The sequence below is a fragment of the Paenibacillus sp. JJ1683 genome (assembly GCF_053006485.1).
On sequence record NZ_CM129820.1, the window covers coordinates 2,467,501 to 2,525,171 of the forward strand.

The 57,671-nt window shown below is 45.9% G+C and carries 50 protein-coding genes and 2 rRNA genes (1 of these 52 running past the window's edge); 38 read left to right on the top strand and 14 right to left on the bottom strand.

From position 1 onward, the window contains the following. Together ACUC6J_RS10910 and rrf are read left to right on the top strand one after the other, a co-directional pair. Positions 1 to 2,775 (top strand): 23S ribosomal RNA (locus ACUC6J_RS10910) (it extends 152 nt beyond the left edge of the window). A 150-nt stretch (positions 2,776 to 2,925) separates the two neighbouring features. Beyond that, positions 2,926 to 3,042: ribosomal RNA gene (gene rrf, locus ACUC6J_RS10915) — 5S ribosomal RNA — on the top strand. 239 nt (positions 3,043 to 3,281) lie between these two features. On the opposite strand, the gene ACUC6J_RS10920 is transcribed toward rrf, so the two are convergent. From ACUC6J_RS10920 to ACUC6J_RS10930, 3 genes are read right to left on the bottom strand one after another with little or no spacing between them, the layout of a single operon-like run. Next, on the bottom strand, positions 3,282 to 4,391 hold the full coding sequence (locus ACUC6J_RS10920) for a CobW family GTP-binding protein (protein WP_447250173.1): 1,110 nt from the start codon (positions 4,389 to 4,391) through the stop codon (positions 3,282 to 3,284). Between the two features lie 18 nt (positions 4,392 to 4,409). Then, positions 4,410 to 5,387, bottom strand: a complete 978-nt coding sequence (locus ACUC6J_RS10925; RefSeq protein ID WP_447250174.1) for a TIGR03943 family putative permease subunit — start codon at positions 5,385 to 5,387, stop codon at positions 4,410 to 4,412. Positions 5,388 to 5,395: 8 nt separating this feature from the next. Next, the gene (locus ACUC6J_RS10930; RefSeq protein ID WP_447250175.1) at positions 5,396 to 6,397 is read right to left on the bottom strand and encodes a permease; all 1,002 of its coding nucleotides are present in this window, start codon (positions 6,395 to 6,397) and stop codon (positions 5,396 to 5,398) included. 231 nt (positions 6,398 to 6,628) lie between these two features. Here ACUC6J_RS10930 and ACUC6J_RS10935 point away from each other — a divergent pair, with 231 nt between their 5' ends. The 12 genes from ACUC6J_RS10935 to ACUC6J_RS10990 all read left to right on the top strand — a co-directional run bounded on the left by ACUC6J_RS10935 (position 6,629) and on the right by ACUC6J_RS10990 (position 15,846). Next, on the top strand, positions 6,629 to 7,717 hold the full coding sequence (locus ACUC6J_RS10935; RefSeq protein ID WP_447250176.1) for a CobW family GTP-binding protein: 1,089 nt from the start codon (positions 6,629 to 6,631) through the stop codon (positions 7,715 to 7,717). Beyond that, positions 7,714 to 8,826: a FecCD family ABC transporter permease gene (locus tag ACUC6J_RS10940; RefSeq protein WP_447250177.1), complete on the top strand. Its 1,113-nt coding sequence runs from the start codon at positions 7,714 to 7,716 to the stop codon at positions 8,824 to 8,826. Before ACUC6J_RS10935 ends, ACUC6J_RS10940 begins: the two co-directional genes overlap by 4 nt. Continuing rightward, positions 8,823 to 9,611 (top strand): ABC transporter ATP-binding protein, encoded by a 789-nt coding sequence (locus ACUC6J_RS10945; RefSeq protein ID WP_447250178.1) that lies wholly within the window; start codon positions 8,823 to 8,825, stop codon positions 9,609 to 9,611. Before ACUC6J_RS10940 ends, ACUC6J_RS10945 begins: the two co-directional genes overlap by 4 nt. Before the next feature lie 68 nt (positions 9,612 to 9,679). Further along, the gene (locus tag ACUC6J_RS10950; protein WP_025364748.1) at positions 9,680 to 10,699 is read left to right on the top strand and encodes an ABC transporter substrate-binding protein; all 1,020 of its coding nucleotides are present in this window, start codon (positions 9,680 to 9,682) and stop codon (positions 10,697 to 10,699) included. A gap of 216 nt (positions 10,700 to 10,915) precedes the next feature. Further along, positions 10,916 to 11,623, top strand: coding sequence for a metal ABC transporter ATP-binding protein (locus tag ACUC6J_RS10955; protein WP_170973163.1), 708 nt, complete (start codon positions 10,916 to 10,918; stop codon positions 11,621 to 11,623). After that, complete coding sequence (locus ACUC6J_RS10960; protein WP_016818447.1) at positions 11,569 to 12,417, top strand: metal ABC transporter permease; 849 nt, start codon at positions 11,569 to 11,571, stop codon at positions 12,415 to 12,417. Before ACUC6J_RS10955 ends, ACUC6J_RS10960 begins: the two co-directional genes overlap by 55 nt. Before the next feature lie 34 nt (positions 12,418 to 12,451). Further along, the gene (locus ACUC6J_RS10965) at positions 12,452 to 13,450 is read left to right on the top strand and encodes a metal ABC transporter substrate-binding protein (protein ID WP_447250179.1); all 999 of its coding nucleotides are present in this window, start codon (positions 12,452 to 12,454) and stop codon (positions 13,448 to 13,450) included. A 354-nt stretch (positions 13,451 to 13,804) separates the two neighbouring features. Beyond that, a complete protein-coding gene (locus ACUC6J_RS10970) occupies positions 13,805 to 14,167 on the top strand; it encodes a response regulator (protein ID WP_014599711.1) in 363 nt (120 codons plus the stop codon). An 84-nt stretch (positions 14,168 to 14,251) separates the two neighbouring features. Then, positions 14,252 to 14,740: a hypothetical protein gene (locus ACUC6J_RS10975; RefSeq protein ID WP_016818449.1), complete on the top strand. Its 489-nt coding sequence runs from the start codon at positions 14,252 to 14,254 to the stop codon at positions 14,738 to 14,740. A 104-nt stretch (positions 14,741 to 14,844) separates the two neighbouring features. Further along, positions 14,845 to 15,039 (top strand): hypothetical protein, encoded by a 195-nt coding sequence (locus ACUC6J_RS10980; RefSeq protein ID WP_017428465.1) that lies wholly within the window; start codon positions 14,845 to 14,847, stop codon positions 15,037 to 15,039. A gap of 12 nt (positions 15,040 to 15,051) precedes the next feature. Further along, positions 15,052 to 15,387 carry a YolD-like family protein gene (locus tag ACUC6J_RS10985; protein WP_016818450.1) on the top strand — a complete coding sequence of 112 codons (336 nt, stop codon included), beginning with the start codon at positions 15,052 to 15,054 and terminating at the stop codon, positions 15,385 to 15,387. Between the two features lie 114 nt (positions 15,388 to 15,501). Continuing rightward, on the top strand, positions 15,502 to 15,846 hold the full coding sequence (locus tag ACUC6J_RS10990; protein ID WP_016818451.1) for a cupin domain-containing protein: 345 nt from the start codon (positions 15,502 to 15,504) through the stop codon (positions 15,844 to 15,846). Between the two features lie 103 nt (positions 15,847 to 15,949). Here the strand turns inward: ACUC6J_RS10990 and ACUC6J_RS10995 are convergent, their stop codons facing one another. Continuing rightward, on the bottom strand, positions 15,950 to 16,819 hold the full coding sequence (locus tag ACUC6J_RS10995; protein ID WP_447250180.1) for an aminoglycoside 6-adenylyltransferase: 870 nt from the start codon (positions 16,817 to 16,819) through the stop codon (positions 15,950 to 15,952). A gap of 313 nt (positions 16,820 to 17,132) precedes the next feature. Between ACUC6J_RS10995 and ACUC6J_RS11000 the strand changes: the two genes are divergently transcribed. Continuing rightward, a complete protein-coding gene (locus ACUC6J_RS11000; protein WP_447250181.1) occupies positions 17,133 to 20,522 on the top strand; it encodes an S-layer homology domain-containing protein in 3,390 nt (1,129 codons plus the stop codon). 40 nt (positions 20,523 to 20,562) lie between these two features. On the opposite strand, the gene ACUC6J_RS11005 is transcribed toward ACUC6J_RS11000, so the two are convergent. The 3 genes from ACUC6J_RS11005 to ACUC6J_RS11015 all read right to left on the bottom strand — a co-directional run bounded on the left by ACUC6J_RS11005 (position 20,563) and on the right by ACUC6J_RS11015 (position 22,940). Next, positions 20,563 to 21,393: a class I SAM-dependent methyltransferase gene (locus tag ACUC6J_RS11005; protein ID WP_447250182.1), complete on the bottom strand. Its 831-nt coding sequence runs from the start codon at positions 21,391 to 21,393 to the stop codon at positions 20,563 to 20,565. A gap of 158 nt (positions 21,394 to 21,551) precedes the next feature. Beyond that, entirely contained in the window at positions 21,552 to 22,433 is an 882-nt protein-coding gene (gene hslO / locus ACUC6J_RS11010; protein WP_447250183.1) for an Hsp33 family molecular chaperone HslO, read from the bottom strand. A gap of 30 nt (positions 22,434 to 22,463) precedes the next feature. After that, positions 22,464 to 22,940, bottom strand: a complete 477-nt coding sequence (locus ACUC6J_RS11015; protein WP_016818455.1) for an RrF2 family transcriptional regulator — start codon at positions 22,938 to 22,940, stop codon at positions 22,464 to 22,466. 245 nt (positions 22,941 to 23,185) lie between these two features. Here ACUC6J_RS11015 and ACUC6J_RS11020 point away from each other — a divergent pair, with 245 nt between their 5' ends. The 9 genes from ACUC6J_RS11020 to ACUC6J_RS11060 all read left to right on the top strand — a co-directional run bounded on the left by ACUC6J_RS11020 (position 23,186) and on the right by ACUC6J_RS11060 (position 34,224). After that, positions 23,186 to 24,199, top strand: coding sequence for an LLM class flavin-dependent oxidoreductase (locus ACUC6J_RS11020; RefSeq protein ID WP_447250184.1), 1,014 nt, complete (start codon positions 23,186 to 23,188; stop codon positions 24,197 to 24,199). Between the two features lie 345 nt (positions 24,200 to 24,544). After that, a complete protein-coding gene (locus ACUC6J_RS11025) occupies positions 24,545 to 24,826 on the top strand; it encodes a hypothetical protein (protein ID WP_447250185.1) in 282 nt (93 codons plus the stop codon). Positions 24,827 to 25,271: 445 nt separating this feature from the next. After that, the gene (locus tag ACUC6J_RS11030) at positions 25,272 to 26,348 is read left to right on the top strand and encodes a glycosyltransferase (protein ID WP_447250186.1); all 1,077 of its coding nucleotides are present in this window, start codon (positions 25,272 to 25,274) and stop codon (positions 26,346 to 26,348) included. 332 nt (positions 26,349 to 26,680) lie between these two features. Beyond that, complete coding sequence (locus ACUC6J_RS11035) at positions 26,681 to 27,034, top strand: hypothetical protein (protein ID WP_447250187.1); 354 nt, start codon at positions 26,681 to 26,683, stop codon at positions 27,032 to 27,034. 534 nt (positions 27,035 to 27,568) lie between these two features. Further along, entirely contained in the window at positions 27,569 to 30,208 is a 2,640-nt protein-coding gene (locus ACUC6J_RS11040; protein WP_447250188.1) for a hypothetical protein, read from the top strand. A 520-nt stretch (positions 30,209 to 30,728) separates the two neighbouring features. Continuing rightward, on the top strand, positions 30,729 to 31,178 hold the full coding sequence (locus ACUC6J_RS11045; RefSeq protein ID WP_447250189.1) for a hypothetical protein: 450 nt from the start codon (positions 30,729 to 30,731) through the stop codon (positions 31,176 to 31,178). 216 nt (positions 31,179 to 31,394) lie between these two features. After that, positions 31,395 to 31,793, top strand: a complete 399-nt coding sequence (locus tag ACUC6J_RS11050) for a DUF2538 family protein (RefSeq protein WP_447250190.1) — start codon at positions 31,395 to 31,397, stop codon at positions 31,791 to 31,793. Positions 31,794 to 32,323: 530 nt separating this feature from the next. Next, positions 32,324 to 33,064, top strand: coding sequence for a pentapeptide repeat-containing protein (locus ACUC6J_RS11055; RefSeq protein WP_447250291.1), 741 nt, complete (start codon positions 32,324 to 32,326; stop codon positions 33,062 to 33,064). Positions 33,065 to 34,008: 944 nt separating this feature from the next. After that, positions 34,009 to 34,224 carry a hypothetical protein gene (locus ACUC6J_RS11060; RefSeq protein WP_447250191.1) on the top strand — a complete coding sequence of 72 codons (216 nt, stop codon included), beginning with the start codon at positions 34,009 to 34,011 and terminating at the stop codon, positions 34,222 to 34,224. A 154-nt stretch (positions 34,225 to 34,378) separates the two neighbouring features. On the opposite strand, the gene ACUC6J_RS11065 is transcribed toward ACUC6J_RS11060, so the two are convergent. Next, positions 34,379 to 34,813, bottom strand: coding sequence for a MarR family winged helix-turn-helix transcriptional regulator (locus ACUC6J_RS11065; protein ID WP_308810697.1), 435 nt, complete (start codon positions 34,811 to 34,813; stop codon positions 34,379 to 34,381). A gap of 166 nt (positions 34,814 to 34,979) precedes the next feature. Here ACUC6J_RS11065 and ACUC6J_RS11070 point away from each other — a divergent pair, with 166 nt between their 5' ends. After that, entirely contained in the window at positions 34,980 to 36,260 is a 1,281-nt protein-coding gene (locus tag ACUC6J_RS11070; protein ID WP_447250192.1) for an amidohydrolase family protein, read from the top strand. 1,038 nt (positions 36,261 to 37,298) lie between these two features. On the opposite strand, the gene ACUC6J_RS11075 is transcribed toward ACUC6J_RS11070, so the two are convergent. Both ACUC6J_RS11075 and ACUC6J_RS11080 read right to left on the bottom strand, forming a co-directional pair. Then, positions 37,299 to 37,490: a hypothetical protein gene (locus ACUC6J_RS11075; RefSeq protein ID WP_447250193.1), complete on the bottom strand. Its 192-nt coding sequence runs from the start codon at positions 37,488 to 37,490 to the stop codon at positions 37,299 to 37,301. 291 nt (positions 37,491 to 37,781) lie between these two features. Then, positions 37,782 to 39,311, bottom strand: a complete 1,530-nt coding sequence (locus ACUC6J_RS11080; RefSeq protein WP_447250194.1) for a glycosyltransferase — start codon at positions 39,309 to 39,311, stop codon at positions 37,782 to 37,784. 236 nt (positions 39,312 to 39,547) lie between these two features. Here ACUC6J_RS11080 and ACUC6J_RS11085 point away from each other — a divergent pair, with 236 nt between their 5' ends. The 10 genes from ACUC6J_RS11085 (at position 39,548) to ACUC6J_RS11130 (ending at position 51,366) form a co-directional block, all read left to right on the top strand. Beyond that, positions 39,548 to 40,414: a glycosyltransferase family 2 protein gene (locus tag ACUC6J_RS11085; protein WP_447250195.1), complete on the top strand. Its 867-nt coding sequence runs from the start codon at positions 39,548 to 39,550 to the stop codon at positions 40,412 to 40,414. A gap of 33 nt (positions 40,415 to 40,447) precedes the next feature. Then, a complete protein-coding gene (locus tag ACUC6J_RS11090; RefSeq protein ID WP_447250196.1) occupies positions 40,448 to 41,587 on the top strand; it encodes a DegT/DnrJ/EryC1/StrS family aminotransferase in 1,140 nt (379 codons plus the stop codon). Beyond that, positions 41,584 to 42,225, top strand: coding sequence for an acetyltransferase (locus tag ACUC6J_RS11095; protein ID WP_447250197.1), 642 nt, complete (start codon positions 41,584 to 41,586; stop codon positions 42,223 to 42,225). The genes ACUC6J_RS11090 and ACUC6J_RS11095 overlap by 4 nt, the downstream gene beginning before the upstream one ends. A 302-nt stretch (positions 42,226 to 42,527) precedes the next feature. Beyond that, positions 42,528 to 44,597: a bifunctional aldolase/short-chain dehydrogenase gene (locus ACUC6J_RS11100; RefSeq protein ID WP_447250198.1), complete on the top strand. Its 2,070-nt coding sequence runs from the start codon at positions 42,528 to 42,530 to the stop codon at positions 44,595 to 44,597. A gap of 137 nt (positions 44,598 to 44,734) precedes the next feature. Continuing rightward, positions 44,735 to 45,955, top strand: a complete 1,221-nt coding sequence (gene rhaI, locus ACUC6J_RS11105; RefSeq protein ID WP_447250199.1) for an L-rhamnose isomerase — start codon at positions 44,735 to 44,737, stop codon at positions 45,953 to 45,955. Continuing rightward, entirely contained in the window at positions 45,952 to 47,427 is a 1,476-nt protein-coding gene (locus tag ACUC6J_RS11110; protein WP_025364759.1) for a rhamnulokinase, read from the top strand. Before rhaI ends, ACUC6J_RS11110 begins: the two co-directional genes overlap by 4 nt. A 20-nt stretch (positions 47,428 to 47,447) precedes the next feature. Continuing rightward, positions 47,448 to 48,206, top strand: coding sequence for a DeoR/GlpR family DNA-binding transcription regulator (locus ACUC6J_RS11115; RefSeq protein WP_016818460.1), 759 nt, complete (start codon positions 47,448 to 47,450; stop codon positions 48,204 to 48,206). A gap of 166 nt (positions 48,207 to 48,372) precedes the next feature. Next, positions 48,373 to 49,101 carry a (Fe-S)-binding protein gene (locus tag ACUC6J_RS11120; RefSeq protein WP_017428474.1) on the top strand — a complete coding sequence of 243 codons (729 nt, stop codon included), beginning with the start codon at positions 48,373 to 48,375 and terminating at the stop codon, positions 49,099 to 49,101. Further along, positions 49,098 to 50,618 carry a LutB/LldF family L-lactate oxidation iron-sulfur protein gene (locus ACUC6J_RS11125; protein ID WP_017428475.1) on the top strand — a complete coding sequence of 507 codons (1,521 nt, stop codon included), beginning with the start codon at positions 49,098 to 49,100 and terminating at the stop codon, positions 50,616 to 50,618. The genes ACUC6J_RS11120 and ACUC6J_RS11125 overlap by 4 nt, the downstream gene beginning before the upstream one ends. Beyond that, positions 50,611 to 51,366, top strand: coding sequence for a LutC/YkgG family protein (locus ACUC6J_RS11130; protein WP_447250200.1), 756 nt, complete (start codon positions 50,611 to 50,613; stop codon positions 51,364 to 51,366). Before ACUC6J_RS11125 ends, ACUC6J_RS11130 begins: the two co-directional genes overlap by 8 nt. A 15-nt stretch (positions 51,367 to 51,381) precedes the next feature. Here the strand turns inward: ACUC6J_RS11130 and ACUC6J_RS11135 are convergent, their stop codons facing one another. The 4 genes from ACUC6J_RS11135 to ACUC6J_RS11150 form a co-directional block, all read right to left on the bottom strand. Beyond that, positions 51,382 to 52,488, bottom strand: a complete 1,107-nt coding sequence (locus tag ACUC6J_RS11135; RefSeq protein ID WP_447250201.1) for a sensor histidine kinase — start codon at positions 52,486 to 52,488, stop codon at positions 51,382 to 51,384. Positions 52,489 to 52,503: 15 nt separating this feature from the next. Then, positions 52,504 to 53,205: a response regulator transcription factor gene (locus ACUC6J_RS11140; protein ID WP_447250292.1), complete on the bottom strand. Its 702-nt coding sequence runs from the start codon at positions 53,203 to 53,205 to the stop codon at positions 52,504 to 52,506. Between the two features lie 116 nt (positions 53,206 to 53,321). Next, the gene (locus ACUC6J_RS11145) at positions 53,322 to 54,515 is read right to left on the bottom strand and encodes an acyltransferase (protein ID WP_031463444.1); all 1,194 of its coding nucleotides are present in this window, start codon (positions 54,513 to 54,515) and stop codon (positions 53,322 to 53,324) included. Positions 54,516 to 54,714: 199 nt separating this feature from the next. After that, on the bottom strand, positions 54,715 to 55,140 hold the full coding sequence (locus tag ACUC6J_RS11150) for a CHRD domain-containing protein (protein WP_016818467.1): 426 nt from the start codon (positions 55,138 to 55,140) through the stop codon (positions 54,715 to 54,717). Between the two features lie 168 nt (positions 55,141 to 55,308). Here ACUC6J_RS11150 and ACUC6J_RS11155 point away from each other — a divergent pair, with 168 nt between their 5' ends. From ACUC6J_RS11155 to ACUC6J_RS11165, 3 genes are all read left to right on the top strand, one after another. After that, a complete protein-coding gene (locus ACUC6J_RS11155) occupies positions 55,309 to 55,731 on the top strand; it encodes a hypothetical protein (RefSeq protein ID WP_016818468.1) in 423 nt (140 codons plus the stop codon). A 266-nt stretch (positions 55,732 to 55,997) separates the two neighbouring features. Beyond that, positions 55,998 to 57,158 carry a rhamnogalacturonan acetylesterase gene (locus ACUC6J_RS11160; RefSeq protein WP_102997335.1) on the top strand — a complete coding sequence of 387 codons (1,161 nt, stop codon included), beginning with the start codon at positions 55,998 to 56,000 and terminating at the stop codon, positions 57,156 to 57,158. A 116-nt stretch (positions 57,159 to 57,274) separates the two neighbouring features. Further along, positions 57,275 to 57,598 carry an MGMT family protein gene (locus ACUC6J_RS11165; RefSeq protein WP_016818470.1) on the top strand — a complete coding sequence of 108 codons (324 nt, stop codon included), beginning with the start codon at positions 57,275 to 57,277 and terminating at the stop codon, positions 57,596 to 57,598. The last annotated feature ends 73 nt before the right edge of the window (positions 57,599 to 57,671 follow it).

The following is a 57,671-nucleotide window of genomic DNA, read 5'->3' on the forward strand; positions in this document are numbered from 1 at the left end:
TACTCACTGAATTCATAGGTGAGTGAGAGGCAGACCAGGGGAACTGAAACATCTAAGTACCCTGAGGAAGAGAAAACAATAGTGATTCCGTCAGTAGCGGCGAGCGAACGCGGATTAGCCCAAACCAAGGAGCTTGCTCCTTGGGGTTGTGGGACGTCTCACATGGAGTTACAAAGGAACCGGTTAGATGAAGAGGTCTGGAAAGGCCCGCCAGAGAAGGTAAAAGCCCTGTAGTTCAAAACTTGTTCCCTCCGAGACGGATCCCGAGTAGTGCGGGGCACGTGAAACCCCGTATGAATCCGGCAGGACCATCTGCCAAGGCTAAATACTCCCTGGCGACCGATAGTGAAGCAGTACCGTGAGGGAAAGGTGAAAAGCACCCCGGAAGGGGAGTGAAATAGATCCTGAAACCGTGTGCTTACAAGAAGTCAGAGCCCGATCTATGGGTGATGGCGTGCCTTTTGTAGAATGAACCGGCGAGTTACGTTCCCGTGCAAGGTTAAGGTGAAGAGCTGAAGCCGCAGCGAAAGCGAGTCTGAATAGGGCGAATGAGTACGTGGACGTAGACCCGAAACCGGGTGATCTACCCCTGTCCAGGGTGAAGGTGCGGTAACACGCACTGGAGGCCCGAACCCACGCATGTTGAAAAATGCGGGGATGAGGTGGGGGTAGCGGAGAAATTCCAATCGAACCCGGAGATAGCTGGTTCTCCCCGAAATAGCTTTAGGGCTAGCCTCGGAAAGAAGAATCGTGGAGGTAGAGCACTGATTGGGTGCGGGGCCCGCAAGGGTTACCAAGCTCAGTCAAACTCCGAATGCCATAGATTTAGTTCCGGGAGTCAGACAGTGAGTGCTAAGATCCATTGTCGAAAGGGAAACAGCCCAGACCATCAGCTAAGGTCCCCAAGTGTGTGTTAAGTGGGAAAGGATGTGGAGTTGCACAGACAACCAGGATGTTGGCTTAGAAGCAGCCACCATTGAAAGAGTGCGTAATAGCTCACTGGTCGAGTGACTCTGCGCCGAAAATGTAACGGGGCTAAACACACCACCGAAGCTATGGCTTGATGCTTTGCATCAGGGGTAGGGGAGCGTTGAATGCGGGTTGAAGGTGTACCGGAAGGAGCGCTGGACTGCATTCAAGTGAGAATGCCGGTATGAGTAACGAAAAGATCTGTGAGAATCAGATCCGCCGAAAGCCTAAGGGTTCCTGAGGAAGGTTCGTCCGCTCAGGGTAAGTCGGGACCTAAGGCGAGGCCGATAGGCGTAGTCGAAGGACAACAGGTCGAAATTCCTGTACCACCGTAATCCGCGATGAGCGATGGGGTGACGCAGTAGGGTAGTGACGCGGACTGATGGATGTCCGTCTAAGCAGTGAGGCTGATGTGTAGGCAAATCCGCACATCGTTAAGGCTGGGCTGTGATGGGGAGCGAAAATTACAGTAGCGAAGGTCATGATCTCAGACTGCCAAGAAAAGCCTCTAGCCAGGAGAAGGTGCCCGTACCGCAAACCGACACAGGTAGGCGAGAAGAGAATTCTAAGGCGCGCGGAAGAACTCTCGTTAAGGAACTCGGCAAAATGACCCCGTAACTTCGGGAGAAGGGGTGCCTCGGTAGGGTGAATAGCCCGAGGGGGCCGCAGTGAAAAGGCCCAAGCGACTGTTTAGCAAAAACACAGGTCTGTGCGAAGCCGCAAGGCGAAGTATACGGGCTGACGCCTGCCCGGTGCTGGAAGGTTAAGGGGAGTGGTAAGCCTTCGGGCGAAGCTATGAACCGAAGCCCCAGTAAACGGCGGCCGTAACTATAACGGTCCTAAGGTAGCGAAATTCCTTGTCAGGTAAATTCTGACCCGCACGAATGGCGTAACGACTTGGGCGCTGTCTCAACGAGAGATCCGGTGAAATTTTAATACCTGTGAAGATGCAGGTTACCCGCGACAAGACGGAAAGACCCCATGGAGCTTTACTGCAGCTTGATATTGAATTTGGGTACGATCTGTACAGGATAGGTGGGAGCCGTTGAACCTTGAGCGCCAGCTTGAGGGGAGGCATCCTTGGGATACCACCCTGATCGTATCTAGGTTCTAACTTGGTACCGTGAACCGGTACGAGGACAGTGTCAGGTGGGCAGTTTGACTGGGGCGGTCGCCTCCTAAAGAGTAACGGAGGCGCCCCAAGGTTCCCTCAGAATGGTTGGAAATCATTCGAAGAGTGCAAAGGCAGAAGGGAGCTTGACTGCGAGACCTACAAGTCGAGCAGGGACGAAAGTCGGGCTTAGTGATCCGGTGGTACCGCATGGAAGGGCCATCGCTCAACGGATAAAAGCTACCCTGGGGATAACAGGCTTATCTCCCCCAAGAGTCCACATCGACGGGGAGGTTTGGCACCTCGATGTCGGCTCATCGCATCCTGGGGCTGAAGTAGGTCCCAAGGGTTGGGCTGTTCGCCCATTAAAGCGGTACGCGAGCTGGGTTCAGAACGTCGTGAGACAGTTCGGTCCCTATCTGTCGTGGGCGTAGGAAATTTGAGAGGAGCTGTCCTTAGTACGAGAGGACCGGGATGGACGTACCGCTGGTGTACCAGTTGTTCCGCCAGGAGCACCGCTGGGTAGCTATGTACGGAAGGGATAAGCGCTGAAAGCATCTAAGCGTGAAGCCCCCCTCAAGATGAGATTTCCCAATTAGTAAGACCCCTTGAAGACGACGAGGTAGATAGGTTGGGGGTGGAAGTGCAGTAATGCATGGAGCTGACCAATACTAATCGGTCGAGGGCTTATCCTAAGATAAGACGCAATGAAGTTTCGGATCCAGTTTTCAGGGTGTAACCTTGAAGGTATGTAGAAGTACATACGACAAGCGTATAGCTATTCATTCACACGATCCGTGATGAACCGAATAAGCTTACGGAAGAATTTACGGTGTAAATTCATGTTTGGTGGCGATAGCGGAGGGGTTCCACACGTACCCATCCCGAACACGACCGTTAAGCCCTCCAGCGCCGATGGTACTTGGACCGCAGGGTCCTGGGAGAGTAGGACGCCGCCAAGCAAATAATAGTATGACTCTGCATAGTCGTACTCAGGTCGTCGAGAATGCCTCGACGGCTTTTTTTATTTTCCCATCATTCAACATAACATCCTATAAGGTATATACTGCGTATATGCAAATTTATGATAGTTACAAAAAAAGGCTGTTCCATGACTTTTAAAGGTCAAAGGAACAGCCTTTTATAATTTAATTTCGTAGACATTTTGGAGGGAAATTTCATTTCGAGCCGAATCTGTCGACTACAGCGAAACGAAGCACTGTTCCCATTGCTCGGTAATGGATGCTTTGTCAAGCTGCTCTCCAATGAGTGTGACATATCCCTGGCTCACCGGAAGTGCGGTGGGCTGCCATTCCAAGTGACTTCCTGAGAATTGCAAAAGCATTGTACCCTCATGCGGAAGCACACAATAACCTTTCGCACGAAGCAGCGAGGAACCTAGCCCAGTCAGGAAGTCTTCTAATCGTTGCTTTTCCAATGGCTGAGGATAATATTGATGCAGTGTTAAGCTCTCCAGACGGGAAAAGGAATGGGGGAGGTCGTGATCGTGACTGTGGTTTTGACGGTGTGCAGAAATTACTTTGAATGCGGTACTTCTGGAGGCATTGCAAGGTCTTTCGTTATCTTTAGCGGGAATTGGGATAGGCGATGCTTCTGCATCGTTGGGCTGCATCTGTGCCGATGTATGTTGAAATACTTGTACAGGTTTCGGGTCAACCCATACGGAGGTCAGGACAGGTTCCAGCAGTGGTTCAAGGTCAATGCGGCTATACTCAGTAGTTTGCAACTTGGCCGTATCGTTGAGCTTGCGGATGTTCTTGACGACCTTAGCCACTTCACGGCTATTTGCGACATCCGTTTTGTTCACAACAATAAAGTCGGCGGAGCGAAGCTGTCCGTGCAGAGTCCGAACCAGCTCCTTGTCTGCAGTGAAGCGGCTGTTGTATTCATGGAACAGCTCAGCATCCACCACACTGATGCCGTGAACCAGATACAGCCGATCTGCCAGCAGTGGGGAGCGAAGTTCCTCCAGCACCTGCTCGGGGTTGGCTACTCCGGTGGTCTCCATGAAGATCACATCTGGCTCTTGGCTGAGCAGGGTGTGCAGTGCGCCAGCCAGCTCATTTCTTTTGCTGCAACAAATGCACCCCTCTAGCAGTCCTTCCACTGTTACGTCAGGCATTTCCTCTGAAATAATAGCGCTGTCTACATCATATTCGCCCATTTCGTTCATTAAAACAGCAGCACGAAGAGGAATCTGACGAGTATAGGCTAACAGCCGCAAAAGTAGTGTCGTTTTGCCGCTTCCAAGAAAACCACTGATTAATATAACAGGAACTTTGTTCATCATTTTTCCTCCTTGGCGGGTTTAGTGTGCCGTATTCAAGCGATCATAGGTTGCTACCGAGTCTGCTTGGGTATAGACATAAGGGGATTCTGGCTGCTTGACAGTCGTTATTTTATCGGATCGAATTTCAAGTACGGGTGCATCATCCTTTTGCGTTGCATGCAGAGTTCCTTCAATAGTCACCCAGGTATCTTTGTCAAAGGACGGAGGGTTCTGGGATTGGACGATAACCCCGAATGGCATGGCATCGGCAGTACAGCACATAACGAGGAACCTTCCTACTGCAAATAGACCTTTACCCGGTAGGTTGTCGTCTTTATAGACAAAGCCAGTCACCTGTACTTTTTTTCCTTGAAAAGCGTGCTTATACAGTTCGATCGCTCCTATAGTTTCGGAAAAAATCTCCGGATGGATCTGTATAATGGGTTGCTGATACAGACGTTTCGCCAGCTCGGCGAATTCTACATTGTACTCATCGGGCGGAACGAACAGCTTATCCAGCGCTTCCTGACTCCATTTTCCCTTTAGAGGGAGCGAAGTTGGTGTGAAAGATGGAGTGGATAAAAGGGAGGCTGCGGGTGTATTCGTGGTTTGTATGTCTGTTTTTCGTCGTATATCCGGGTTGGGATAGGTGAAGGACATACCTTTTTTGGCTGCCATATCACTGCCAAGCGCCTGATTGGGCAGCAGTGATCCGAACAGCAACGGAATGAGCAGCATTCCATATACGAGAGTTTTTTTGAACCAGCTTTGCGGTAAAGGATGTTCGCAATCGCATACATCTTCACCATCCCGGCTTCCCACGATTACGTGCCATGCCATCGCCAAAGCGATGAATATGAGTGGCACAGGACAGAGTAAAAGCAGCTTTTGCATGTGCGGAGCCAAGTAGTAATGAAGTGCACTTGTGCGATGTAATGTGATGATGTATACAGCTAATCCGATCATGAGCAAGGAGCGCATGCCATATTGACAGCGGATGCTAAAGGTTGAATTCACGTTTGTATTTACCTCCCCAATAACCATTCAGCAGCTATAGATCCCATCAGGACGAGTAAAATAATGAGTAAGCCCAAGATCACGACAAATTTGGTGCGAAAGGTGCTGAGCAGCATGAGTGTGCCTTTGAAATCAAGCATCGGGCCGAGTACAAGAAAGGCTGCCAGCGGACCCAGTGTAAAGGTATGCGAAAAAGCAGTAGCTACAAAGGCATCAGAGGTGGAACATAGCGATAGCACGTAGGCAAAGCCCATCATAAAGGCGTACGAGCCAGCCGTTCCATTGCTTAACGAAAGCATTTCGTCACGTGGGATAAAGGTTTGGATACAAGCTGTCAATAATGCACCGATAATGAGATATTTACTCATGTCTAAAAACTCGTCGCCAGCATGTACAAAAAATCCCCGCCATGTGCGGTTATGCCGATGAGTCTGATTGTTCAGCTTTTGTTGGTTAAAAGAGAGCAAAGACCGTTTGAGCGGATGCACACGCACAAAGGCATATATGATCAATCCGATGGTCGCGGAAACGACAAAGGCCAAACCCATCCGAACGACAGTGACCTCAGGATGGGAAGGGAAAGCCATCATTGTCGCAGCCAGTACTACGGGATTGATAATAGGTCCGCTTAAGATAAAAGTGATACCCATATAGGCAGGCATTCCCTTGAGCATTAATTGGCGAACGACAGGGATCATGCCACACTCACAGATGGGAAACAGCATACCTAGCAAGGAGGCGAGCAGGACACCCGGCACAGGATGGGCAGGCGCTATTTTACGAATCCATGTCTCCGGTACAAGCCACTGTAAAAGGGATGAAACAAGCACACCGATCAGGAGAAACGGAACAGCCTCCAGAAAAATACCCATAAATACCGTCTTTAATGACTGCAGCTGCCCTATATCTAACAAACGAAGCCACTGAGGAGATAGCGTAATAAGCACAGGGATGAGAAAGGCAAACGGAATCATAAAAGGCAGCATCTTCAACAGCGTACGGTTTTTCATTCCACATCTCCTTGGGAATAAGGGTTCTTATCTACATCCTATGCCTGTGTTGGGACAATCATGCCGTAGGATTATGCTTGAATCACCTCCTATATTGACAATTAAAAGCGTGGTCATATATATTTATGTTCGGTAATAGTAATTATTACGATTAAAATCCGATAAATGATTGCAAGAAGAAAACTTTTACGGTACGATCCATATTAGTGCTGTAAAGACAAGGAGGATTATATGATACCGATTGTTGTTTTATCCGGATTTTTGGGCAGCGGGAAAACAACTCTTCTTCAGCATGCGCTGGCTTACTACAAGGAGCAGGGGCTCAAGCCAGCTATTCTGATGAATGAGTTGGGTGATGTTAATCTGGACGGCAGTTTGGTGAACGACCAAGCCCCCATGAAGGAAATGCTCAGTGGCTGTATATGCTGTACCATTCGCGGAGATTTGGGCGTCGAGCTCATGAATCTTGCCGAGGAATATAAGCCAGATGTGATTATTGTAGAATGTACCGGAGTGGCTAATCCAATGGAGATTGTAGATGCAGTGACAGATGCCTCCATATATTCTTCTATGGTTTTACAATCTGTTATCACGGTCGTGGATGCGCGTCAATTTCTGGATTTCTCCTTGGGTAGTGAGAGTTGCAAGTCGTTTCGTTTGATGCAGGATCAGCTGCGATGTGCTTCCAAACTGATTATTAACAAGACTGATTTATTGGCTGCGGGAGAATTGCAAAAAGTACAGGCCCTTGTAAAAGAATTAAATCCTTATGCTTTGACTGTAAGCACGGAGCGTAGTGACGTAGATTTGGGTGCCTTTTTCTCCATTCAAGGAGAGAAACAGATGGATGTTTCGCGGCAAAAGGAGTCCACAGTCGATATCGCGAATGATCATCAGCATGCGGAAGCTCATTTTCACACGTATGGTCATGATGATCATACAGGCCATCATCCTTATGACTATCATGAGCCCGAGCATCACGACCTTGAACATGAACACGGAGAGCATTATCATTCCTACGACCATGTAGTTGTTCATACGCATTTTTTTGGACAACCTGTGTCACGCTCCGAGTTTGAACAGTTGTTCCGCAGTTTGCCTGCTGAAATTTACCGGGCCAAAGGAATCGTGCGATTTTTGGAATCGGAGGGTCAAATGATGTTTCAATTTGCCTATCGTGAGCTAGAAATCATCCCGATCCGACCGCAAAAGCCAGTGAACGATGTAGTGGTGATCATGGGCGAGAATTTCTCTGCTTCTGAGATCGGGGAACGATTGAAAAAGCTTGAAGCGGCTGCAAAGCCACTGGCTAGTTCATGATTTCGAGAACAAATAGCGTTTATTCATCCAAGCCTCATTCTCGAGCTGATCTAGCAGGGAAGCCTCCATGGAGATTTACAACAATTCTGCTGTTATTAATTACGGGACTGGTGCTGTCAGTTACACTTGCGGTCATGCTGGGTCCTGTGGCTGTCGCCCCAGGGACAGTATGGCGAATTGCGCTGTCCCATCTGCCCTGGCTGGATCAGTGGATACCCGTGACATGGACCAAACCAGAGCAATATATCGTCTGGGAAATTCGCTTTCCGCGTGTGCTGCTAGGTGTTGTCGTGGGAGCAGGACTTGCTGTTACCGGAGCGGCTATACAGGCATTAATTCGCAATTCGTTAGCGGACCCCTATATTCTAGGAGTCTCGTCGGGTGCTTCAGTGACTGCGACGTTAGTTATTGTGTTTGGAGCTTTTGGATTTTTGGGACGACTTACACTGCCCATATCTGCTTTTATAGGCTCTCTAGCTGCGATGCTTATGGTGTTTGCGTTGGCTCGTGTGGCCGGACGGATATCGACGACCCGCTTGCTGTTGGCAGGGGTGGCGGTATCTATGATGCTGTCGGCTGTGACTAGCTTTATCGTTACGATGGCCCCGAATGAAAAAGGCATCCGTGACGCGATGTATTGGATGATGGGAAGTCTGGCAGGCGCTCAATGGGATACGCTTTTCATTCCAAGCCTTATTATAGCCGTGGGAACGGCTGTCCTTTTGACCCGATGCCGTTCATTGAATGCTTTGCTGACAGGAGAAGAAGCCGCCGTAACGCTCGGTGTGAACGTGCAGGCGTTCCGTATATTATTGGTTGTTGTCGCTTCCCTTTTAACCGGGGCAGTCGTATCAGTGAGTGGCTCGATTGGTTTTGTCGGGCTTATGATTCCACACATCGTTAGGCTAATAGTGGGATCGGATCATCGGCGTGTCCTGCCTGTCAGCCTGCTTTCGGGAGCTATCTTTGTCGTGTGGGCAGACGTATGTGCCCGGCTCGTGCTAGCTCCACAGGAGCTGCCGATTGGTATTGTAACGGCTGTGTGTGGCGGACCCTTTTTTGTGTGGCTGCTGCGGCGCAGTTCCTACTCGTTTGGAGGCGAAAAATGAATATAGAAGTCGAATGCGTGACCTTCAGTATTCACGATAAACGATTGATCGACGGTATCAGTCTCCAGGTAAAAACGGGAGAGCTGGTCGGGCTGATCGGTCCGAATGGCAGCGGCAAATCAACGTTGCTTAAGAATATGTATCGGGTGTTAAGGCCTGACAGTGGTTTGGTGACGCTGGATGGCCGGGATTTACTACGGATGAAGTACAAAGAGACAGCACGACAAATGGCAGTGGTAAGTCAGGATGCGCCCCAAACGTTTGATTTTTCAGTACGGGACATCGTCCTGATGGGCCGCCATCCTCATAAGAAACTGCTGGAAGCAGATACTGTCTTCGATCATGAGCTGGTTGAGCAGGCGCTGGAGCGGGTAGGCATGAATGCTCAAGCGGATCAGGGGTTTGGTACCCTGTCGGGCGGTGAAAAGCAACGGGTATTGATCGCCAGGGCTTTGGCCGGACAAGCGAAATTTCTCATTTTGGACGAGCCGACAAATCATCTCGATATCCGGTATCAGCTGCAAATTCTCGATTTGGTCAAAACACTTCAGATCACTGCTTTAGCTGCACTGCATGATTTAAATTTGGCGGCATGTTATTGTGACCGATTGTATGTATTAAAAGAAGGCAAGGTGGTAGCCTCCGGCATAACAGAGAATGTGCTTCAGCCTGACCTGCTACGCAGTGTATTCGGGGTGGAAACAGAAATTCGCATTCATCCGAAAACCGGGAAACCGAGTATTACCTTTTTACCGGATTCTCTTAGAGGTGGAGACCATCTATGACATTAACAGGCAGAATGGTGATTCGATAAGGTAAGATAAAACTGTGAATGAAAGAGGAGACGTTACATATGAATAAATGTAGCAAACCCGCATTACCGCTGGTTATGCTAGCTTTGGCGATGCTGTTATTATCGGCCTGCGCAGCAGGAAACACGGCTCAAACCACAAATTCATCTGCAAACGGGCAGCAATCTGATGCATCGCAATCAACAACCCAAGAGAAGGCAGTAGAGATTGAGAACATGGGTGTAAAAATGGTATTTCCCGAAGCGCCCAAACGTGCGGTTACATTGAACCAGCATGCGACAGAAGTTATGCTGGCCCTTGGACTGGAATCTTCCATGGTAGGAACCGCCTATTTGGATGATCAGATTTTACCGAAATATAAGACTCAATATGATAAAATCCCGGTTCTAGCCAAACAATATCCGTCCAAAGAGGTGTTTATGGCAGCTGCACCGGATTTTGCCTATGCGGGCTGGAAGAGTGCCTTTAATGATAAAAATCTGGGTTCCCGTGAGGAGCTTGCCCAACAGGGCGTGCAAACCTATGTACAGGAATCCTCCAATAAGCCGGGTCCTATATTAGAAGATGTATATCGGGATATACTAAATATTGGACGTATTTTCCGGGTTGAGGAGCGTGCAGAAAAACTGGTAAATGACATTCGTGCACAAGTGCAGTCCATTCAGACTCAAATTGGCACGGTTGAACGGGCACCCAAGGTTTTTGTTTATGACAGCGGCGAAGACAAGCCATTTACGGCTGCCAACAATTATCTGACGTCTTTGATTAAAAGTGTGAAGGCGAAAAATATTTTTGATGATATCGATAAAAGTTTTACGGAAGTAAGCTGGGAAGAGGTCGTGAACCGCAACCCTGATGTTATTATTATTCTCGACTACGGAGATACTTCACTGGCGGATAAAGAAAAGCTGCTGTTGAGCAAGCCCGCGCTGGCTGGTGTCGAAGCGATCAAAAACAAACGATTTGTGGTGCTGCCTCTATCCGCAGCGGCTGAAGGTGTGCGAGCACCGATTGCACTGAAAACCTTGGCAGCAGGCTTGTACCCGGACAAAGTGAAATAAACAAACAAAAGAGTTGCCAAAACATTGACGAACCTTGCCTAAACTGTTAAACTTGCTAATGCGTAAAGGTTACGTTTATCAAGCGCTTATTTTTTTATTACCAAATCGTAATAATTACGGTAGATGGTTTAATGATCATAAACGGCCTGGAGAATCTGCGCTATGATGACCGCTCAGATGGCTCCAGGCTTTTTAAAGGAAAAGGAGATTTGCGTCATGTTATTGGCCTCATTGGAACAGGTCACATTTGGCTACGGAGATGTTCCTAACTTGGTAGATGCCAATGTTGAAATTTTTTCCGGAGAATTTGTGGCGATCACTGGACCCAACGGTGCTTCCAAATCGACGATGCTCAAGTTGCTGCTCGGTTTACTTCAGCCTTGGAAGGGCAAAGTGTTTATGTCCGACCGTACAGGTGAAGGTAAAAAGCTCGTTGTCGGATTTGTATCACAACAAATTGCTGCCTTCAATGGAGGATTTCCAAGTACCATCCTGGAATTTGTCCGTTCGGGTAGATATACTCATGGCTCTTGGCTGCGCCGGATGCGGGCTGAGGATCATGATCTGACAGAGCAGGCGCTTCGTCAAGTAGGGATGTGGGATTTACGGCACCGCAAAATCGGCGAATTGTCTGGTGGACAGAAGCAGCGTATTTGTGTGGCAAGGGCACTTGCTCAGGAATCGGATTTGCTCATTCTGGATGAGCCCACGACCGGAATGGATCAGGAAAGCCGACATCACTTCTACGATCTGATGAATCAGCAGGTTAAGGAATATGGAAGAACTGTAGTCATGGTTACCCATGGACTATCGGAAGTACAACATTATTTGGATCGTATTATTGAGCTTGAAAGGAAGGAAGATGGCGGATGGAAATGCTGCACTACGACTTCATGCAGCGGGCATTTTGTGCCGGTGGGGTAATTGCACTGCTGGCCTCGGTGCTTGGAGTATACCTGATGCTACGGCGTCAGGCTCTCATGGCGGACATGCTATCGCATGTATCGCTGGCAGGGGTGGCGGCAGGTGCCTATTTAGGGATTAACCCGACGATAACTGGATTTATTGTTGCGGTGATCGGTGCGATTATTGTTGAGTACGTCCGCAGATCTTATAAAACGTATAGTGAGATTTCTGTGGCTATTATTATGGTAGGTGGCCTCTCAACGGCTGTTATTTTAATGAATCTGAATCAGAGCATTAACAAAGGCTTTTCCGCTTATTTGTTTGGTTCGGTAGTAGCCGTCAATCAGACCGAGCTGATGTTGATGATCGTTGTGGCTGTCATTGGAGGTATTTTCTTTTTCGTGTTCCGACGGCCTTTGTACCAGATTACCTTTGATGAAGAAACGGCAAAGACCAATGGTCTTCCTGTCAAGTCTATCTCGTTTGCGTTTAGTATTTTGACTGGGATGATTGTAGCCGCAGCCATGCCGATTGTCGGTGTACTGCTTGTCTCCTCACTAATCGTGTTGCCTGCTGCGCTGGCGATTCGAATTGCACCGAGCTTCGCGGCAGCTATCTGGATATCCATGATCACCGCATTGATCGGCGTATTTATGGGATTAACCGCATCATATGAACTCAGTACACCCCCAGGTGGGACGATTGCTATGGTGCTATTATTATTCCTGATCGTAGGAGCTAGTATTCAAAAGCTGGTCCGTAAGCTTGGCAAGCAACAGGCTTCCCGACGTAAGAATGCGGCAGGTCAGTGAGTTTATAAAAACTAACACATAAGGAGTTATGAATATGAATACATGGTTCAAAAAATCATTTGTATTATCCGCGGGGCTAGCACTTATTTTGGCCGGTTGCGGAGCTAAATCTGATCATGCAGCCACGAATGCATCCCAAACCGAACCTAATCCGGCACAAACAGCGGACAGTGGTAAAAATCTGAATGTAGTCACCACTTTTTATCCGATGTATGAATTCACCAAGCAAGTTGCCGGAGATCATGCTAACGTAACCGCGTTGATTCCTGCCGGTGCTGAGCCGCATGATTGGGAGCCAAGCGCCAAAGATATGGCACAGGTTAAGGATGCTGACGTATTTGTATATAACGGGATCGTCGAAGGTTGGGCAGAACAGGCTTTGAGCAGCGCATCGAATGATAAGCGTGTAGTAGTTGAAGCAAGCAAAGGGTTGAACCTGATGGAAGGATCTGCCGAGGAGGAAGAAGGAGAAGAAGCACACGCAGAGGAAGGCCATGATCACGATCATGTGCTGGACCCTCATGTATGGCTTGATCCAGTCTTAGCTCAGAAAGAAGTAGAAGCTATAGAAGCAGGGCTTATAAAAGCCGATCCTACAAACAAAGCGGACTATGAGAAAAACGCTGATGCTTATATTGCTAAGCTGAAAGAACTGGATACTGAATTCAAAACGGGTCTGAAAGATGTAAAACGCAAAGACTTTATTACGCAGCATGCTGCTTTTAGCTATTTGGCTAAGCAATATGGTCTGACCCAAGTGTCAATTGCCGGATTATCTCCAGAGCAAGAGCCTACGCCGGACAAGTTGGCAGGTATTATCAAGTTTGCTAAAGAAAATAATGTGAAGACGATTTTCTTTGAAACATTGGTTGATCCGAAGGTTGCTGAAACCGTAGCTACTGAAATTGGTTCGAAAACGGATGTGCTGAATCCGCTTGAAGGACTGACGGATGAAGACAAGCAGAAGAATCTGGATTACCTTGGTGTGATGAAAAACAATCTGGAGGCTTTGAAAAAAGCTCTGAATGAATAAGCAAACTTTAAACGAATAGTTTAAAAAAAGATGTCGGCATGATACCGATGTCTTTTTTTATATCTGTTTAAGGAGTTGGCCCAATGATTCTTCTACTTTTGAATTCGCCTGCATAGTGCTAAGGGTTCACTGAATACCTAGTACTTTGTAATCTTTATACTACAGGAATGATTTACGTCATTGCGAAACGTTTTTATTGAAATTAATGCTGTAGTAGCTAGTTTCAAATTCCTTTTATAATTCAATGGTAGCGTTTTTCTTTTTACAGATTCTTTCTATTAATATAACTAGTTTTTTCACCGATATTGAAGTTTGGGCGTGCATATCATATGACAACGGATTGGAGAGGTTAACTTGGCAACAGTTATAATAGTGGATGATTCTTTATTTATGCGTTCTGTGCTTAAGGATATTCTGTTGGATTTAGGTCACTCTGTTATTGCAGAAGCGGAAAATGGATATGATGCAGTTTTGAAATATGCACACTTTCGACCAGATTTAATTACCATGGATATTAATATGCCTAAAATGGATGGGCTTGAGGCTGTTAAAAAGATTGTAGAGCTTGATCCTAAAGCCAATATCTTAATGTGTTCCGCTTTGGGTCAGCAGGAAGCAATTATACAAGCATTTAAGGCAGGGGCAAAAGATTTTATTGTGAAGCCATTTGAGATGGAAAGGGTCGTGAATGCCGTCACAAAAATGCTGGATAATTAATGAATCAAGCTTTTAATACATAATATTGAACATATTGAAGCGGGAGTTTCATGCTTATTTTTCACGAATATGGAGATGAATAGGATGAGCAATCGAGTATTGTCTCAAAAAGTATTTATAGATGAACTGATCGCTACGATCAAGAGTGGGGGGCTTGTTCCTGTAAATTATGAACACCTCATCAGTGAACAAAGGGGAAAAATGGATGCTCTAAACAATGAACTCACCGTTCGTATAGAGGCATTAGAGACAGATTTAATTTCTGCTTCGACATTTTCCATTCCGTTTGCCAATGGTGAAATTATGTTTCTTGCTCGTTATATTGTACTCATTGGGGATTATACCGAGGGTTACTTTGTATTTTATCGAGCAGAAGACTGCGAAAGTCCAGAAGAATATCAATTTTTAACAAGCTCTTATCAACTTCCACATGTATTGCTCGAATTATCTCACACTTTAAAGGAGCATGGTACTAATGAGCCACTTAATATTTTGACTTATTGGAATGGCCCTGTGTATCCGCTGAAAGATTTGAATAAAGAGGATATTAAGCTGTCCACCTATGAGTTTTAAATCCCTTGAGAGAGGCAACTCCCTCAGGGGATTTTTTTACATTGATAATCAAACGCATGTTCGCATATAATACAAACAAACGTTCTGATGAGGAGTGAAGGATGATGCTGGAGAAATATGTGGGACAGATCGTGGAAATCGTGTATATGGACCGAAAGGGCAAACTGTCTCATCGGCAGATAGAGGTGCATCGTGTGCAGAATGGTTTAATCCGGGCCACCTGTTTGCAAACTGGTCAGCCACGTGTTTTTCGATTAGATCATGTATTGGCATGGCATCCGGTAACCAGAACAGCATAGGAGGGGCTCACGATGGGGAAAAAGCTTGAAGGAAATGGCATATGGGAAAGCTCGCGTATGATTTTGCCTGAGCATCGGGAGGCATATGTAAGACTGATGAAGGAGCAGGGAAGACGCGGCAAGCCGACACTGGACGATCAGGAGATACAGCAGATTGAACAGGCCATTATCGTATCCTATAACGAACGGAAGCCTATTACACTAAGAGTGTTTAATCCGTTTGATGATGAGGAGCTGCGCGGACTGGTTACAGTGATTAACACAAGTCGGCGAGAAGTGAAGCTATCTCGTGGGGAAGAGGATTTTAGCTGGATTAAGTTGGAGGAAATTATCGAGGCGGATATCTAAAAATGGTCGGACTCAGAGTTTTTTTACATGGGTTCTATCGTTTTTTATAATTAAGATTGTAGCTCAGTGAATCCAGATTTACAATAAAACTGTAACTACAAAGGGGGAGTCAATTTGAAAATAAGTAAACATAATGCTGAACATTATATATGGGGAGAACAATGTGATGGTTGGCGCTTGGTGAAAAATGATGATTTGAGTATTATTCATGAGCGCATGCCGGGAAATACACATGAAGTCAGACATTATCATCATCATGCGCGCCAATTTTTCTTTATTTTATCAGGTGCAGCGGTACTTGAAGTGGATGGTGAACGCATCCAATTAGGATCTCAGGAAGGGTGTGAGGTTCCTCCTATGGTGCCTCATCAAATGTTTAATGAAACGAGTGAGGATGTTGAATTTTTGGTTATCTCTCAGCCTGCGAGCAGAGGCGACCGGGTGCTGACCGAAAACTAATATTAGGGGACAGCAGATTCCAAACGTATATAGGTCAAATAATGTTAGAGTATAAAAAACCAGGCTAGCACATGTAAATCAAGTGCCCGACTGGTTTTTTTCTTTAATAGATGCCCGTTGCATCTGCAGGGAGAGCTTTTACGTGATAGAGATAGTTTGTTACACGTTGATCGACCTCAATCGGGTATCTATAACCATAATGGTTCGCCACCTTCTGGGCAACTTCTCTAAATAAATTACCCATGATAAAAAGAGACTGCCACATATGTTCATAATCTGCATCCGCAAATGTTTGGATGTAGGCCGTCCAATGTTCAGGCTCAAGGTGCTTCTCGAAATATTTTCCCTGCTTACCTGGATCTGCCGTGAAGTTAGTTTGTATACCCATATGCCATTCCAGCATGAAGTGAAGCGCATCTCTTACAGGTCGATCCAACATGAATTTGGCATAGGGAAGCTCATGTCGCCATAATCCTTTAGCCACATAAGTACTGACCCACCAGAATTCGTTGCAGGAATCCGCATAGGTTTGGGCGGTTGGAGGGATCGTCTTATAAGCCTGAAGACTTGGCGGTGGGAAAGGCTCCACCAGGTCGTCTTTATCCAGCAGCAGTACACTTAAGCTGTCTCGGGGCCAATTGGCGATGTTAGTCACAGGGCAGAGGGTAAGATCAATGCGATTGCCATCCGTAAATAACATGAGAAAAGCAAAGCGATCACGGAACGTCACAGTAGGCTCCACATGCTCATCGGGTGTCTGCATAATGATCAATTCTCCAAAGCGGCGAATCCAGTGACGTTCCTGAATAAAGCTGTCCATGGAAGATACGAGAAAGACGATGTCATAATCCTGAAAAATATCTCGTGGAGCATGTGGATTGGCGCGTGAACCATTCATAATCACGGCACGTACCCGTTCATCTTCTTGAGCAAATTGGAGAATGGTATGCAGCATCTCTTGTTCACTTCTCACTATAGTTGTCTCCACAAGCGGTATCGAAAGGAAAAAAACGTAGATAAGACAGCAGTAGAAATAAAGCCCACCAGTTCAAGGATCATCAAGAAAAACGACCTCCTGTAAGTTGTTTATCTGGCAAAAGTATCCTATCCTTACAATAGCTCATCCACGGAAGCCATTCAACTGAATAAACAGCGGGCAAATTGCTCGTATTCTTGCTGAGCTGGTTGAATAGAAGGATAAAATGCAATTGTTCAGAATTTGTTCAGTGACGAAATTGTATAATATCAAGCAGCAATCATAGATTTATTTCAACAGGAGGAAAGGTATGCATTTTTGCAAGTCTACTAAACGATTCACATGTGCATTAACAGCAGTATCACTAATCTTTTCATCGGCAATTTTAGTGGCGGATGCTGGTGCGGCACCAACCGAACAGCCCAAATTAATCCAAGATGGAACATGGAGCAAGTCTGCCGACGTTTGGATGGATGCACCAGAAAACTATGTTGGCAGATCTTCGGATGCAGTGTTAGGATATTACAGATCAGCGATTCAGTTTAAAATGCCCGAGCTGACTGGGAAGGTTGTAACGAAGGCAACCTTGCGTATTCATATCTCTTCTATCAGCTACAGCTCTAACCAGAATCCTTTTTTGATCGTGTATGGATCGACTGCTGATGTTTGGAGCAGCGGAGCTTTTCCGCTAAACCCGCTGGATCAGCCTTCGGATACGAAAACAGGCTCAGACCTTCAAGTAGGATGGGTTGATTTTGATGTTACCCATTTTGTACAACAACAGACGGATGGTATGGTCTCATTTGCATTGCTTGCTAATGAAGCAGGGAACCCTGGAGACTATTCGGAAATTACATATTCAGCCGACGACAACGGCGTAGATATTCCCCAGTTGATATTGGAAACATCAGCCCCAGCTGTTTCGTCTAAAATGCCTGAGGTAGCTGCTGTAACTACTGAGGAAGATATCCCAACATCCAATATAACCATTACACCCAACCCGCAAGATTCAACGGTAGTGACACATTATCAAATTACGAACATTATCGGAGGCAGGCTGTATCATAGCGATGGTATCACCGAGATTTCCAACGGAACGTTTATCACAGCAGCAGAAGCTAGGGATGGCGTGAGGTTTGTGCCTATGGCAAACGCCAACAACGCAGTGGGAGATACCTTCTCTTTTGATGTGCAGGCGGCTCAGAGTGCAACGGGTAATGGACTGAGCGATGCCACTAAGGCTGTTGTCCATGTTACGGAAGTAAACGATCCCCCGGCAGCGCAAGACGAAACGCTATCCTCCATTACAGAAGACTCAGGAGAGCGGACAATTCCTTTTGCAGAACTGCTTGCGCATGCGTCTGCCGGTCCGAATGAGAATGGTCAACACCTAACGATATCCTCAGTCAGCAGAATCGCAGGAGGGGCTGTACGTTTAGATGGAACAAATGTAATTTTTACACCTCAGCCGAATTTTAATGGAACCGCTAGCTTCTCTTTTATCGTCACCGATAATGGAACATCGAACGGCGTCTCAGTCCCGCAGTCGGTGGTCAAGCAAGCCTCTTTTACAGTAAATTCCGTCGCTGATGTCCCTAACGTGACTGATGCTTTGACAGAGGAAGACAAACAAAGCTTTGACGGTTTGATCATTACTCGTAATCAAGTGGATGGATCTGACGTGTCGTACTTTAGAATCTCAAACATTATTGGTGGAACCCTCTATAAAAATGATGGGGTAATGGAAATCCGAGATGGTCAATTTATTTCTGTAGCGGATGGCGAAGCAGGGCTTAAATTTACGCCAAATCTTTATGCTAACTCTCCGTCAGGTGATCATTTCAGTTTCGACGTACAATCATCACTAGATATGAGTGGAACAGGGATCAGCGAGCCGAACCAAGCCAAAATCACTGTGAGTGAGGTAAACAACAGTCCGATAGCTGTGAATGATACACTACCATCGTTATCGGCCAATGCAGGGGCACAATCTATCGCTATTGATGAACTCTTAGCAAACGACACGGCAGGCCCTGTCAACGAGAGCTTACAACATCTGAGCATCGCATCGGTAGAAAATGCACAAGGTGGGACGGTAGTTCTAGACGGAGCGGTTGTACTATTCACTCCGAATTCAGGCTACCAGGGCCCGGCAAGTTTTGATTATACTGTGATTGATGACGGTACAACGAACGGAGCATTAGATGCGAAGAGTTCAACAGCTACCGTTGCATTCACTATCAACCCAGCACCGACACCAGATCCGGTACCAACACCAGATCCGGTACCAACACCAGATCCAGTACCAACACCAGATCCAGTACCAACACCAGATCCAGTACCAACACCAGATCCAGTACCAACACCAGATCCAGTACCAACACCAGATCCGGTACCAACACCAGATCCGGTACCAACACCAGATCCGGTACCAACGCCGGATCCAGTACCAACGCCGGATCCGGTACCAACACCAGATCCGATACCAACGCCAGATCCAGTACCAACACCAGATCCGGTGCCAACGCCAGATCCGGTGCCAACACCAGATCCGATACCAACAGATGATAGTCACACGGAATTGCGTGTTTCTATCAATAATGGTCAAATGCTGGTAGGGGGTACAGAACAGGCTATAGCAAAAGTTGTAAAATCGGACTCTTCAGAGATTGATGTCAGTGAAGAAGCAACTTGGACTTCCAGCAATGCGAATGTCGCTACGGTTACTCAGGGAGAGATTAGAGCACTTTCAGAAGGGAACACGGTAATTTCCGCCACATACAGCGGATATAGCTTTAATGTTCCAGTTACCGTAACAGCTGTTGCTGCTCCCGCACCCAATAATGCTGGCAGTGATTCCAGTAGTTCCAGTGGCGGCGGGTCTGGGCATCGAAACAGGGACCGTTCTAGCGAAGATTCCAGCAACAATACGGCAACATCAGCTGTATCATCTCCATCGGTGACTGTATCTAAAGAACCAGTAACTGTACCTGTATCTGTATCTGAAGAATTGGTGACTGGGCCAACTGCTCCTGTGCAAGACATATTCAACAGTAACGTAGTGGTTGCAGACAACAAAGTACTGCAGAATATAAAGTCCAAAGCAGAATCTGCTTTAAATTCTTCTACTAGTGTTAAACCTTCAGACCTACAAGGACATTGGGCAGAAAAGACGGTCGACACGTTTTCTAAGCTGGGTATCGTAAATGGATATAAGGATGGCAGTTTCAGACCTGATGGTGAAATTACCCGTGCGGAGTTTTCTGCTATCATTTCTAGAATCTTCAATATTAGTGGTGGAAATCAGCCTGTGGCTTTGAACGATATTGGGGATCACTGGGCGCAGGCTGCCATAACAAAATTGACCGCAGCTGGAGTATTAAACGGTTATGAGGATGGTACTTTTAAACCGGATCAAACAATTGTCCGTCAAGAAATGGCTGTCATTTTGGCGCGGATCTTGGATGTAGACCGATTGAAAAAGGACACCTCGAATGAAAAAAGCTTCACCGACTTGTCCGCTTCTTTTGCGGCTGATACGATTAAACAATTAGCACAAGCCGGTGTGCTTTCGGGTATAAGTACGAGTCAATTTGGACCTAAGTATCATGCGTCACGTGCTGAAGCCTTGACTGCGATTTATAATGCACTTAGTTTGAACAGCGAAATTAAAACCGTATTGGAAAGTTTGGAGCAGTAATCTAGAATGATACAGAGGCGAGCCTGTTTGGCTCGTCTTTTTACTTGATACCTACCGCAAGCATATGCGGGCTCATGCCGATGACAGAATCCTGCTCCTCAACCTGCTGTGCTATATCCAGCAAACGTCTGCGATGAGAAGGAATGGCCCATTTCTCTTCAAATCCGGGTGCAATCCAGACGGGGCCTTCGACACCCAGTACACGAGGCTCCTGCAATCCAGCCGCCTGCCAGTCTGCACGCAAGGCATCCGGTGTATGAAAGTAGGAGCGTGTGATAAAAGAGGGATAAGCCGCCGGTCGTACATGCTGACCATCTGTTAACTCCTGTCTGACCATATCCATGAACGCATCTTCCTCCACAATGGTATTGCACTCGCCGTACACCGATAGCCCCCACAGTAGCGAGCCAAACCTGGAAATAGCCGAAGTAATCAGCGTTCCCCCCTTCTTTAAGACACGCGCTGCTTCTTGCAGTGCTTTTACTCTTTCCTTCTGTTCTGTTAAATGATATAAAGGTCCCATCAATAGCACGATGTCCGCGCTTTCATCTTTACGATCAAGATTTCTGGCATCTGCGATTTCCAGCTTGCTGATGATGGGTTTATTCAGTTGCTGCTGACGAGCGAATTCAATGGCTTGCGAAGAGAGATCGAATAGATGAACTTCATATCCCAGTTCTGCCAGCCACGAAGAGTAGACCCCTACACCGCCGCCGATATCATAAATAACATGAGTGGACTTGCTGAGATAACGGGAAATGATTTCTTTTGATCTTTCCAGCTCTATTTTTCCGATGCCTCGCTCTAATCTGCCTATTTCTGCACCGCCATCATAATAAGCCAGAATTTCATGCGTATCTTTTTCGAACATAGTGCATCTCACCTCATGTAATTGGAATAATATAACATTAACACTTGCGTCATAAACAAGTCTACCGTTTTTGGCCAAGGAAACCATCCATCGAAAGCATTGAGAAAGAAAAGAGCTGTTCCCCAGTAGCTAAAACTACTTTTGGGAACAGCTCGTATTTAAATGATGTTTGTTTCCAGCATGTTTTCGAGATCTTCTTTGGTAAGGTGGTAATGTGCGTTACAAAAATGGCAATGGGCTTCAGCTTGTCCATCGGTACGAATCATGTCTTCTATTTCCTGATTCCCTAAGCTGATAATGGCATTGGTAACTCGTTCTTCTGAGCAGGGACAATGAAATTGTACAGGCATGGTTTCCAGTATGTTCATGTTGCCTTCTCCCAAAATCTGGACCAGAATCTGCTCTGGCGTAAGACCTTCCATGACCATTGCGGAGATGCTCGGAATGCTCTCAATCCGTCTCTCGATAAAACTGATAACCTCTTCCGGTGTACCCGGCATCAGCTGAATAATAAAACCTCCAGCCGCCTGAATGGAGTTATCCGGGTTAACAATAACCCCTGCTCCCACAGAAGAAGGAATTTGTTCGGATTGAACGAGATAAGAGGTGAAATCCTCGCCCAGTTCACCCGATATGAGAGGGACTTGTCCAACAAATGGTTGTTTTAGGCCGATATCTTTGGATACAATCAGCGCTCCATCTGTTCCTACGGCTCTGGCGACATCTAATTTCCCGATCTGATTAAGCTCAAAATGGGTTTGCGGATTTTTTACATAACCTCTAACTTCTCCTTTGGCGTTGGTACCGACAAGAATAGTGCCGATGGGCCCTCCACCGTTAATCCGAATCGTCAGTTTATCCTCATGTTTAAGCATAGCTCCCAGCATCACGCCCACCGTCATGGAACGTCCCAATGCAGCCGATGCTGTTGGCCAGGTATAATGACGCTGCTGGGCTTCACTTACCGTTTCCGTTGTTCTCACAGCATAAGCCCGCACCTGGTTATTATAGGCAAGAGCTTTTACTAAATAATCATTCATGTTCATATCCCTTTCTGTTTTTGAAGTTCTTTACAAGACCATTTTTTCTTGAATCCAGTTCTTCAAAGAAGTAATTTTCGCATCATATCCTTCTTTAAAAAAGTCAGCAGAGAGTGACGCGATGGTTTCTCTTTTCAGAACGGCTTTCCAGGAGGCTTCTGCTTCTTCCATCAAATTTGCCAGTAAACAGCACTGATCGTCTTTCTTTAATTCAAGCATATCGTTGTATATACCGCTGGAAGAATAGAGGGTTTGCTGTCCCTCAATCGCCAGATAAATATCAAATACTCGTATATCCTCAGGTTTTTTCTTTAATTTGAATCCGCCCTTGACACCAGGTACAGAAGTAATCAAATCAGAGCTAACCAATTTTCGTAACAGCTTATGAAAATAAGTAGGTGAAGCGCCTAACTGCTGGCTAATGGCCTCTCCAGGTAAAACGGCTTTGTCCGGTAGCATCGTGAGCAGAAGGAGAGCGTAGACAGATTGTTCGACACCTGTTTTCATATGCACTAGCAATCACCTCAATATGTTATAACCAGGCTAACATGGATAATCATTATCCACATAAGAGCATGATAGACGAGCTAATCGTAAAAGTAAACTATTTTTTGATAAATACTAAAAATTAAAATTATTTGCAATTCATAAGACGACGCATTATTATAGTTGATGCATCAATTGATAGGTCAAAGAATTAAGGCGTTGAAAGAAATACGTAAAATAATAGTTTGACAGGAGGTTTATATAAAATGACCACGCGGGATGTTGCACTATCTATATTAGATCTTGCACCTGTCATTGAAGGCGGTACTCCTGCCGATTCTTTTCGTGATACGGTGGATCTTGCCCAGCATGCTGAGCAATGGGGATACCGACGCTATTGGCTAACGGAGCATCATAATATGCAGGCGGTTGCCAGCGCTGCTACTTCTGTGATCATCGGACATGTGGCTGCACATACCCACAAGATTCGGGTCGGTTCAGGTGGTATTATGCTGGCTAACCATGCTCCACTCATGATTGCGGAGCAGTTTGGAACCTTAGAGTCGCTCTACCCGGGGCGAATTGATTTGGGACTTGGCAGAGCTCCTGGCACGGATCAACCTGCAATGAGAGCATTGCGGCGAGGGCTGCACAGCACAGGGGAAGATTTCCCCGAACAACTGAATGAGCTGCGTTCTTATCTGAATCCAGCGTTAAACGGAGCTGTTCCGGGGGTAAGAGCGATTCCAGGAGAAGGACTGGATATACCTATCTGGTTGTTGGGTTCAAGCGGATTCAGTGCTCAGCTGGCAGGTCAGCTTGGACTGCCGTTTGCGTTCGCTAGCCACTTTGCCCCAGCTCATTTGCTACAGGCTCTAGAGCTGTATCATCGTAATTTCAGACCGTCCAAGGCACTCGATAAGCCGTATGTGATGGTTGGCGTGAATGTAGTTGTTGCAGATTCTGATGAGGAAGCAAAACGGCTTTTTACTTCACAAGAACAACAATTTTTAAATGTGCTGCGCGGGCACAGCGGAGGACTAAAACGACCAGTCGATGACATGGATAAGCTTTGGAGTGAGCAGGAGAAGGAGATGGTTCGTGGTAATATGCTGGGGCATTCAGCAATCGGCAGTCCTGACACAGTCAAGCAACGGCTGGATTTTATAATCAACCAGACGCGAGCCGATGAGTTGATTACGACCGCTCAGGTATATGATCATCAAGCACGTTTGCGTTCGTACGAGCTGCTAGCCCAAGTGATGCGCATAGATGGGTAAATAGATGAGTTAAACAAACGAGGCTGTGCCAGAGTGGTTCTTATGACCATTCTGACACGGCCTTGTTATATTTTTAAAGCTTATACTTAAAAATAAAATAGGTTCGGTCCAGTTGCACGTGTACAGTAGCTGTTAAATCAAATAACTATCGTAAGTGACAAGGCTTTATTATGATGATCGTATAATTCCCAGAACGCGTTCACACCATCCCGAAGTATACCTACCCAGTCCATCGATAACCCGTTATAACCTGTAAATAAGTATGGCTTGAGAAGAGGGAGCTTGTTCATCCAACTGCTCAGGCCAGTCGATAAAGGACCATCATTCTCCGGTATGGGGTGAGAGATGATGATTGGTCGATCCTCCGCAAGCAGAATTGTTAATGGTGGAAAAGCATGGTCTGTTAAGTGGGAAAAAACATCTGGGGCAGCCTATGAGGAAACAATTATTGACATTTTGCAATCCATTGAGCAGTATTTTCTACCCCATGGAGGGGAATTTAATTTTAATGCTAATAAGCCGGAGAATTTGTTAAAAGCGCAGGCAAAACATTCAAGAGCTCTTCGACTAGAACCCTACAGGTATAAATTGCATATAATATCAAGCAAGTTGCTTCATAAGCCTTGAGTTTGAAGGGGGAAGAACACGAGATAATTCATGTAATGCTTTATGCTGTGACTGAAGAAGAGATGCTCTGTCTAAAGGGATAAAGTTGAATGCCCCCGATGGTAATGAAATGGTTCTTGATTCTTTTACGGATAGCCACTCTTACATAAAACGGTAAGGTATGGAGTATATATCTAATTCAAGGCATTCAAAAATATTTCCCAAAGAGAGGCAGAGGGGCTGCTACCGGAAGTTCAATCGCTTACCAGTCTACAAATTCACTGTTCCTGCCAGAGGATCACCTGCTTGTGAATCAATGGCGAATTACATATTTAATAAAATTTTCATAATTGTAGGAATTATTCGCTATGCTGTATTGGAAACTCGACCATTGAAGCCACAGATATACGGGAAGCGTCTGTGAAGCGCAGCTTAGGGAGCGGTGACTTCAAGAAAGGGGGAAGATATGGATCTCTTTGATTCTCAGATTCAATCTCATACTAACCGGCGTCTTGCTGTGATTGATACAAAGTTTCCATGGAAACTGAGTGGTTTTCGATATTGGGAGAACTTGAATATATTCCAGCAAAGGCCTGATACATTATTCTTTGCAACCGAACCTAATGATGATTATTTTCCGTGTAAAGTTTTTCCTTTTTCTGATTTTATGAAAGTTGCGGTGTCTGAGGGGGTTACAGATGTATATTGTGTTTTTTTAAATTTAACACTTAGTTTGCTTGGACATTGCTTTCTTCCGGATGGAAGTTATTTGCCAGGAGCAAATCCTAATCTTAATATCAAGCCATTCTTAGATGAACGAAATATTCATCTTCATGCTACCTTATACCCAGGTGGCGGGCTGGATCCATGGACCCGAAAAGAGTTTCTTTCTATTGCAGGACAGCATTGTTCGACTGTATTCACAAACATTAATGAAGTCATGGAAGTGATTGTTGGAAGTATTTATTATCCCGTTGTGATTAATACCGACTTATATATATTTAAACATAAGAAAATTGAAAAGCCGATACAGTTGACATTTTGTGCTTTTAATGCTATCAGAAAAGGTTTCCCCATTATGGCAGATGCATTTAATCGACTTACGGATGATTTTCATCTTAATCTAATTGGTGATTGGGAAGACCAATTATATTTATTAGAAAATAAGAATTATACATTCTACGGTCTACTTTCCCCTGAAGAATTAAAGCCAGTGTATGAACGAACTCATATATTTTTAAATTGCAGTGTTCCGGATGAATTTGCATTAGATGGTTTTCCAACCACAGCTGCCGTTGATGCATTATCGACAGGATGTATACTTGTGACGACAAACCCCCGAAATGATAGATTTATTCTTGAGGAAGGTAAGGACTATTTTGAAGTTGAACCTAACGGGCACGCAATTTCTGAAAGATTATTTTGGATTCAGAATCACTTTGAAGAAGCGCTGATTGTTGGGGAAAATGGTTCAGATAAGGTGAAAAGTAAATTTCAGGCTAGTCAAATAGTGAAATCAAAGCTTGCTAACATATTTAAATAACTTGTTGATAAACAGTCTGTAGGAGTGTTATAGCATGATGTAAATGGTATGGGTAACAGGATGAGTGCGTCCCTCTCTCTTAGAGGGTTTTTTATATTTCGGGAATGGGGCGGGGCAAGCCTTTCAATTCCAAACTTAAGAACCGACGATAGATAGAGGCTTGGTCGGATCGAATGACAGAATAAATATCTTATTTTAATAGGTAAACAAACAATCATATTTAACTAATTATTAATATAATAATGGAAATTCTAATGTCTTTTGCTATTTCCATTCTAGTATGTCTAGTTGATTTAATGGATTATTAATAATCAGTAAAGGAGGGTGAACTAATGACATTATTAACAACTGGACCTATTGAGAACAGTCCTGTTAGTGGGGTTAGGACGATTCAACAGGTCACCGTTAAAATGGTTAACCGTGATTTAGTCAATTCATCAACAATATTAATCCAGGGATACGTTTTAGACGATTTACGAACATTGTTTGTACTAGAAGTAATAGCGCTAGCCCCCAATGCAGTTGCTACGAGAAATTATACAGTAAATTTCAATGCATATGAGTTTGTTTTTACCACAAGCGGTTTGGCAGAAGAAAGTACTGATATTTCTGTATGGGGAAAAAACGAGAGTGGTACCATCATTGATGCTCAGCGTATTGTTGCGGACGAGCAGTTAGAGTCTTAAAAATCAACAAATATACAGAGAGAAAGCCACAATCATATCGCATGTTTTAGAAATAAAATAGAGGGAGCATGATCTTGAGAAAGATCTCATTGCTCACAAGCAAAGTTTGCTTTTACTAGAAAGGAGGGAGTATCTAAATGGCAGTATTATCAACTGGCCCCATTGCAAACGATCCTGTTCTTGGAGTCAGACCCACCCAACTGGTGACGGTAAAAATCGATAACCGGGATTCTGTTGATTCTTCTATTGTTTTGATCGAGGGTTTCGCTTTAAATGGCAGCAGAACATTATATGTACAAGAACAAGTAATAGTGGGACCAAATGCGGTTTTTACAAGGAACTATTTTGCAGATTTAAATGCATTTGAATTCGTTTTTACCACAAGCGGAGCAGCAGAAAATGAAACTCAAATTTCTGTTTGGGGTAAAGATACATTTGGGCAATTAGTGCCTGCCCACCGATTAGTTTCTGATGAGCTTTTAGGAACAGGGGTAGCTGGCCCGCAAGGCGATCAAGGACCTCAGGGAGTTCAAGGTGCCCAAGGTGACCAAGGCCCTCAAGGCGTTCAGGGTGATCAAGGACCTCAGGGTGTTCAGGGAGCCCAAGGTGACCAAGGCCCTCAAGGCGTTCAAGGTGATCAAGGATCTCAAGGTGTCCAAGGCGACCAAGGCCCTCAAGGCGTTCAAGGTGATCAGGGACCTCAGGGAGCCCAAGGTGACCAAGGCCCTCAAGGTGTCCAAGGTGACCAAGGCCCACAAGGAGTTCAAGGACCGCAAGGCGTTCAAGGCGACCAAGGACCGCAAGGAGTTCAAGGAGACCAAGGCCCACAAGGCGTTCAAGGTGACCAAGGCCCACAAGGCGTTCAAGGTGACCAAGGCCCTCAAGGAGTTCAAGGCGACCAAGGCCCTCAAGGCGTTCAAGGTGATCAGGGACCTCAAGGTGTCCAAGGTGACCAAGGCCCACAAGGAGTTCAAGGACCGCAAGGAGTTCAAGGAGACCAAGGACCGCAAGGAGTTCAAGGAGACCAAGGCCCACAAGGCGTTCAAGGTGACCAAGGCCCACAAGGCGTTCAAGGTGACCAAGGCCCTCAAGGAGTTCAAGGTGACCAAGGACCACAGGGAATCCAAGGCGACCAAGGCCCTCAAGGTCCTCAAGGAGTTCAAGGTCCTCAAGGAGTTCAAGGCCCTCAAGGAGTTCAAGGCCCTCAAGGAGTTCAAGGTGATCAAGGCCCTCAAGGTGTCCAAGGCGACCAAGGCCCACAAGGTGTCCAAGGCGACCAAGGCCCTCAAGGTGTCCAAGGCGACCAAGGCCCTCAAGGCGTTCAAGGAGACCAAGGCCCTCAGGGAGTCCAAGGTGATCAAGGCCCTCAAGGAGTTCAAGGTGATCAAGGACCACAGGGAGTTCAAGGTGATCAAGGCCCTCAAGGTGTCCAAGGCGACCAAGGCCCTCAAGGTGTCCAAGGCGACCAAGGCCCTCAAGGTGTCCAAGGCGACCAAGGCCCACAAGGCGTTCAAGGTGACCAAGGCCCTCAAGGAGTTCAAGGAGACCAAGGCCCTCAAGGCGTTCAAGGTGATCAGGGACCTCAAGGTGTCCAAGGTGACCAAGGCCCACAAGGAGTTCAAGGACCGCAAGGAGTTCAAGGAGACCAAGGACCGCAAGGAGTTCAAGGAGACCAAGGCCCACAAGGCGTTCAAGGTGACCAAGGCCCACAAGGCGTTCAAGGTGACCAAGGCCCTCAAGGAGTTCAAGGTGACCAAGGACCACAGGGAATCCAAGGCGACCAAGGCCCTCAAGGTCCTCAAGGAGTTCAAGGTCCTCAAGGAGTTCAAGGCCCTCAAGGAGTTCAAGGCCCTCAAGGAGTTCAAGGTGATCAAGGCCCTCAAGGTGTCCAAGGCGACCAAGGCCCACAAGGTGTCCAAGGCGACCAAGGCCCTCAAGGTGTCCAAGGCGACCAAGGCCCTCAAGGCGTTCAAGGAGACCAAGGCCCTCAGGGAGTCCAAGGTGATCAAGGCCCTCAAGGAGTTCAAGGTGATCAAGGACCACAGGGAGTTCAAGGTGATCAAGGCCCTCAAGGTGTCCAAGGCGACCAAGGCCCTCAAGGTGTCCAAGGCGACCAAGGCCCTCAAGGTGTCCAAGGCGACCAAGGCCCTCAAGGCGTTCAAGGAGACCAAGGCCCTCAGGGAGTCCAAGGTGATCAAGGCCCTCAAGGAGTTCAAGGTGATCAAGGACCACAGGGAGTTCAAGGTGATCAAGGCCCTCAAGGTGTCCAAGGCGACCAAGGCCCTCAAGGTGTCCAAGGCGACCAAGGCCCTCAAGGTGTCCAAGGCGACCAAGGCCCTCAAGGCGTTCAAGGAGACCAAGGCCCTCAGGGAGTCCAAGGTGATCAAGGCCCTCAAGGAGTTCAAGGTGATCAAGGACCACAGGGAGTTCAAGGTGATCAAGGCCCTCAAGGTGTCCAAGGCGACCAAGGCCCTCAAGGTGTCCAAGGCGACCAAGGCCCTCAAGGTGTTCAAGGTGACCAAGGCCCTCAAGGAGTTCAAGGCCCACAAGGAGTCCAAGGCGATCAGGGACCACAGGGTGTTCAAGGCGACCAAGGACCACAGGGAATCCAAGGTGATCAGGGACCTCAAGGCGTTCAAGGCGATCAAGGCCCTCAGGGAGTTCAAGGTGATCAGGGCCCACAAGGAGTCCAAGGCGATCAAGGACCACAGGGCGTTCAAGGTGATCAAGGACCACAGGGAGTCCAAGGTGATCAAGGACCTCAAGGTGTCCAAGGTGACCAAGGCCCACAAGGAGTTCAAGGACCGCAAGGCGTTCAAGGCGACCAAGGAGTCCAAGGCGACCAAGGCCCTCAAGGCGTTCAGGGTGATCAAGGCCCTCAGGGAGTTCAAGGAGTCCAAGGTGATCAGGGACCACAGGGCGTTCAAGGCGTCCAAGGAGACCAAGGCCCTCAGGGAGTTCAAGGTGATCAAGGCCCACAAGGAGTCCAAGGCGATCAGGGACCACAGGGCGTTCAAGGCCCTCAAGGAGTCTAAGAACCGCAAGGCGACCAAGGGCCTCTATAAGCTTAAGGTATATTTAGAAAAAGAACCCAAAAGTTATTTCATAACTTTTGGGTTCTCAGGCTGTCGAGAAACCCCCTGTTTTTTTGCAGGGGGTTTAAAACTGTCTTAGTGGTCTAAAAACTAGAATCCTCAGATCGTTTTAAATCGATTTTTGTTTTAAAAGATGCGTCTACCCATATAAAAATAGAAGTGTCGAAAAGTCCTCTGGACTTTCTCGACACTCTGAGCAGCTCCTGCATCTGCAGGAGCTGCTTTTGAAATATCATAGAAACAAATATTAAAAATAGGCTAATACTGAGTTGAATATTGTAGGCCCTCCCATAAACTGTTGTGATACCGGAAAGATGTGACCAAGTATGATCATCCTAAGGGTTTTCAAAAATTTTTTGCACGATAGTTCACAAATTCTCCAAAGGGGGACTGATTGATGAACCTTCACTGGAATATACGCATGTTGAATGCTGCAAATTGGCGACTACGAAGAGCAATACGTCTTTTAAAACTGCGAAGGTTCGAAAAAGCTGAATATGACATTTTAACCACTATAGTTATTCTCAATGATACGTTGAATTACTTAAATATATGTAAGAAGACTAAACACCCTCGGAAAATATCGGGGGAGAGAAAAAATGAGTAAACGAGGAAGATCGCAAAAAAGGTGCGTAAGAAAAGTGAATTTGGTTTTAAGGGAACTGAAAGAAGCTAAACGCTACGCTGAACGGAGAAAGATAATATTTGCCAAGAAAGGAGTTGCAAGATCCTTACTTCAACTTGGTAAATCATTAAGATATATCGATAGACTTGAAAACTCAAAAATAAAGGACCCGATTGGAGCTGCTGGAGCAACAGGAGTGACTAGGGCAATTGGAGCCATCGGATCTTTCCAACAGTTTCAGGTATCGGAGAATACGCCAAATACGACAGGAAGTTCAGCAATTCCGATAACGTCAGTTGCAACTACATTAAAAACAATAACAATTATAGGGGTTTCAACAGGGAGTAGAGTTTGGTTAACAGGAATCGTCGGATGGGAGGCCACAACAGGTAATACATCATTAGCGGCAGGCAGAAGGGATTGAGATAGCGCGGGCAAGGGGTGTTAGGTTTGGGAGACCCCGGCAGCCCTTTGATGAAGCGGCGTTTATTAGACTCTATGAAGAATGGAAGGCTGACCGAATAACAGCAACGGCGGCTATACAGCAATCTGGACTAACGAAGCCTAACTTTTATCGCCGTGTGAAAGAAAATGAAGAGTCGTTAGCTAATTAAATTTTACCTTGGGGGAATGTTTATTGATGTTCTTTGTTAATGAGACCTATAGAAAGAACTATGAATCTCTATTAGAATTCTATGCAGGCAGCCTACCAAGCATTGAATATGAAGTAGCTTGTTATATCTTGGCTTTGCCCGAAGTTTTAAAGAGAATACCTGAAGATCACAGTGTTAAATTTGCTTTTGATTGGGTACATCATTGGGAAGATGAGAATGATGAAAGCACTAAACGCTTATCTGATGCTATTTTTACATGGATGATCCATACAAATATTTGGTGTTTGCGGGGATGCACATGTATAACGGTGAAATTTTTAGATTTAATAACGGTCTTGATAACTGGAACGACACTCACTTTCAAGTCTTTTTGCAGGCATGTAAGGTTAGAGAAAAATTATAAATTACGAACACTATTTGAATAAATTGGTTTTTAGAAGAATTGGAAATGAGGGGTTAGATATTCTCCTCTCATGCTACAATATATTGAATAAGGAAAGTGTATTGTAGGGACTTTAAAAAGCAGAAAGCCCATCTGAAGGAGAGACGAACTTTATTGGACACATTAACTTTTGGTGTATTATTATAGCTGCTGCCAGACCAATAATTTGTAACTGTTAAGCTTTTATCTTGTTCAAAGGGATAGGCATTCCAGGAGTCATCTGTTATACTTGTTGCCAATTCACTTTTCTCAGAACAAATGGTTCTTTTGTTACTTCGCTTAATGAGGTTGGATCCACAAGTCCCCATCAATAACCATCAAGCACTCTACGCCCATCATTATTATTTATTACAGCAATGGTCTAGGAAGGTGCAATGTTGTATCTGGGTGCGTGCTCAGTGATCATTCTTTAAAGTTGACGGATCTTACAAGAAACCAAAATAAGGTATTCATAATCGTAAAAGATTCTGAAGAAATGATAGGGTGATAGGGATGAGAAGACTTGAGTCTGGTATGTCAGTAAACAACGAATTTTTTTCTGATATTATCAGGTATGAGCACGAAACTATAAGCGGAACGACCATAATAAACTCGAATGTTAGTTCACCTATATTTTGGAGCTGTAACCTGCATCATCTTGTATTTGATACCTGCGATCTTACGAATGCGAGATTTTTTGCCGGTAGTACAATTGATAATTGTACATTTATTCGTTCCGACTTGCGCTCTGTTGGCATTGCCAGAGACGAAGCTGTTTTCACCAATTGCGAATTTTCCTCCTGCGATATGAGAGGGATGACATTGGAGAATGCTACGTTTATCGACTGTACTTTTTATAAATGTAGATTCAAGGACCGGATTTTACAAGCGGCGAATATCGTAAATTGTTCCTTTACCGGCAAGCTAGTGGATATTACGTTTGAGGGAAATGGCAAACAAAAGCTAATCGCCAATTTTGAAAACTGCATCCTTTACGGTGTTCGTTTTGTGAGCTGTGACCTGACGCAATGTATTCCGCCAAAATCCAAAAACCATCTGTATGTTGAACAGGTATCCGCACGTGTGAAAAATGCTTTAACGAAGATAGGCGATGACCCTAATCTATCTGACGATGATCGGAAAGTACTGGTACGCAGTCTGCGCAAGCTTGAGCATATGGAACAATATATTTTTAACACGGCGCATATGAAGAAAATATATGGTGATGTTTTTGTTGAGCGATTTTTCAGTAGTCTGGAATGTAACAATGCGTAAACCTAAACAATAGAAATTATATAGGATTACGACGGGAACAGTATATATGTAAAAGGAGTTCACTGGAGATCATTACCCTCGGCGGATCACTGTATGGTAGTTGATATAGTATATTATGTTAAATTGAACAGCATGCTACTTTGAAAAGAAAGAGCATCAGCCGCCGTAGCGCTGCTGATGCTCTTTTTCATGCGTACATAATCCACATCCACCTTGGCTTCATCCCATTTCACCTTGAAAATCCGTGCCGATTCCGCTTTGATCGGATGCTAACAATGGAACTGACCTCATGTTTGTTGATTTAAAACCAATAATAGGGTAGAAGATATTTGAACAACACTGAAAACAGGGCCGGGGGTACACACGAACTAAGACTACTCTGGAGCAAAGTCAAAGTAGATACAGAAATACGGCTTGCGAATATTTGGGCGTAGATATCAGCTCACTAAATGTCTGAAGCTTATTCAAGATGGGGGGATTTGTCCAGACTCCAAGAGTCCGTCTTGCCCCCCTTTGTTCAGGAAGCTACGGACAGGAAAATCAACTGAATACATATAAATGAATGTTACAGAGCGATAAAAATCGCTCTTTTTGGCGTGTTTATGTATTCTACTATGTTACTGATTGATTATCTTCTTTTGAAAAATCTACATATATCACTAAAGAGACGACTATGGTAAACACCTGGATTAGAAACTGAGGTACAAACATCAAAAACCCATGTAAATTCCTCCTTCAATTCTTTATACATTATTATTTTCTAATTACTTCTACTTAATAAAAAAGAAAGATCGCCACTTAAAATGATGTAATTTATTAACTTATTTGTGATAAAAATTCTATCAATTGTACTATTTTCGGCTTTAGTTGATTTTGGACTTTTTTTTCCTACTTTTCAGTCTAACAAACTTGGATATATTAAGTATTTAGTACAAAAGATTTATTTGAAAAAACTATGCAGCGAAGGTGAGCTGCTACGTATAGAGCTGCTAAGCCGCTTGGGTGAACCGAAAGAATCTATTTACGCTCATGCTTGGGAAAAGGAAGCATGGGCAGTTGATGCCGAGCGATCCGGCAAACTGGTCGAACGATTAGACCTGTGGGAAACGGAGAATAAGCAAGGCGCTCACGCTCGAAGATGCTACTCAAGAAGCCATTAATTTACTAAGTACATTTGATGAAGCCGATTACTACCGGAAAAATAAAGTACTAGACTGAGAAATAAAGTGTTAGACTGGCGGCCAGCTATTCTGGAGATTAGTTTAAGATAAAGCGCGGGGAACCTTACCATAAGTAACGTTTCGGTAGTAACCGCTACATGGTCATTTTAACTTTGATTAATAAATTCATGAAGGTCTCGCCTTCTTCTTCAGTAAGGCCCTGGGTGATACTTTTTTCTACCTCCATGAATATTCCATTGAATTCTTCAACGAGATCGGTCCCTTTCTTTAAAAGAAATATTTTTTTCTGCCGCTCGTTATCCTCCGGAATGATACGTTTGATGTACCCCTTTTTCTCCAGCCCTTGAAGCATACTGGTAATGCTAGCACCTGTCCGATTAAAGTGGAGGGCCAGATCTTTCTGGATAACACCTTTGTCCTGATTCTCAAAAATGTAGCCCATCATCTGCCCTTGTTGAGCATTCAGCCCAAGTTCCGATAATTTGGCATTTGCCATGCCTCTGATCTTCATTCCGATGTCTCGGATCAAATCTGAGTAGGGGGTATGCAACAAACCTTGCTTTGTCAACCGAACCCGACTCCCTTCTTATAGTTAGAAATCTAATTATAAGTTCATCTTAATGTTCAAACTCCTAATTGTCAAAACATAAATGCTAGATATCATTCAGTTTTAATATTGACAATTAGAAATCTAACAGTTATATTTCAATTAAAACCGATTGGAGGAAACTGCCATGATTACTGCAATCACCAATGCCCGTATATTTGACGGCGAAAAAGTGATCAAAGCGACAACGGTCCTAATTGAAGGCGAACAGATTGTATCGGTGGGTGGGGAAATACCGGAACATGCGGTCATTATCGATGCGCAAGGAGGGACTTTGTTGCCGGGCTTGATAGATGCTCACGTTCACACTTCCGTGGAAGGCTTGCGCGATGCACTGAAATTCGGAGTTACGACTGAACTGGAAATGATGGGCGGGTTCACGAAAAACGGCCGAGAGGCGCAATTGAAAGGAATCGAGAATATTGCCGACGTACGATCAGCTGGGATGGGGGTTACACCTCCTGGGGGACATCCTGATGAACTCATGCCGGGGGATGGCGAGATTCCAGACTTTGTAATGAAGGAAATGGAGAAGATGAGTGAGGAAGAACGTAACGCCAGACTGGCCGCACATAAGCATGATCATGGTGAGGCGCCCACCGTATCAACCCGGGACGAAGCGCTGGCATTCGTGGGCCAACAAGTTAGAGAGGGAGCCGATTATATCAAGATTATGATTGAGGAAGGAACGGTATTAGCAGCGCCCGGCCTGCCCGTCTTAAGCCAAGATATTTTGAGTTCGGCTGTAGAGGAAGCTCATCGTCACCACAAGATGGTGATTGCTCATGTTTTAACTGCTGAATCCTCCCGGCAAGCTGTAGAAATTGGAGTCGATGGACTTGCTCATCTATTCATTGACCGTCCTGAAACCACGACGGATTTAGTGAGGATGATAGCAGAGGCAGGTGTTTTCGTTACGCCATGTCTCGTCCTGAACTCCTCAATTATTGGGAACCCTGCATCTGAATTGGTGAGGGATCCCCGTGTGAGTGCCAAGCTCAGTCCCGAATGGATCAATACGCTGAATGCCAGTTTCCATACTTTCCCGCAGGGCAGCATGGCAGATAGCTATCGTAATGTAATGGACCTTCATCGTGCTGGAGTAGACATCCTGGTGGGAACGGATGTCTCCGTACCGGTTCCATCGTTGGGGGGACTTGCCCATGGGGCCAGTGTACATCACGAGATGCAGCTATTGGTTGAGGCAGGATTCACACCCTTAGAGGCCCTTCAGTCCGCTACCTCGAAAACAGCTCGCCGCTTCGGCCTGAACGATCGCGGACGAATTGTGGAGGGGGCGAGAGCGGACTTGGTCTTGGTCGACGGGAATCCGACGTTGAATATCTCGGATACGCTATCGATTCGCGAAATATGGCAGCGCGGTACGCGCAAAATAGCGGAAGCGTGAATCATGGTGGGTAGACCAGACCTTCTTATAGAAATTGAACGAGAAGCAAGAGAATAAAAGTCGGGCCCTCATCTAGTTGTTGAGGACCTTGTGTTTCACCAAAACTTGCCGTTACAGATAGCGCGGAGAAACGTATCACAAGTTAAAGCTGTTATTTAACTAACGGACGTTAGCTCAATAAAACAGCGGCAGTCTAAGACTTTATTGTCGAGACCTAGTCCGCCACTACTTCTTTTACGGGGTTCAGTCTAATACTATATTTTTCTGTGACACAAGCGGACGATCTTTTCTCGGTGCGGGGAAGCTTTACAACACAGTGGATAGTTTGCGTGAGAAGGCAGGGAATATAAGGACTGTCGGAAGTCGTAAAGCTGCTTCTGCAGAAGATGAAGGTAAAACTCAATAGAATGAAAGAGATTGTTCGGAAAAAGAATGTTTTTTCGCTTATTAGCAGCACCTTCAGGAAGATCCATTTTGACTAAAACCCCAACATTCATAAAGTGGCCGGAATCGGACAGTAAACAAACAAAGCCCCGTCTAATAACCGGGGCTTTGTTTGTTTAAAATGATTTAGGATTGATCTGCTTTAATAACGGATCATCTTCCTCAGGTTCTTCATCTCCCTGGCGGGTTTCTTGAAGGGGAGTTTTCTTAGCCGTTATTTGTTCGTCTATAGTTACGGCAGGTTGTGGTTCAGGGATAACTTTCATAGCAGTAAACGGCGTTAAAGGTGTTGTAATCCATTGAGCAAAGGTTCTTGATAGAGAATTTTTTGTATGTCATGTTCTGTGATGTCTCGATATCCAAACCGATCAATCATGTGCAAGACGATACTTGCTAGGGATAATTGTATGTTAGACGTGCATCAATCCAACGATTTACTTTTACATGCTCTTTTAACTCGCCTACTCGCCAAGAGACGTGTTTCCGCGTAGGTTCTGTCAACCTTCAACACCCGCCTCTTGAAAGAAACTTTTTTATGCAAAATATCCAATCCATGCACATTCAAGTTTACAGCGTATTCGCCTGGAATCCAAACTAATAAGCAATGGACTGCATCGGCAAGCTCCTTTGCTTCTTTGTATAGATCAGGCTCAAAGGTGATACTCCACCACCGAATACCGTAATAAATTCAATGTCGCCGCCAATCATGCTGTAGTGGTCTTGCATAGCAAGCAGGATGTTGTTAGCTTCTGCATATTGTGCTTCTTCCATAAAGCTAGATGCCATTTTGTATAAGTTATCTTTAGGGTCTTGAAGAATTTGATCAAAATGTTGACGGTTAATTTCAGATATCCTTGAGTTTCTTCTGTTAAAAGTTTGGCTGCTGCTTCAGCTGCATGCCCAACCCCATGTTTTTTTCCATCACAATTTTCGAGAACAGGGTTTTAAACCATGGGTATGAATTAACTCCACCGTTACTGATCCAATATCTACTAGAAGTCCTTTTTTATGCGAAGTCTTGCGTCGTTAACTTCAAAAGTTCCGGTTTGTCAGCATATGCTTCTCTAAACTTAGAATTTAGGGCAACACAACCACTTTCTCTTTACAGGACGCAACAAATTTTGCATATTGAATACAAGTTTCTAATGAATCATTTGGTTCCATAGGCCACCATCGTATGAATCCCCTGGGAGCTTTGGAGGCATAGTTTTCGATTTCTGATGGGATTCGACCTACAACCACAATTTCAATCTCCCTAAAGTTGTTTTCAATACTCTTTTGAAGTGTCTTATTTAATTGTGTATGTTCTATTTCAGGGCAGGAATGGGGGATAGGGAACAATATTGAGTATCTTGAGGTATCTTCTTGAATAACGTGAGCAGATTTCCGGACAGGATCATCCGTAGAAGTCTCCCATATACGACGATAAGGTAATTCCACTGGTAGACCAAGCTCTTTCAACCTCATTTGAATTCTTTGAAAATAGCATCTATTTAGTTCCCTTACAAGAACCTGAATCTGCTTATTTCTGAGGAAAGTAGTGTTATTTCCATGTTCGTTACGATATTGGATATATATTAAATCAGGAACGTTCACTATTTTAGTACAAAGAAATGTCCGAACCAGCATATCGTAATCATCTGCTACCAGTAGTTCATTGCGATGGCCTCCGATCAGATGATAACAGTCCCTCGTCCACGCACGTGGATGATTGGGTAAGCCGACCAAATGACGAATGGTTTTGCCATTAATGGTCGTATGTTTTTGTACATTTTGCCATCTGTTCATTTCATGCAGCCAGACTCGATAATGAATACTGTAACCAAAGCCACAATCCCAGCCGTACCAATGCGCATGATTGCTCCCTGCATACACCTCAGCACAATCCCCATAAACAAAGCCACAGTCAGGGTTTTGTTGAAATGCTTTGACGATTTTCTCTAGGCAGTCAGGAGTTAGCTCATCATCATGATCGACTTCTACTAAAATTTCCCCTGTACAGAGACCTGCTGCAAACCTTTTGATAGCCCCTATATAACCATTGCGGGAATCTTGGCGATATCTCCGCACACGGTGATCCTCTAAAGGGAGTAAATACTCCTTGTATGTCTCATCTTCATCACCGGAATCATCCACGATTACCCATTCCCAGTTTTTATAGGTCTGCTTCAATAAAGATTGATAAGGTCGTTGAATTTTTTCTTTTGACCTGTAGCTGGCAGTAAACACGGATATTAAAGGTGTGTTTGAAGAGAAATGTGTTGAAGGAATCGTTCTATTCTCCGGAAGAGGATCTGTTGCCTTAAGCCAGCAGAAAAATAAATGCATAGGTTGAATTTCGTCTGGTGATTGGAAGTGCAACCAGCGTTTTTTTTCGTGACGAGGTAACGCTTTTAGTGCTGAAAATTCTCCCCACTCTTCTCCAAGCGAGACGTAAACCCGAGGCTTTTGGAGGCTATGGTCAATAAGTGGTTGATCAGCCTCATACAAGTTTATTGTAATGTGATTTTCTTCCAATCTATCTATCAATTCTTTTACATGATCCTTTAAAACCTTCTTCGATACAAATAAATGAGCTGTCAGTAACGGAGTGAAATTCAATGACATGTTCATTCCCCTTTACCCGTTTCGAACACCAACGAGAGGGAGGTGCCGATTCAGACGTAAGTTATTGTTTTTATTGAAACATTCATTTTCCTGGCATCATTTTATTTCCCAGCAATATATATGTATGTGTATGTGTATGTGTATGTGAGGAAAATGCCAGCCCATATAAACATAGCGAATTAAATCGTTTGAAGCCTCCGGTAGACACCTACACATAAAAGAAAGGTGGAGTAAGCGTGCAATGCCCATTAGTAAGTGTAGTTATACCTGCATATAACCGGCCGCATACACTAAAAATCGCCATCGACAGCGTATTGGAACAAACTTATCCGAACATCGAAATCATTATCTGTGATGACAGTACAACGAATGAAGTACAAGAAATGCTTGATTCTTATTTAGATTCTTTTCCCCGAATTAAATATTATAAAAATGATAAAAATCTTTTTCTCGGAAATTGGCATAAATGTTTTGATTTGGCGTCAGGTGAATATATCAATTACTTGATGGATGACGACATGTTTCATAAAGAAAAAATAGCAAAGATGATCTATTTTTTCGAAAATTTTGAAAACATCACACTGGTTACCTCGTATCGGCAAACCATGGATGAATCAGGGGCTATTCTCCCACCGCTCTATGCAACGGAAAGGCTGTACGAGGAAACAAGGATAATGGACGGAAGAATGTTGGCAAACATTGCATTAACTCGTTGTTTAAATGTGATTGGTGAACCTACGACAGTGTTTTTCAAAAAAACAGATCTTATCGAACGGTTTGGAGTATATAAAGGAAAACAGTATTCTCTTCTTAATGATTTAGCTTCTTGGTTGAACTTACTATCAAAGGGAAAAGCAGTGTATATTACTGAAGCGCTAAGCTATTTCCGAATACATCCCAATCAAAATAATCAGACGCTTGGTCAAAGTGCGTTCACGGAATGGTTAGATATTATGATTGCCTCAAGAGATGATGGATTTCTTGATACTAACGATTTGTTTAAAGCTGCACTTCATTCTTATCAGGAACGTATAAGAGGTCGTCCACAATTTGTTGCAGATATCAAGCGAATTGAAATGTTATTAAAAACATTGGAAACCTAGCTTGCTCATCCCATATGCAAAGGAGGCTGGCTGATGTTCGACATTCCCTTCTTACGGCCTAATTTAGTAAAAAAGGAACGATTTATTGCTAATTTTGAGAAAATAGAAGAGACGCGGATTTACTCCAATTATGGTCCCCTAAATAATTTGTTTGAAGAGCGGGTCATTGCACAAATGTTTGATGGAATTGGTTCAGCTGTTACCGTTCATAACGCTACCATCGGCTTGATTTTGGCGATCGCCCAAAGCAAGCGACCACAGGGCAAATATGCTGTTATGCCAAGTTTTACTTTTGCTGCCACTCCACTTGCCGCTGAGTGGTGCGGGCTAGAACCCTACTTCCTTGACATTGAGCCGGAGAATTGGCAAATGAATAGGGATCAGTTAGAGCAGACAGTCAAGCTGCTGGGGGATGAGATTGCGGTAATCGTTCCTTATGCCACTTTCGGTACAGCCCTTGATTTATCCGTGTACAATAAGCTGCAGGAGCAAGGAATTCCGGTAGTCATTGATGCTGCTGCCAGCTTTGGAACGATAACTTCCGAGGAAGCCACCCATTTTGGTAAAGGCTTTGGAGGAGCTGTAGTATTCAGCTTTCATGCCACCAAATCTTTTGGTATTGGAGAGGGTGGATTGGTATACAGTTTGGACCGGGATGTTATTAGGCGAATTCGTCAAGCGGGGAATTTCGGTTTCTCCAGCAGCAGGGAGTCTGTCACCCAAGGTCTTAACAGTAAGATATCCGAGTATACCGCTGCTATCGCTTTAGCCACTCTCGATCAATTCAAGACTGTACGGGAGAATAGAAGGACGATCTACGAATATTATCTTCAAGAACTGATCCAAGCAGACTTATTAGAACGAGGATGGTCTGTACAAAAAACGCAAGGATCGGTTGTTCATCAATTTGTCCCTGTTCTTAGTCCGGATTCACACACAAATCAAGAGGTTGTTAAGTTATTAGCCTCTAATTCAATAGAAGCTAGAACCTATTTTTCTCCGGCGTGCCATCAGCAGAAGCAGTTCCAAAGCTATACGCGGTCTAATCTTCATGTTACCGAACATATTGCCAAACATATTGTCAGCCTACCCTTGTGGGAGGAACTGGACGAGATTATTATTCGAAAAATTGTGAACGTTCTAGGAAACCTGGGAAAAGAGACAGCCAGATGAGGAAACTCGTTATTTGGGGATCGGGCGGACATGCCAGGGAAATCAACTGGTTATGTGAAGAGCTAGGAGTTCGAGTGATAGGTTTCTTAGACGAACGGCCTGAGGCAAAAGGGCAGAGTGTAGATGGTGTTCCTGTACTGGGGACGTTGACCGACATTAAAGCGTTAAAATATGAGGTAGAGCTTATATGCGCGGGGGTGGGTGATCCAGCATTAAAGAAGCGATTTGCTTATCATACAATTCAATCGGGATTTCGTATTGCAGCCCCGCTAATACATCCACGTGTTCGTTTGTCTCCAAGAAACACCATTGGAGAGGGAAGTATGATCTTTGAAGGAGCTGTCCTGTCGGACAATATTAAGATCGGACAGCACGTAATTATCAACCGGAGTGTTAACGTGAGTCATGATGCGGTTATTGGTGATTATATAACCATAGCTCCTGGTGTGAATCTGGCAGGTAACGTAATCATAGATGAAGGAGCCTATATCGGAATCGGTGCCTCGGTACGGGAGAAATGTCACATCGGCTGTTGGTCTATGATAGGTGGAGGTGCCTTTGTTAAAGATGATATACCCAGCTTTACCATGGCTGCTGGTGTACCAGCAGTCGTTAAAAAACGACTTGATATGCCCTGAGCCACCTTCTTTGAAACAGAGCGCAATCAAATTCGTAGCAATTTGCTTGGCAATGAAGTGATTTATCTGTCAAAAGGCCGTAGCGGAAAAGGTTCTTATACCTGATCCGGCTCGGCCTTATTATATTTTAGGCTAGACGAATAGATTCATTTTAAAGATGGATAAAATTAAAATTTATTTTTGATTATTTTTGTATTTTATATTTTCAAATTAAAACAAAAGTGTTATAGTCTCAATAAATAAAAATATCCACCTTAATAAAATCATTCAAAACAAAAAACAGAACTTGGAGGTTTTTTTCTATGGTACAAAGTCTATGGAATTCTTCACAAGCATCTGAGCAGAAAAGCACGCTGGAACAGCTCGTATATCGTTCTAACCTGATTGGCACAGATCGGAGCGTGTGCAACTGGGGAGGTGGGAACACTTCGGCCAAAACGACGATACAAGATTTTCGCGGACGTGAAGTAGAGGTGATGTACGTTAAGGGTAGCGGTTCCGATCTCGCAACAATGAAAGCGCATAACTTCACAGGGCTTCGTATGGAGGACATTCGTCCACTGTTTGAACGGGAAGAGATGTCTGACGAGGATATGGTCGCATATTTGGCGAACTGTATGATAGATGCCAAGCATCCGCGGGCTTCCATTGAGACGCTGCTACACGCATTTTTGCCTTTTAAGCATGTCGATCATACACATCCGGACGCGATCATCAGTTTATGCTGTGCGCATAACGGCAAGGAAATCGCTAAGGAAATTTTCGGTAACCGTTTTGTATGGGTGCCCTATATCCGTCCAGGCTTTAAGCTGTCGAAAATGATTGCCCAAGGGGTGCTCGATCATCCACAAGCTGAGTTGGTACTGATGGAGAAGCATGGTTTGGTTACATGGGGAGATACATCTGAAGCAGCTTATGCCAAAACGATCGAAATCATCCAGGAAGCAGAAAGCTATATTAAAGCTCGCCAAGCGGAAAAGAAGGCGTTTGGAGGCGCAAAATATAAAGCGCTTACTTCAGAGGAGCGCCGTAGCATAGTGTCCCAGGTCATGCCACCCGTCAGGGGGGCAGTCAGTAATGAGAAAAAGATGATCCTCACGTTTGATGATGCGGAGGATGTGTTGGAGTTTGTGAACGGCCGAGATTCTGCTGCTTTATCCCAGGTCGGGGCAGCGTGTCCGGATCATCTGGTTCATACCAAAATGAAGCCGCTCTATGTAGATTGGACACCGAATGTGGAGGATGTAGAGGAGTTGAAGGTTAGGCTTGCTGAAGGTATAGCAGTCTATAAGGAGCAGTACCAAGCTTATTTCGAGCGCAATCGACATGAAGGAGACGTGAGATTTGAAGCAGCGCCGCGTGTCATCTTAATTCCGGGTATCGGTATGATTAACACAGGCAAAAGCTGGAGCAATGCGCAGGTGAGCGGTGCCTTGTATCATCGTGCCATTGCTGTCATGCGAGGAGCAACGGCGCTAGGAGAGTTTGTTTCACTCAGTGAAAATGAATCATACAACGTGGAATGCTGGCCGCTGGAGCTTTATAAGCTGTCACTTGCGCCAGCAGAAGCAGAATTTTCACGCAAAATTGCATTTATTACGGGTGGTGCAGGCGGAATTGGCAGTGCAACCGCACGTCGTCTGGTGGATGAAGGTGCGCATGTTGTATTGGCAGATCTCAACCTGGAAGGTGCGCAAAAGGTAGCTGCAGACATCAATAGCAGTTACGGTGAAAACCGTGCGATTGCCGTGAAAATGGATGTGACGCAGGAGGAGCAGATCCAGGCGGCCTATGTCGAGACGGCGCTAACCTATGGTGGTGTAGATATTATCGTAAACAATGCAGGGCTTGCTACATCCAGTCCGTTCGATGAAACATCATTAAAGGAATGGAATTTAAATGTAAATGTATTGGGAACAGGTTATTTTTTGGTCGCGCGAGAAGCGTTTAAGCTGATGAAGGAACAGACACTTGGCGGTAGCATGGTGTTCGTCGGTTCCAAAAACTCGGTCTATGCAGGCAAAAATGTAACGGCCTATAGCTCGGTCAAGGCGCTGGAGGCGCATCTGGCCCGCTGTATTGCCGCAGAAGGCGGCGAATATGGTATCCGCGTGAACACTATTTTGCCGGATGCGATTTTGCAAGGCTCGGCAATCTGGAACTCCAATTGGCGCAATGAACGCGCCGCCGCCTACGGCATTGAGCCAGACCAGCTGGAGGAGCATTACCGCAAGCGAACGACGCTGCTGGTCAACATTTACCCGCAGGATATCGCAGAGGGTATTGCCTTTTTCGCGTCTTCCAAGGCAGAGAAAACGACAGGCTGTATGCTGACCATCGACGGCGGCGTCCCGGCAGCCTTTACACGCTAACCAAATTGAAATGAACCTAACTTTAAAATAGAAGTGACTTTATGGCTGGTCAGCAGCGGAGCGATCGGAAGAACAATCCGCATGCGAAGCGATCTCCCACCTCCATAACTCACTTCATTTTCCAAGGAGGAACCACGATGAGTGACAAAGCGTACGCCTTATTCGAGGAACAACAGCAACAACGAGGCATTGACCTGGAGCAAGTAAAGACTAAACTGAAAGCGCTTAGCATAGAAACACCTTCCTGGGGATATGGCGACTCAGGTACACGTTTTAAAGTCTTTCAGAAAACGGGCGTGCCGCGTGATCCGTTTGAAAAGCTGGAGGATGCCGCACAGGTTCATGCCTTGACAGGCTTATGTCCGTCCGTTGCCATTCACATCCCGTGGGATAAAGTAGACAATTACGGCAAACTTCGCAGTCATGCCGAAAGCCTTGGCCTACAAATTGGGGCCGTAAATCCCAATCTCTTTCAAGACGAGGACTACATGCTCGGTAGCGTTACTAATGTAGACCCGGCAATCCGTCGCAAGGCTATCAACCATTTGCTGGAATGCGTGGATATTGCAAAGGAAACGGGCTCCAACGACTTTAGCTTATGGTTTGCGGACGGAACGAATTATCCCGGTCAGGGGGACATTCGCAAACGCAAAAATTGGATGCTGGAGGCGCTCCATGAAATGTATAAGGCGCTTACGCCGGATATGCGCATGCTGATTGAATACAAGGCGTTTGAGCCGGCTTTTTACCATACGGATATTGCCGATTGGGGCATGGCGTACCATTACGCGACCAAGTTGGGGCCGCAGGCACAGGTGCTGGTGGATACAGGGCATCATCTGCCGGGAGCCAACGTGGAGCATATTGTTGCGTTTTTAATGGATGAGAAGCGACTGGGTGGCTTTCATTTTAACAGTTATAAATATGCGGATGATGATCTGATCGTGGGTTCCGCCAATCCGTATGAGCTGTTTTTAATCTTTTATCAGATTTTGAACGCAGCTCAGGATGTCGATGCAGATATCCGTGATACTGTCGATAAAATTGCTTATTTAATCGATCAGTCGCACAATATCGAACCCAAAATTCCGGCCATGATTCGCTCGGTCCTAAATGTGCAGACTCAATATGCGAAGGCACTTTTGATCAATCATGCAGAGGTGGAGGAAGCGGTGAGCCGTCAGGATGTGCTGGGTGCGGAGGATGCCGTACGCCAAGCATTTGAGTTTGATGTGGCCCCGTTGCTCAAAGCAATCCGTGAAGAGCAAGGATTACCTGCAGATCCAATGAAAGCCTATTTGGCGTCTGAGTATGATACGCAGATTTTGAAAAGAGGCAAGGGTGGTGCGAGCTGGTGAGCATCCTCGCATATGATTTGGGGGCAAGCAGCGGCAGGGTTCTACTCGGAAAATTAACCGATTCACGTATCGTGGTGGAGGAAATCCATCGCTTTTCCAATGATCCGGTCAAGGCTGGGGAGCGCCTGCACTGGGATATATTGCGTCTCTATCACGAGGTTCAACAAGGATTGCTCAAAGCCAAGCATATGAGAGTGAATCCATCCAGCCTGGCGATTGACTCCTGGGCGGTCGATTTTGGACTGATTGGAGAAACCGGCGAATTGCTGGGCAACCCTTATCATTATCGGGATTGGCACACCCATGGAGTAATGGAAGAAGTACAGGAACGGCTGGGAAAAGATTTTATTTTTCAGCGCACAGGCATTCAGTTTTTGACGTTTAATACGATTTATCAGCTGGCTGCTATGCAAAATGCAAGATCACCCTTGCTGGAGCAGGCAGAACATTTCCTGATGATCCCTGATTTGCTGCGGTATTTTCTGACAGGTGAAATGTATCATGAGTTTTCTAATGCAACCAGCACGCAGTTATATCATCCGTTACAGCAAAAATGGGATAATGAGCTTTTGTCTGGAATCAACATTCCCCGCTCTTGGTTTGGAGAGGTACTGGAGCCGGGAAGTGTTGCAGGTACAATCCGTTCATCGGTCATGACGGATCTGGGTATTGGAGCGATTCCTGTGATTGCAGTAGCAGAGCATGACACAGGATCAGCAGTGGCTGCCGTACCAGCGCTGGAGCAGTCCTTTGCGTACTTGAGCTGCGGAACATGGTCCCTGATGGGAACGGAGACCGCACAGCCAGTAATTAATGATGATACGCTTCGATTTAATTTTACAAATGAAGGCGGCGTAGGCCGAACCTACAGGCTGCTAAAAAATATCATGGGACTGTGGATTCTACAGGAGGCGCGCAGAGAGTGGGAACGGCAGGGAAACTCCTATTCTTTTCCTGAATTGGTTCATATGGCGGAACTGGCTCCAGCGTTCACTTGTTTGATTGACCCGGATGATGAACTGTTTCTGCATGCCGGGGATATGAAAACACGCATACGCCAATACTGCCGCAATACCGGACAGCTAATGCCGGAGACGCCGGGAGAGATTACGCGCTGCATTTTGGAAAGTCTGGCGTTAAAGTATCGCTACATTTTGGAGCTTACAGAACGGGTGTCAGGACAGCGTTTTAATGGTTTGCATATGGTCGGCGGAGGGATTCAAAATCGCTTGCTGTGCCAATGGACGGCCAATTCGATTCAAAAACCCGTATGGGCAGGACCCGCAGAAGCGAGCGCAATCGGCAATCTTGCGGTACAATGGATGACACAGGGAAAGTTCGCCGATATATGGGAAGCACGCCGGGTCATTGCGGATTCTATTACCGTAGAGGAATATGAACCTGCCGAGTCAGAAGCGTGGGAGGATGCCTACGGGCGGTTCCGGCGGGTGACAGGACTTTTTGTACATTAAAGATGTGGAGTGAGATTGCCATGCTGGTCGCAGAAAGATATGAGATGATAGTGCAGCTCGTAAATGAAAGAGGAAGCATACGGGTGTCCGAATTGAGTGAGCTGTGTAAAGTAACGGAAGAAACGATTCGCCGCGATCTCGATCGTCTGGAGCAGGCGGGACGACTGCGCCGTTCTCATGGGGGAGCGGTTAGTGTCAAAAACGAGCAGCCTGAAACGCCCTATGCGGTACGGGAAATTATGAACGCGGAGGAAAAGCGTCGGATTGCTGAGGAAGCGGTCAAGCAGATTCAGCCGCACGATCGCATTTTGCTGGATGCCAGTACGACTGCCTGGTATATGGCGTCCAGTCTGCCGGATATTCCTTTAACGATACTGACGAATTCGATTCGGGTAGCTACAGAGCTGGCAGGTAAGGAAAAAATCGAGGTCATTTCGACGGGAGGACAGCTGCTTCAACGTTCACTGTCATTCGTGGGCCCGCTCGCAGAGCGTTCATTAGAAACCTATTATGTGGATAAGCTGTTTTTTTCCAGTCAGGGAGTTCATCTGGATCGCGGTATTAGTGAATCAAATGAGCTGCAAGCTCGTTTGAAGCAGAAAATGGTCAGCATTGCGGATCGGGTAATTTTACTGGCAGATGCGAGCAAATTCGGGCAGCAAGCGTTTACCCATGTCGTGAACTTGACGCAAGTGTCCGAAATTATTACAGATTCGCGGCTGTCGGACCCGATTCGCAGTCAGCTCGCAGAGTTGTCCATTCCGGTTACGATTGTGTAAGCAGGTAGTTTCCGGCGTGAGGTCGCTCTGCGGTTCATTTGATTTACGATCGCTGTTGTAGCGGGATTCTCTGATGAGTAAGATCTACATAGGTGAGAATCCCACTGCAAGCTTATGCTTATGATGAAAGTTTTCCTTTGGAAAATGGACGGAAGGGGTGTGCCGTTTGAAGGTATATTTATTTATTACCTGTCTAAGTGATGCGATTTATCCCAAGGTAGGGGAAGCGATGGCCCGCTTGCTTGCCAGATATGGTGTCGAGCTGGAATTTCCCAAGGTGCAGACATGCTGCGGGCAGCCGTCCTATAACAGCGGCTATTGGGATGAAACAAGGGCAGCGGCAAAAACGATTTTGAAAGCGTTTAATAACAGTGATTTTGTCGTAGCTCCTTCCGGTTCCTGCACATATATGATTCATCATTACCCGGAGTTGTTCAAGGATGAGCCTGAGTGGCTGGAGTCGGCACGGAGGCTGGAGCAAAAGACGTATGAGTTTACACAATTTATGGTGCAGGTGCTTGGCGTGACCGATGTGGGTGCGTCTTTTCCGCATACGGTAACCTATCATCCGTCTTGCCATGGAACACGTTTGCTCGGCGTAAAGGAGGAACCGATGAAGCTGCTTGGCAGCGTAAAGGGTTTGCAATTAGTGCCGCTTCCTTTTGCGGAGGACTGCTGTGGGTTTGGTGGTACTTTTGCGGTGAAAATGCCCGATATTTCGGGAGCGATGGTGACTGAAAAAGTGGACCATATCAGGGAGACGGAAGCCGAGGTACTGGTCGGACTGGACATGGCCTGTTTGATGAATATCGCCGGTAATCTCAGATATCGGAAAGAGCCAGTTCGGGTGATGCATCTGGCAGAGCTGTTATACGAAGGGGTGAAGCACGCATGACCGCTGTACATACGCACTCTATGAACCAAAAGGTCAAAAAACGTGCAGAGCTGGCTCTGAATGATGATTTTCTGCGGAATGCAGTTCGTTTCACTACCGAGCGGCTGCGCAACGGTAAGCGTGTAGCTTCAGAGCAGCATGGAAATTGGGAGGAATGGCGTGAGCGGGGGCGTCAAATTCGGCTTCATACGATTGCCCATCTGGACTATTACTTAAATCTATTTGTAGAAAATGCCCGTGCCAACGGGGTGCATATCCATTTTGCCGACACCGCAGTGGATGCCGTGCGCATTACACTGGACATTGCCGCGCATAATCAAGCCCGTTCTGTCGTCAAATCCAAGTCGATGGTGTCGGAGGAGCTGCATTTGAATCAGGCGCTGGAAGGTGCGGATATCGAGACGATTGAAAGTGACCTCGGTGAGTATATTATTCAACTGGCGGGAGAGGCACCATCTCATATCGTGATCCCTGCGATTCACAAAAATCGTTATCAGATTGCCGAGCTGCTGTCTAAAGAAGCAGGGGAGGAGCTGTCCGCAGATACGACGATTTTGGCGGGCTTTGTCCGCAAAAAGCTGCGTGAAAAGTTTCTAGAAGCGGATATTGGCATGACAGGCTGCAATTTTGCCATTGCCGAGACGGGTTCCATGGTTTTGTTTGAAAATGAAGGCAACGCTCGCATGGTTTCTACTCTGCCCAAAACGCAAATCACACTGATGGGTATGGAGCGAATTATTCCATCCTGGACAGATTTGGAGGTGATGGCTACATTGCTACCACGCTCCGCTACCGGACAAAAGCTGACGATGTATATGTCCGGTATTTCAGGACCCCGGCGCAGCCAGGATGCCGATGGACCGGAGGAAATGCACATTATCATCGTAGATAACGGGCGTTCGCTTCAGCTAGGCAATCCTGAGTTTCAAGAGCTGTTAAATTGCATCCGCTGCGGCGCTTGCCTGAACGCTTGTCCGGTGTACCGACACATTGGGGGGCACGCGTATGGCGGGACATATAGCGGTCCTATCGGTGCAGTGCTTACGCCTGCCCTTCATGGCAACATTGAAGAGTGGAACGATATTGCGAGTGCGTCCAGTCTGTGTGGAGCGTGTTATGAAGCCTGTCCGGTCAAAATACCACTGCATGATATGCTGGTTTATTTGCGTAGACGCAAGGTGGAGGCAGGACAAGGGGATAAGCTGGAGACGATCGGGATGAAAGGTTTTGCGGCGGTAGTTTCCAGTTCGAAGCGATTCGCTGCGGCGATCAGTCTCGGGCAGATCGCACAGAAAGCGGTGGTTCGTAAGGGAGAAATTACCCTTAAGCTTGGCCCCTTAAAAGGCTGGAATACGTACCGTGTGGCTCCTAGTCTGGCGAATAAGTCCTTCCGTCAGCACTGGAACACACTAGCGCGTGAGCTGGAGCAGGAACGCAAGGTCATGCATCCAGACATTCTCAGCCGAATGGAGACGATCTTGGCGGATAGAAGAAAAGGTGGGATGCAGCATGAGTGAACAGCGTAATCCTTCTGTGCAAGCAAAAGCGGAGCATGAAGCATGGCTTCATCACATGCAAGCAGAATCCCGTGTCAAGCAGGCGCGCTTTATGGAAGGCATTGCGGCGCGGCTCAAGCGTCCACGACAGACGGAGCCACCGATGCAGCCGTTTCGCGGCGCACCTGCGTTTTGGCACGAATTCGAATGGAGTGCGGAGCAGCGCATCGAGGAGTTCACCGCCAACTTTACAAGTGTTGGCGGACACGTAGTGCGTCTGCCGGATCTGAAGAAGGCGGCAGACTGGATCGCGCACAAGGCGCGCGAGCTGGGAGCAGCCTATATCGTCCGGCAGAATGAGCCGGACCTGGATGCGCTCCAGTTGGAAGCAGCGCTACCGGAAGTCCGATTGTCGGTGTGGAACACCGATCCAGCCGAAGACTGGAAGGCACGCGCCGCGGAGGCCGATATCGGCATCGTCATGGCCGATGAGGCCGCCGCCTACACCGGCTCGGTAGCAGTGCTATCCTCGCCGGAGAAGGGGCGCTCGGTCAGTCTGCTGCCGACCGTGCTGATCATTCTCCTGCCCGTGGAGCGTCTGCGAACACGACTGGGCGAGATTTTAAGCCGTTTTGACGTAGCAGGGCGCGAGCAATTACCCGCAGGCATTCATTTTATTACTGGACCGAGCCGCTCGTCGGATATCGAAAATGATTTGACGATCGGTGTACACGGACCAGGTATCGTTTATACGTTGTTGGTTGGTTAGCGTTATACTGCCCGTCTAACGGGCGCGATAGATCGGAAAACGGGTTTCAAAATCTGTTTGTTTGCGATTACTCCTAACCGAAATGCTGCCATTGTGTAGCTCGGTAATGCTCTTGGTAATAGCAAGGCCCAGCCCGGTACCTCCGGTTTCCTTGGAGCGTGATTTGTCCACTCTGTAAAACCGTTCAAAGAGATGTAGGACATCTTCCGGTGGAATCGGGGTGCCGTAGTTGGTGCAGATCACTATCGCTTCATCGCCTTCACGTCCTATCGTGATATCGAGACGCTTACCATCCTTTCCGTATCGAATCGCATTGGAAAATAAATTTTCATACAGGCGCACCAGCTCGTCCGTGTCGGCCAAAATCCGAACAGGCTCAACGATTCGGACACGATAGGACATGTCCGCCTGTTCCAGTGAGGGTACAAATTCCTCAGCAAGTTGAGTGAGCAATTTGCCGAGGTCTACAGGCTCCAGCTCCAGTGGCAGGCTACCACCACTCACACGCGTGTATTCAAATAACTCGTCGATCAGCTTTTTAAGCGTCAGCGATTTTTCATAAGCAATGTTTACATAATAGCGTAGCTCAATTTCATCCCGGTAACGGTCGGTTTCAATATACTCCAAAAAGCCAATCACCGATGTTAGCGGGGTGCGAAGATCGTGGGATACACCAGTGATCAGGTCGTTTTTCGCTTTGGCGGAAGCCCGTTCTTCTTCTATTGAAAGACGGAGCTTGTCTGCCATGGTGTTCATATTTTTTGCCAAGGTTGCCAGTTCATCTGCGGAAGATACCGGGATCGAATAGGATAAATTTCCGTCCGCGAAATTCTGCATCCCTGTCGTAATCTCGCGTAGATAGCCAATCGTATTTTTGGTAAAAAGGAAAAAGAAATAAATATATAAAGGCAGCCCACACACCAGCAAGATCAGTGAGGAACCAATGTGATTGACGGTCCAGCGGATCAGCCGAGTGCCAAAAAAAGAACGCGAGGGATTCAGCCATAACAGCAAAGACGCTCCATAATAAAACACCATTAAAATTAGTCCAGTTAAAGTGAAGGCGGCAAGGCTAAGGGCTGCCAGCTTCCATCCCAGCGTATCGTATCGTTTTGCCTTCAAGACGCAAGTCCTCCATTAATCGAATTTTTCCATTTTATAGCCGATGCCCCACACCGTTTTCAGGTATTTGGGCTTTCTTGGATCAGTCTCAATTTTCTCGCGAATTTTACGCACATGAACCATTAGCGTGTTGTTGGATTCCAGATATTGTTCCTTCCAGACCTTCTCATAAATCTGCTCCATGCTCAGCACTTGACCCCGGTGTCGAGCCAAAAGCTCAACAATAGCGAATTCACGCGGAGTCAGCTTAACGGATTCTCCAGCGAGAGTGACCTCATGTGTAACAGTGTTAATGGAGAGTTCATCCAGTACCATTTCATGCTCCAATATAGGAGAGGAGTGGGCATATTTCCGTACTCTACGTAGCTGGGATTTGATGCGTGCCACTAGCTCCAGCGGGCTGAACGGCTTGGTGACATAATCATCGGCCCCAACGCTAAGCCCTGTAATTTTGTCCATATCTTGTCCCTTCGCAGACAACATAATGATCGGAAAATGCTCGGTTTCCCTGATTTTCATGCAGGCTTCAATCCCGTCCATGTTGGGCATCATCACATCCAGCACCATTACATCTATCTGTTCCCGATTAACCTGCTCTAGCGCTTCCAGTCCGTCCCGTGCCATGAGCAAGCGATATCCTTCATTTTCTAAATATATTTGCATGAGCTTAATAATTTCAGGTTCATCGTCTACTAATAAAATGGTTCCGTTATGCATGTTATGCATGGTTGTGCACCCTTTCTGTTCTTTCCAGCAGTATACAATATGGGCGTATTATATACCTTTTTGGCGATGGAGGCTATGGACACTCTTCTCAGGTCGTTTGTTGGGTATCATCGGCCTTTGAATAGTAGCGTTTCGGGCGAAGACATGCGCTCTTCTTGCTTGAAGTTCCTTTTTCCTGTACCCGGTAGCTGACCGAACAAAATCCAAGCACATGGCAGGAAGCGGGCGATGACCGACACGACGAGCCAAGAACAAAGAAGTGCACAGAAAAAACCTCCAGCGTACCACACATGAATAAGCTGCGGTGAGCCAATGTGTGGTGAAAACTGCCGATACAAGAGTAGGAAAAATGGATGTATGAGATACACACCAAAGGACAGTGTGCCCAGACGTTCCAGCTTGCGAATGACAAAGGAATGTTGTCTTCTATACATTAAGAAGGAAATCTGTAGTAATACCAGCGGACTAGACAGGCTGTACATGTTATACATAAGTTCAAAAACTAGCGAATTGTACGAGGTTCCGTACAATCTATTTTCGTACCACATATAGACATGAATGGTGGCTGAAATCAGCCATAAAGCCCAAATTGCGATCCATGTCAGTACGCTTGTAAAACTTCGTTCCTCCTTACGTATCAGAAACCAAGTTCGAAGCTGGGGATAGTAATAGCCGAGAGCTGCGCCCAGCATGTAGCAGGCCACATAGGACAGCGCCCAGCTGCCTTTATTTTGAACCTGAAAGAGAAATTTGTTGCTAATTATAAATGACCACTGTAGCAGCAGCCCAATGACAATAGACCATTGCGGAAATTGCTGATAACGCTGGAATAGCCACAGTATGCATGGAAATGCAAGATAAAATTGCATCATGATAAAAATATAATATAAATGGGTGTACGCTTTGCCCGTAACCAGTTTCAGAGCAAAGTTTTCCGCAAGTGTAGTTATACTCCATGGTTCGGTACTGCCAGCCATAAGGGACAGGATGAAATAAAACAGAGAAAACATGACATAAGGTAAGAGGATGTATAGCAATCTCTGCTTATAAAAGCGCCTCAAGAGCTGTCGTCCCAGCGGACGATCCTTATAGTTATAGAACAGCACCATACTGCTAAGCGCGATAAATACAGGGGTACCGTACTTCATCAACACATTGAGCGCATTATATACAACATAAAGGCTGGAATTTGTAAGTTGGACCGTTGCATAGGAAGTGGCATGTACCATTAAGACGGCTAAAATCGCCATGGCTCTGACCAACTGTAATTCAGGAATTTTTTCTTTGGTCGTAGGCTTCATAAGCTTCATTTCCTTTCAGTAGTGAACTGTATCTTGTTGAACTCTTTCTATTAAAAGATAAAGTTCTTAACAACCTGAAAGGGAGCGGCTTAAGAATCGCTTATGAACTTCTTAACTTTTGTTAAGAATTAAAAAAAAGAACTTCCATAGGCTCAAAATGAGCAGCATGGAAGTTCTTTTTAGTACTCATGTTCATTCGTTATTTGCAACGTTTGATAGGTGCGCGTCTGATTTGCCCACGAATGGCACCGTTCGGATGACGGATCGTGTGGACGTTGACGTAGGCATTGCCCTCTCTAATTTGGCATACCAAATCATTAATGGTTCTGCCTCTGAGTGGACCGGTAAGATCAATTGCACGCAGCACGCCGGTAACGACACCTCTTCTTACGGTAATCCCAAACTTCGAAGGGCCAAACAGTGTAGCAACAACAGGACCATTTTCTCCTCTTCGTCCCAGATGAATGTGCGCTTCAGTTACCCGTGAAATATTGCGAACCGTCAGCTCAAAGCTTAATTGCTGGCTCGCTGGACGGTAACGAAATTCCGCAGTTCCTGTCGCATTCGTTCTGACAGGAGGCACTTCATTAGCCCCCCTCAACGTGGCTCTAAACTTATTGGACATTACGTCCCTCCTTTCCCAGTGTTGGTTTAGTGTATTCACAGGATCAGAGAAGGGGCTGTACATTCGCCTATTCATCAGAAGTTGTGTGTTTTACAAGTTATTCAGTCCAAGCACAAAACTGATTTTTTCATAGACTATGAGTATCTGATAGAGAGAGGAGGAGAAACTATGGGAACATTTATTGATGGAAGAACATCCCAAAATGCTTCGACAGCCAACTCTATTGCCATCCCAATCACTCTTTTAAATACGCCGCAATTGTTCGGACAGATCGGATTAAACACCCAAGGAGCTACAGGTACACCACGGGTTCTGCTTAAAGGAACTATATCTCTCCAAATTCCACTTGCTTTAGTAGGGATTACAATTACTATTGTGAGAGGTACGCAGATAACAGACCCTGTTGTTTATTCGGCTACGTCAACTTTTAATTTAAGTTTATTAGCTCCACAGGTTATTGCGTTCTCAGCAGATGATTTTAACCCACCGATTACGCCACAATTGGTGTATACAGCCTTTGTATCAGCTAACCTGCTGGGTACAATACGAGTAGGTCCAGAGAGCTTCGACGGGATTTTGGTTTCGGATTAATGCAGTAGTTTTGAACTAACAGAATTTTGCTTCAGGGAGCTTCGCAGTTGGATCTGCGAAGCTTTTTTGTGTACAGGCATATAATATACTGGATCATACTCACTATGCAGGCTGACAAGTACAAGTTCAGCTTAACGAATAAGCTATTTTTCAATTGCATAAGAATGACATAGGTACAACCCTGCAACCATGGGTAGAATTTTATGTATGCGCTTACAAAAAAATCTTTGCTTCATGCAATTAAAAATCTGGAGGAGGAATGAAGAATGAAGTGGAAAAAAGGATTGACTGGTATGCTTTTAGCAGCCTTTTTATGTGGTGCGCCGGGGCTGGGTATAGCTACCCCGGCACATGCATCAACTGGCGAGTACAAGTTTGATTTTGGCGGGGGTACGGTCGAAACGGGGTATACCGGAGTGAGCGCTTCGCTGTCCTATGACTCTGCACGTGGCTATGGCTTTCGTACCCCTGAGAATATGCGTAATGTCAGTGCATCGGGAACTGGAGTGGCAAGTGATGCGGTACAATTCTTGGCTACAGGTACGAAAAGCGAGAATACTTTCGACGTCGATCTTCCTCCAGGTTTGTATGAGGTGTCGGTTACTTTAGGAAATACTTCTCGTTCGAGTGTTGCGGCCGAAGGGGTGTATCAGGTCATAAATATGACGGGAAATGGGGCCAAGGATCGTTTTCAAATTCCAGTGACAGACGGACAATTAAATCTGCTAGTTACTGAAGGCAAAGAGGGCGCAGTCTTCACACTCAGTGCACTGGAAATCAGGCAATTGTCTAGCAATCCAGTAACGAATCGCACGATTTATATCGGCGGGGATTCTACGGTATGTAACTATTATCCGCTAGATAGCAGTGTGCAGGCAGGATGGGGTCAACTGCTGCCAGAGTTTGTAAACACGAATACTTTTCAAATTCGCAATATGGCGTCAGGGGGCCAGATTGCTAGAGGCTTCCATCACGATGGTCAGTTAGAGGCGATCGTTCAATATATCAAGCCAGGGGATTATTTTATTCTCCAATTAGGCATTAATGACACCAATCCAAAGCATAACGAAAGCGAAGCGGAGTTTAAGGATTGGATGCGGGATATGATTCGGCAGGTGAAGGCTAAGGGGGCGACGGTAATTCTGTCAACACCGCAAGGCCGAGCCACTGACTTTAATGCTAACAATGTACACAACGCTGAAAACAGATGGTATAGAAGCGCTATTTTGGCACTGGCTCAAGAGGAACAAACGCCTTTAGTCGATCTGAATGTTCTTAGTTCAGCTTATTTCACCTCTATTGGCAAAGATGCTACGCTGGCTTTGTATATGAACGGTGATACACTACATCCAAACTTTGCGGGTGCAAGGGAACTGGCGCGATTAGTAGCACAGGATTTGAAGAAGCAGGGTCTGAGTGGATTCTAAATTTCAATGATGGTTTTACCCCTGCTTCTTACAATTGTAGGAGCAGGGGTTTTTGGCCTCTGTTCAGGGTGCTATAATAATGGAAAAAAGCAATAGTAATGCGGAGGAATTAGAACATGCAGCCTTTCACTGCCCGAGTGCTTCAGATTATATTGCTGATCCCTGAGGGAAAAGTAATGACTTATGGTCAAATTGCGGCAGAGGCCGGAAGCCCAAGAGGTGCTAGACAGGTGGTGCGAATTTTGCATACACTGAGCCAAAAACATCGACTTCCATGGCATAGAGTAGTCAACCGCTTGGGAGAGATTGCTTTGCAGGAGGATGAGTCCGCATCCCTGCAGCGCCTGTACTTGGAAGAGGAGGGCATACAGTTTAATGCAAACGGACGTATCCCGCTGGATCAATATCTATATCATCCGCAGACGGAGATGGAAGAATAGGCGAGGAACGAGCAAAGGTGGCATTGTTTTTGAGACACAATACAACACTAGTCTGAATCCTCGCCAAAAAGAG

Bases quoted from the DNA above. Each gene is read 5' to 3' on its own strand.
- ACUC6J_RS10920 (WP_447250173.1), bottom strand. From the start codon at position 4,391: ATGATGAACAAAGTTCCTGTTATATTAATCAGTGGTTTTCTTGGAAGC.
- ACUC6J_RS10930 (WP_447250175.1), bottom strand. From the start codon at position 6,397: ATGAAAAACCGTACGCTGTTGAAGATGCTGCCTTTTATGATTCCGTTT.
- ACUC6J_RS10935 (WP_447250176.1), top strand. From the start codon at position 6,629: ATGATACCGATTGTTGTTTTATCCGGATTTTTGGGCAGCGGGAAAACA.
- ACUC6J_RS10940 (WP_447250177.1), top strand. From the start codon at position 7,714: ATGATTTCGAGAACAAATAGCGTTTATTCATCCAAGCCTCATTCTCGA.
- ACUC6J_RS10945 (WP_447250178.1), top strand. From the start codon at position 8,823: ATGAATATAGAAGTCGAATGCGTGACCTTCAGTATTCACGATAAACGA.
- ACUC6J_RS10950 (WP_025364748.1), top strand. From the start codon at position 9,680: ATGAATAAATGTAGCAAACCCGCATTACCGCTGGTTATGCTAGCTTTG.
- ACUC6J_RS10955 (WP_170973163.1), top strand. From the start codon at position 10,916: ATGTTATTGGCCTCATTGGAACAGGTCACATTTGGCTACGGAGATGTT.
- ACUC6J_RS10960 (WP_016818447.1), top strand. From the start codon at position 11,569: ATGGAAATGCTGCACTACGACTTCATGCAGCGGGCATTTTGTGCCGGT.
- ACUC6J_RS10965 (WP_447250179.1), top strand. From the start codon at position 12,452: ATGAATACATGGTTCAAAAAATCATTTGTATTATCCGCGGGGCTAGCA.
- ACUC6J_RS10975 (WP_016818449.1), top strand. From the start codon at position 14,252: ATGAGCAATCGAGTATTGTCTCAAAAAGTATTTATAGATGAACTGATC.
- ACUC6J_RS10980 (WP_017428465.1), top strand. From the start codon at position 14,845: ATGCTGGAGAAATATGTGGGACAGATCGTGGAAATCGTGTATATGGAC.
- ACUC6J_RS10985 (WP_016818450.1), top strand. From the start codon at position 15,052: ATGGGGAAAAAGCTTGAAGGAAATGGCATATGGGAAAGCTCGCGTATG.
- ACUC6J_RS11000 (WP_447250181.1), top strand. From the start codon at position 17,133: ATGCATTTTTGCAAGTCTACTAAACGATTCACATGTGCATTAACAGCA.
- ACUC6J_RS11005 (WP_447250182.1), bottom strand. From the start codon at position 21,393: ATGTTCGAAAAAGATACGCATGAAATTCTGGCTTATTATGATGGCGGT.
- hslO (WP_447250183.1), bottom strand. From the start codon at position 22,433: ATGAATGATTATTTAGTAAAAGCTCTTGCCTATAATAACCAGGTGCGG.
- ACUC6J_RS11015 (WP_016818455.1), bottom strand. From the start codon at position 22,940: ATGAAAACAGGTGTCGAACAATCTGTCTACGCTCTCCTTCTGCTCACG.
- ACUC6J_RS11020 (WP_447250184.1), top strand. From the start codon at position 23,186: ATGACCACGCGGGATGTTGCACTATCTATATTAGATCTTGCACCTGTC.
- ACUC6J_RS11025 (WP_447250185.1), top strand. From the start codon at position 24,545: ATGATGATTGGTCGATCCTCCGCAAGCAGAATTGTTAATGGTGGAAAA.
- ACUC6J_RS11030 (WP_447250186.1), top strand. From the start codon at position 25,272: ATGGATCTCTTTGATTCTCAGATTCAATCTCATACTAACCGGCGTCTT.
- ACUC6J_RS11035 (WP_447250187.1), top strand. From the start codon at position 26,681: ATGACATTATTAACAACTGGACCTATTGAGAACAGTCCTGTTAGTGGG.
- ACUC6J_RS11045 (WP_447250189.1), top strand. From the start codon at position 30,729: ATGAGTAAACGAGGAAGATCGCAAAAAAGGTGCGTAAGAAAAGTGAAT.
- ACUC6J_RS11050 (WP_447250190.1), top strand. From the start codon at position 31,395: ATGTTCTTTGTTAATGAGACCTATAGAAAGAACTATGAATCTCTATTA.
- ACUC6J_RS11055 (WP_447250291.1), top strand. From the start codon at position 32,324: ATGTCAGTAAACAACGAATTTTTTTCTGATATTATCAGGTATGAGCAC.
- ACUC6J_RS11070 (WP_447250192.1), top strand. From the start codon at position 34,980: ATGATTACTGCAATCACCAATGCCCGTATATTTGACGGCGAAAAAGTG.
- ACUC6J_RS11075 (WP_447250193.1), bottom strand. From the start codon at position 37,490: ATGGCATCTAGCTTTATGGAAGAAGCACAATATGCAGAAGCTAACAAC.
- ACUC6J_RS11080 (WP_447250194.1), bottom strand. From the start codon at position 39,311: ATGTCATTGAATTTCACTCCGTTACTGACAGCTCATTTATTTGTATCG.
- ACUC6J_RS11090 (WP_447250196.1), top strand. From the start codon at position 40,448: ATGTTCGACATTCCCTTCTTACGGCCTAATTTAGTAAAAAAGGAACGA.
- ACUC6J_RS11095 (WP_447250197.1), top strand. From the start codon at position 41,584: ATGAGGAAACTCGTTATTTGGGGATCGGGCGGACATGCCAGGGAAATC.
- ACUC6J_RS11100 (WP_447250198.1), top strand. From the start codon at position 42,528: ATGGTACAAAGTCTATGGAATTCTTCACAAGCATCTGAGCAGAAAAGC.
- rhaI (WP_447250199.1), top strand. From the start codon at position 44,735: ATGAGTGACAAAGCGTACGCCTTATTCGAGGAACAACAGCAACAACGA.
- ACUC6J_RS11115 (WP_016818460.1), top strand. From the start codon at position 47,448: ATGCTGGTCGCAGAAAGATATGAGATGATAGTGCAGCTCGTAAATGAA.
- ACUC6J_RS11125 (WP_017428475.1), top strand. From the start codon at position 49,098: ATGACCGCTGTACATACGCACTCTATGAACCAAAAGGTCAAAAAACGT.
- ACUC6J_RS11130 (WP_447250200.1), top strand. From the start codon at position 50,611: ATGAGTGAACAGCGTAATCCTTCTGTGCAAGCAAAAGCGGAGCATGAA.
- ACUC6J_RS11140 (WP_447250292.1), bottom strand. From the start codon at position 53,205: ATGCATAACGGAACCATTTTATTAGTAGACGATGAACCTGAAATTATT.
- ACUC6J_RS11145 (WP_031463444.1), bottom strand. From the start codon at position 54,515: ATGAAGCCTACGACCAAAGAAAAAATTCCTGAATTACAGTTGGTCAGA.
- ACUC6J_RS11150 (WP_016818467.1), bottom strand. From the start codon at position 55,140: ATGTCCAATAAGTTTAGAGCCACGTTGAGGGGGGCTAATGAAGTGCCT.
- ACUC6J_RS11155 (WP_016818468.1), top strand. From the start codon at position 55,309: ATGGGAACATTTATTGATGGAAGAACATCCCAAAATGCTTCGACAGCC.
- ACUC6J_RS11160 (WP_102997335.1), top strand. From the start codon at position 55,998: ATGAAGTGGAAAAAAGGATTGACTGGTATGCTTTTAGCAGCCTTTTTA.
- ACUC6J_RS11165 (WP_016818470.1), top strand. From the start codon at position 57,275: ATGCAGCCTTTCACTGCCCGAGTGCTTCAGATTATATTGCTGATCCCT.